At 71.8% G+C, this 51911-nt stretch carries 48 protein-coding genes, 1 pseudogene and 2 riboswitches; of the genes and pseudogenes, 25 read left to right on the top strand and 24 right to left on the bottom strand.

Going from position 1 to position 51911, the window contains the following annotated elements; all coding sequences use genetic code 11:
• Positions 1-183 precede the first annotated feature (183 nt).
• Entirely contained in the window at positions 184-1416 is a 1233-nt protein-coding gene (locus tag ACYVJ3_RS15775; RefSeq protein WP_460854030.1) for a lipopolysaccharide biosynthesis protein, read from the bottom strand.
• Between the two features lie 94 nt (positions 1417-1510).
• Positions 1511-2344: a class I SAM-dependent methyltransferase gene (locus ACYVJ3_RS15770; RefSeq protein WP_460854029.1), complete on the bottom strand. Its 834-nt coding sequence runs from the start codon at positions 2342-2344 to the stop codon at positions 1511-1513.
• Between the two features lie 148 nt (positions 2345-2492).
• Here ACYVJ3_RS15770 and rpsA point away from each other — a divergent pair, with 148 nt between their 5' ends.
• Complete coding sequence (gene rpsA, locus ACYVJ3_RS15765) at positions 2493-3959, top strand: 30S ribosomal protein S1 (protein WP_460854028.1); 1467 nt, start codon at positions 2493-2495, stop codon at positions 3957-3959.
• An 84-nt stretch (positions 3960-4043) separates the two neighbouring features.
• Here the strand turns inward: rpsA and ACYVJ3_RS15760 are convergent, their stop codons facing one another.
• Positions 4044-4187 carry a hypothetical protein gene (locus ACYVJ3_RS15760; protein ID WP_460854027.1) on the bottom strand — a complete coding sequence of 48 codons (144 nt, stop codon included), beginning with the start codon at positions 4185-4187 and terminating at the stop codon, positions 4044-4046.
• Positions 4188-4280: 93 nt separating this feature from the next.
• Here ACYVJ3_RS15760 and ACYVJ3_RS15755 point away from each other — a divergent pair, with 93 nt between their 5' ends.
• On the top strand, positions 4281-5225 hold the full coding sequence (locus ACYVJ3_RS15755; RefSeq protein ID WP_460854026.1) for a helix-turn-helix domain-containing protein: 945 nt from the start codon (positions 4281-4283) through the stop codon (positions 5223-5225).
• Positions 5226-5377: 152 nt separating this feature from the next.
• Entirely contained in the window at positions 5378-6403 is a 1026-nt protein-coding gene (locus ACYVJ3_RS15750; protein WP_460854025.1) for an alpha/beta hydrolase family protein, read from the top strand.
• 3 nt (positions 6404-6406) lie between these two features.
• Here ACYVJ3_RS15750 and ACYVJ3_RS15745 read toward each other — a convergent pair whose 3' ends face one another.
• Complete coding sequence (locus tag ACYVJ3_RS15745) at positions 6407-7309, bottom strand: oxidoreductase (protein ID WP_460854023.1); 903 nt, start codon at positions 7307-7309, stop codon at positions 6407-6409.
• Positions 7310-7319: 10 nt separating this feature from the next.
• The gene (locus ACYVJ3_RS15740) at positions 7320-8546 is read right to left on the bottom strand and encodes a class I adenylate-forming enzyme family protein (RefSeq protein WP_460854022.1); all 1227 of its coding nucleotides are present in this window, start codon (positions 8544-8546) and stop codon (positions 7320-7322) included.
• A gap of 30 nt (positions 8547-8576) precedes the next feature.
• Here ACYVJ3_RS15740 and coaE point away from each other — a divergent pair, with 30 nt between their 5' ends.
• Positions 8577-9182 carry a dephospho-CoA kinase gene (coaE, locus tag ACYVJ3_RS15735; protein ID WP_460854021.1) on the top strand — a complete coding sequence of 202 codons (606 nt, stop codon included), beginning with the start codon at positions 8577-8579 and terminating at the stop codon, positions 9180-9182.
• Positions 9183-9200: 18 nt separating this feature from the next.
• Here the strand turns inward: coaE and ACYVJ3_RS15730 are convergent, their stop codons facing one another.
• The 3 genes from ACYVJ3_RS15730 to ACYVJ3_RS15720 form a co-directional block, all read right to left on the bottom strand.
• A complete protein-coding gene (locus tag ACYVJ3_RS15730) occupies positions 9201-10145 on the bottom strand; it encodes a sigma-70 family RNA polymerase sigma factor (RefSeq protein ID WP_460854020.1) in 945 nt (314 codons plus the stop codon).
• 121 nt (positions 10146-10266) lie between these two features.
• The gene (locus ACYVJ3_RS15725; RefSeq protein WP_460854019.1) at positions 10267-12435 is read right to left on the bottom strand and encodes a S9 family peptidase; all 2169 of its coding nucleotides are present in this window, start codon (positions 12433-12435) and stop codon (positions 10267-10269) included.
• Positions 12436-12445: 10 nt separating this feature from the next.
• Positions 12446-13783, bottom strand: a complete 1338-nt coding sequence (locus tag ACYVJ3_RS15720; protein WP_460854018.1) for a DNA polymerase IV — start codon at positions 13781-13783, stop codon at positions 12446-12448.
• A 134-nt stretch (positions 13784-13917) separates the two neighbouring features.
• On the opposite strand from ACYVJ3_RS15720, the gene ACYVJ3_RS15715 reads away from it, so the two are divergent.
• On the top strand, positions 13918-14766 hold the full coding sequence (locus ACYVJ3_RS15715) for a DUF4192 domain-containing protein (protein WP_460854017.1): 849 nt from the start codon (positions 13918-13920) through the stop codon (positions 14764-14766).
• Positions 14767-14771: 5 nt separating this feature from the next.
• Here ACYVJ3_RS15715 and ACYVJ3_RS15710 read toward each other — a convergent pair whose 3' ends face one another.
• The 3 genes from ACYVJ3_RS15710 to yaaA form a co-directional block, all read right to left on the bottom strand.
• Positions 14772-15200, bottom strand: a complete 429-nt coding sequence (locus ACYVJ3_RS15710; protein ID WP_460854016.1) for a hypothetical protein — start codon at positions 15198-15200, stop codon at positions 14772-14774.
• Between the two features lie 65 nt (positions 15201-15265).
• Positions 15266-16186 (bottom strand): septation protein SepH, encoded by a 921-nt coding sequence (gene sepH, locus ACYVJ3_RS15705; RefSeq protein ID WP_460854015.1) that lies wholly within the window; start codon positions 16184-16186, stop codon positions 15266-15268.
• Between the two features lie 84 nt (positions 16187-16270).
• Positions 16271-17050 carry a peroxide stress protein YaaA gene (yaaA, locus tag ACYVJ3_RS15700; RefSeq protein ID WP_460854014.1) on the bottom strand — a complete coding sequence of 260 codons (780 nt, stop codon included), beginning with the start codon at positions 17048-17050 and terminating at the stop codon, positions 16271-16273.
• Positions 17051-17073: 23 nt separating this feature from the next.
• On the opposite strand from yaaA, the gene ACYVJ3_RS15695 reads away from it, so the two are divergent.
• Both ACYVJ3_RS15695 and cobU read left to right on the top strand, forming a co-directional pair.
• Complete coding sequence (locus tag ACYVJ3_RS15695; RefSeq protein WP_460854013.1) at positions 17074-18513, top strand: RNB domain-containing ribonuclease; 1440 nt, start codon at positions 17074-17076, stop codon at positions 18511-18513.
• Positions 18514-18517: 4 nt separating this feature from the next.
• Positions 18518-19045, top strand: coding sequence for a bifunctional adenosylcobinamide kinase/adenosylcobinamide-phosphate guanylyltransferase (gene cobU / locus ACYVJ3_RS15690; RefSeq protein ID WP_460854012.1), 528 nt, complete (start codon positions 18518-18520; stop codon positions 19043-19045).
• 7 nt (positions 19046-19052) lie between these two features.
• Here cobU and ACYVJ3_RS15685 read toward each other — a convergent pair whose 3' ends face one another.
• The 3 genes from ACYVJ3_RS15685 to ACYVJ3_RS15675 are packed head-to-tail and all read right to left on the bottom strand — an operon-like array spanning position 19053 to position 21004.
• Positions 19053-19814: an adenosylcobinamide-GDP ribazoletransferase gene (locus ACYVJ3_RS15685; RefSeq protein ID WP_460854011.1), complete on the bottom strand. Its 762-nt coding sequence runs from the start codon at positions 19812-19814 to the stop codon at positions 19053-19055.
• The gene (gene cobT / locus ACYVJ3_RS15680; RefSeq protein WP_460854010.1) at positions 19811-20857 is read right to left on the bottom strand and encodes a nicotinate-nucleotide--dimethylbenzimidazole phosphoribosyltransferase; all 1047 of its coding nucleotides are present in this window, start codon (positions 20855-20857) and stop codon (positions 19811-19813) included. Before cobT ends, ACYVJ3_RS15685 begins: the two co-directional genes overlap by 4 nt.
• Positions 20858-20878: 21 nt before the next feature.
• A complete protein-coding gene (locus ACYVJ3_RS15675; protein ID WP_460854009.1) occupies positions 20879-21004 on the bottom strand; it encodes a hypothetical protein in 126 nt (41 codons plus the stop codon).
• Positions 21005-21099: 95 nt separating this feature from the next.
• On the opposite strand from ACYVJ3_RS15675, the gene ACYVJ3_RS15670 reads away from it, so the two are divergent.
• The gene (locus tag ACYVJ3_RS15670; protein WP_460854007.1) at positions 21100-21615 is read left to right on the top strand and encodes a 2'-5' RNA ligase family protein; all 516 of its coding nucleotides are present in this window, start codon (positions 21100-21102) and stop codon (positions 21613-21615) included.
• Positions 21616-21618: 3 nt separating this feature from the next.
• Here the strand turns inward: ACYVJ3_RS15670 and ACYVJ3_RS15665 are convergent, their stop codons facing one another.
• Together ACYVJ3_RS15665 and ACYVJ3_RS15660 are read right to left on the bottom strand one after the other, a co-directional pair.
• On the bottom strand, positions 21619-22311 hold the full coding sequence (locus ACYVJ3_RS15665; protein WP_460854006.1) for a response regulator transcription factor: 693 nt from the start codon (positions 22309-22311) through the stop codon (positions 21619-21621).
• Positions 22308-23918 (bottom strand): ATP-binding protein, encoded by a 1611-nt coding sequence (locus tag ACYVJ3_RS15660; RefSeq protein ID WP_460854005.1) that lies wholly within the window; start codon positions 23916-23918, stop codon positions 22308-22310. Before ACYVJ3_RS15660 ends, ACYVJ3_RS15665 begins: the two co-directional genes overlap by 4 nt.
• Before the next feature lie 172 nt (positions 23919-24090).
• Here ACYVJ3_RS15660 and ACYVJ3_RS15655 point away from each other — a divergent pair, with 172 nt between their 5' ends.
• The 9 genes from ACYVJ3_RS15655 (at position 24091) to bluB (ending at position 33103) form a co-directional block, all read left to right on the top strand.
• On the top strand, positions 24091-24936 hold the full coding sequence (locus ACYVJ3_RS15655; RefSeq protein WP_460854004.1) for an ABC transporter ATP-binding protein: 846 nt from the start codon (positions 24091-24093) through the stop codon (positions 24934-24936).
• Positions 24933-25865 carry an ABC transporter permease gene (locus tag ACYVJ3_RS15650; RefSeq protein WP_460854003.1) on the top strand — a complete coding sequence of 311 codons (933 nt, stop codon included), beginning with the start codon at positions 24933-24935 and terminating at the stop codon, positions 25863-25865. Before ACYVJ3_RS15655 ends, ACYVJ3_RS15650 begins: the two co-directional genes overlap by 4 nt.
• 36 nt (positions 25866-25901) lie before the next feature.
• Positions 25902-26945, top strand: a complete 1044-nt coding sequence (locus ACYVJ3_RS15645; RefSeq protein WP_460854002.1) for an ABC transporter substrate-binding protein — start codon at positions 25902-25904, stop codon at positions 26943-26945.
• A gap of 64 nt (positions 26946-27009) precedes the next feature.
• Positions 27010-28539 carry an AMP-binding protein gene (locus ACYVJ3_RS15640; RefSeq protein WP_460854001.1) on the top strand — a complete coding sequence of 510 codons (1530 nt, stop codon included), beginning with the start codon at positions 27010-27012 and terminating at the stop codon, positions 28537-28539.
• Positions 28540-28541: 2 nt separating this feature from the next.
• Positions 28542-28655, top strand: a riboswitch (cobalamin riboswitch).
• A gap of 52 nt (positions 28656-28707) precedes the next feature.
• A complete protein-coding gene (locus tag ACYVJ3_RS15635) occupies positions 28708-29550 on the top strand; it encodes a nitrite reductase (protein ID WP_460854000.1) in 843 nt (280 codons plus the stop codon).
• On the top strand, positions 29547-30212 hold the full coding sequence (locus tag ACYVJ3_RS15630) for a precorrin-8X methylmutase (RefSeq protein ID WP_460853999.1): 666 nt from the start codon (positions 29547-29549) through the stop codon (positions 30210-30212). The genes ACYVJ3_RS15635 and ACYVJ3_RS15630 overlap by 4 nt, the downstream gene beginning before the upstream one ends.
• A 5-nt stretch (positions 30213-30217) precedes the next feature.
• On the top strand, positions 30218-31741 hold the full coding sequence (cobJ, locus tag ACYVJ3_RS15625) for a precorrin-3B C(17)-methyltransferase (RefSeq protein ID WP_460853998.1): 1524 nt from the start codon (positions 30218-30220) through the stop codon (positions 31739-31741).
• Complete coding sequence (gene cobM / locus ACYVJ3_RS15620; RefSeq protein WP_460853997.1) at positions 31738-32490, top strand: precorrin-4 C(11)-methyltransferase; 753 nt, start codon at positions 31738-31740, stop codon at positions 32488-32490. The genes cobJ and cobM overlap by 4 nt, the downstream gene beginning before the upstream one ends.
• Positions 32477-33103, top strand: a complete 627-nt coding sequence (bluB, locus tag ACYVJ3_RS15615; RefSeq protein WP_460853996.1) for a 5,6-dimethylbenzimidazole synthase — start codon at positions 32477-32479, stop codon at positions 33101-33103. The genes cobM and bluB overlap by 14 nt, the downstream gene beginning before the upstream one ends.
• Positions 33104-33117: 14 nt before the next feature.
• Here bluB and cbiE read toward each other — a convergent pair whose 3' ends face one another.
• Positions 33118-34329: a precorrin-6y C5,15-methyltransferase (decarboxylating) subunit CbiE gene (gene cbiE / locus ACYVJ3_RS15610; RefSeq protein WP_460853994.1), complete on the bottom strand. Its 1212-nt coding sequence runs from the start codon at positions 34327-34329 to the stop codon at positions 33118-33120.
• 18 nt (positions 34330-34347) lie between these two features.
• Positions 34348-34474, top strand: a riboswitch (cobalamin riboswitch).
• 6 nt (positions 34475-34480) lie between these two features.
• Here cbiE and ACYVJ3_RS15605 point away from each other — a divergent pair.
• The 7 genes and pseudogenes from ACYVJ3_RS15605 (at position 34481) to ACYVJ3_RS15575 (ending at position 42197) form a co-directional block, all read left to right on the top strand.
• Positions 34481-36430 (top strand): VWA domain-containing protein, encoded by a 1950-nt coding sequence (locus tag ACYVJ3_RS15605; protein ID WP_460853993.1) that lies wholly within the window; start codon positions 34481-34483, stop codon positions 36428-36430.
• Position 36431: 1 nt separating this feature from the next.
• A complete protein-coding gene (gene cobO / locus ACYVJ3_RS15600) occupies positions 36432-37046 on the top strand; it encodes a cob(I)yrinic acid a,c-diamide adenosyltransferase (RefSeq protein WP_460853992.1) in 615 nt (204 codons plus the stop codon).
• Positions 37040-39470, top strand: a pseudogene (locus tag ACYVJ3_RS15595) (cobyrinate a,c-diamide synthase). Before cobO ends, ACYVJ3_RS15595 begins: the two are co-directional and overlap by 7 nt.
• On the top strand, positions 39467-40402 hold the full coding sequence (locus ACYVJ3_RS15590; protein ID WP_460853991.1) for a cobalamin biosynthesis protein: 936 nt from the start codon (positions 39467-39469) through the stop codon (positions 40400-40402). The pseudogene ACYVJ3_RS15595 and the gene ACYVJ3_RS15590 overlap by 4 nt, the downstream one beginning before the upstream one ends.
• Complete coding sequence (locus ACYVJ3_RS15585; RefSeq protein ID WP_460853990.1) at positions 40399-41067, top strand: (2Fe-2S) ferredoxin domain-containing protein; 669 nt, start codon at positions 40399-40401, stop codon at positions 41065-41067. The genes ACYVJ3_RS15590 and ACYVJ3_RS15585 overlap by 4 nt, the downstream gene beginning before the upstream one ends.
• Before the next feature lie 154 nt (positions 41068-41221).
• Positions 41222-41440, top strand: coding sequence for a CbtB domain-containing protein (locus ACYVJ3_RS15580; RefSeq protein WP_460853989.1), 219 nt, complete (start codon positions 41222-41224; stop codon positions 41438-41440).
• Between the two features lie 25 nt (positions 41441-41465).
• The gene (locus ACYVJ3_RS15575) at positions 41466-42197 is read left to right on the top strand and encodes a CbtA family protein (protein ID WP_460853988.1); all 732 of its coding nucleotides are present in this window, start codon (positions 41466-41468) and stop codon (positions 42195-42197) included.
• A 50-nt stretch (positions 42198-42247) separates the two neighbouring features.
• Here ACYVJ3_RS15575 and ACYVJ3_RS15570 read toward each other — a convergent pair whose 3' ends face one another.
• The 5 genes from ACYVJ3_RS15570 to cobN form a co-directional block, all read right to left on the bottom strand.
• Positions 42248-43162 carry a hypothetical protein gene (locus ACYVJ3_RS15570; protein ID WP_460853986.1) on the bottom strand — a complete coding sequence of 305 codons (915 nt, stop codon included), beginning with the start codon at positions 43160-43162 and terminating at the stop codon, positions 42248-42250.
• Between the two features lie 87 nt (positions 43163-43249).
• A complete protein-coding gene (locus tag ACYVJ3_RS15565) occupies positions 43250-43972 on the bottom strand; it encodes a cobalt-precorrin-6A reductase (protein ID WP_460853985.1) in 723 nt (240 codons plus the stop codon).
• Positions 43969-45402, bottom strand: a complete 1434-nt coding sequence (locus tag ACYVJ3_RS15560) for a cobyric acid synthase (RefSeq protein ID WP_460853984.1) — start codon at positions 45400-45402, stop codon at positions 43969-43971. The genes ACYVJ3_RS15565 and ACYVJ3_RS15560 overlap by 4 nt, the downstream gene beginning before the upstream one ends.
• A complete protein-coding gene (gene cobF, locus ACYVJ3_RS15555; RefSeq protein ID WP_460853983.1) occupies positions 45402-46124 on the bottom strand; it encodes a precorrin-6A synthase (deacetylating) in 723 nt (240 codons plus the stop codon). The genes ACYVJ3_RS15560 and cobF overlap by 1 nt, the downstream gene beginning before the upstream one ends.
• Positions 46117-49716 (bottom strand): cobaltochelatase subunit CobN, encoded by a 3600-nt coding sequence (cobN, locus tag ACYVJ3_RS15550; RefSeq protein ID WP_460853981.1) that lies wholly within the window; start codon positions 49714-49716, stop codon positions 46117-46119. Before cobN ends, cobF begins: the two co-directional genes overlap by 8 nt.
• A gap of 146 nt (positions 49717-49862) precedes the next feature.
• Between cobN and ACYVJ3_RS15545 the strand changes: the two genes are divergently transcribed.
• Positions 49863-50378: a histidine phosphatase family protein gene (locus tag ACYVJ3_RS15545; protein WP_460853980.1), complete on the top strand. Its 516-nt coding sequence runs from the start codon at positions 49863-49865 to the stop codon at positions 50376-50378.
• Here ACYVJ3_RS15545 and ACYVJ3_RS15540 read toward each other — a convergent pair.
• Positions 50338-50781, bottom strand: a complete 444-nt coding sequence (locus tag ACYVJ3_RS15540) for a hypothetical protein (protein ID WP_460853979.1) — start codon at positions 50779-50781, stop codon at positions 50338-50340. The genes ACYVJ3_RS15545 and ACYVJ3_RS15540 overlap by 41 nt on opposite strands.
• Positions 50782-51068: 287 nt before the next feature.
• Positions 51069-51620: a DUF6318 family protein gene (locus tag ACYVJ3_RS15535; RefSeq protein ID WP_460853978.1), complete on the bottom strand. Its 552-nt coding sequence runs from the start codon at positions 51618-51620 to the stop codon at positions 51069-51071.
• Positions 51621-51911: the final 291 nt, after the last annotated feature.

Genomic DNA, 51911 nt, shown 5'->3' with positions numbered 1-51911 from the left:
CCGCAGCCGACACTTCGAAACCAAGACAGCCAGCGGCGTCAGATACGCGCGTGAGTCAGACCGCGACCAGGCCCACCAAGCCAATCACTGATACGCCGCTCGCTGGCGCTCGCGGCTACTCAACCAACGACGAGGCACTGCTCAACCAACGACGAGGCGCTGCTCGACCAACGAACGAGGCGGCTACTCGACCGACGAAGCGGTCGTCGGCTTGTGGAGCAGCTGGATCACCAGCAGCACACCGACCACGCACGCGTCGATGCTGATGACGGCGACGGCGAGCGAGGTCAGGCCCGAGGCGAGCAGGGCGGCGAAGCCGATGAGGACGGCGACGCCGGCCGCGACGACGTACTTGGTCGTCCAGCCGCGCTTGGCGAGGCCGCCGTACACGAGCAGCTGCAGGATCGAGAGCAGGCCGCCGATGAGGGCGAACATCCAGAGACGGTCGGTGACGCCCGAGTAGCGGTCGCCGCCCGCGAACTGGATCGCGATGTCCTTGAGCAGCCAGGCGGCGGCGACGCAGAACGCGCCGAGTCCGCCGAGGAACGCCAGGCCGCGCAGGATCGCCTGCCGGCTCTGGGAGTCGTCGGACATCGACGGGAACAGGATGACCACGGCGAACTGCGGCAGGAACAGCACGGCCTTGGTCACGATCGCGCCGGCGGCGTACAGGCCGGCGTCGTGGTGAGGGAGGACCACGCGGGCGACGATGACGTCGATGTTGGCCAGCCCGGTGAACGCCAGCAGCGCCAGCGAGCTGGAGATCGTCTCGCGGCGTACGTCGCGGCGCACCTCGCGGTCGTGCGCGGTGTGCGGCTCCTCGCTGTGCCGGCCACGCAGCGCGATGGTGCCGATCAGCACCGGGAGGCAGGCGCCCAGGAGCACGCCGAGCATGCCGCTGGCCTCGGTGTGACGGACCGCGAGGAACGCCACGCCCAGCACGACCCGGGGTACGCCGACCGCCAGGTAGATCAGCGACAGCGGCAGCCAGCGACGCTCGCCCTGCAGCACGCCCGCCTGGCCGCCCATCACGGTGGTCGGCACCACGACGAGCGCGAGGATGATCGCGGGGATGATGCTGGTCAGGTCCAGGACGTCGGCGATCAGCGGCGAGCAGGCCAGCGCGAAGACGCCGAGCAGGCCGGCCGCCCGCCAGGTCGTGGTCAGGATGCTCTGCTCGATGGCCGCGACGTCCTCGGGCTCGTGCACGATCCGGCGCGCGGCGGTGGCCTGGAGGCCGAGCTGCACGACGGAGAGAACCATCAGGAGTGCCATCAGGGACGCGATCGCGCCGTACTGCTCGGTGCCGAGCATGCGGGCGGAGATCATCTGGAAGGCGTACGTCCCGATGTTCATCACGGCCATGGCGATGGCGATGCCCGCGCTGCTGCGCAGGATGCTCAGGACCCTCGTCACGCCGGTGAGCCTAATAGGGTGGCGGGCGTTGACCCGCACGAGGGAGCCGGGATGCAGCAGATGTGTGCGCCCGAGGGCCGCCGGCCCGCTCTCGTCAGGTGCTCGGCGTGCGGTCGGCCGCGAAGATCGCCGTTCCCGGGGTCAGCCGTCCGCGGGTGCGCGACCAGCCGCCCCACAGCCGGTCGTTGTCCTCGGGCCACTGCGGCTCGAGCAGCGCGACGATCCGGAAGTCCGCACCGGCCAGCAGGGACACCCAGTCGCCCAGGGTCCGGTGGTGCTCGACGTACGACGTCGCGCCGGTGGCGTCGTCGACCTCGACGTACGGCGTGCGGTCCCAGTAGGACTGCGAGGCGACCAGCCCCTCCTCGGTCGGGTCGTCGGGGAACATCCAGCGCGTCGGGTGGGTGATGGAGAACGCGAACCGGCCGCCGGGCCGCAGCACGCGCGCGGCCTCGCCGATCGCGGCGCCGATGTCCTTGACGAACTGCAGCGCCCCGAAGGCGCAGAAGACGACGTCGAGGGAGCCGTCGGCGAAGGGGAGCGCGGTCGCGGTGCCGCGGACGCTCGGCACGACGATCCCGCTGTCCTCGTCGATGCGTCGCGAGTGCTGCAGCTGGCGGTGCGAGAGATCCAGGCCGTACGCCGTCGCGCCGATCGAGCGCAGCCAGCGCGAGCACTGCCCGGCCCCCGAGCCGACCTCGAGCACCCGCTTGCCGGCCAGGTCCGCGGGCGGGCCCAGGACGCCCAGCTCGGCCTCCGTCAGGCCCTCGGGACCCCACAGGAAGCCGACGTCGCCGAGGTACTCGCCATGGGTCGCCTGGTACTCGTCGGCGTACCTGTCCCAGTCGGCGCCGTTGGCGCGCCGGGACTCCTCCTCGTCGGCCTCACGACGATGGGCGGTCACCGGCGGATGCGGCCATTCCTGCACGCCTGGAGTTTAGGGCTGGAGCCGGGCCCGATGACGGGGGTGGCGCCGGTTGGACCGGCGTACCTCTGCGCGCGTAGTCTTGACCCTTGTGTCTGCGCCCGCAGGCACGCAGCAACCTACTTCTGTCCCCAAGGATCTATCCCTACTCATGACGAGCACCCTCTCGACTCCCCTCAGCTACCTCGACGACGCGCCCCAGGTCGCGCTCAACGACATCGGCTCCGAGGCAGACTTCCTCGCGGCGATCGACGCCACCATCAAGTACTTCAACGACGGCGACATCGTCGAGGGCACCATCGTCAAGGTGGACCGCGACGAGGTCCTCCTCGACATCGGCTACAAGACCGAGGGCGTCATCCCCTCGCGTGAGCTGTCCATCAAGCACGACGTCGACCCGACCGAGGTCGTTTCCGTGGGCGACAAGGTCGAGGCCCTCGTTCTCCAGAAGGAGGACAAGGAAGGCCGTCTGATCCTGTCCAAGAAGCGTGCGCAGTACGAGCGCGCCTGGGGCACGATCGAGAAGGTCAAGGAGGAGGACGGCGTCGTCGAGGGCACCGTCATCGAGGTCGTCAAGGGCGGCCTGATCATCGACATCGGCCTGCGCGGCTTCCTGCCCGCCTCGCTCGTCGAGATGCGTCGCGTCCGCGACCTGCAGCCCTACGTCGGTCAGACCCTCGAGGCCAAGATCATCGAGCTCGACAAGAACCGCAACAACGTGGTCCTGTCGCGCCGTGCCTGGCTCGAGCAGACCCAGTCCGAGGTTCGCCACGGCTTCCTGACCCAGCTCCAGAAGGGCCAGATCCGCAAGGGTGTCGTCTCCTCGATCGTCAACTTCGGTGCGTTCGTGGACCTCGGCGGCGTCGACGGTCTCGTCCACGTCTCCGAGCTGTCCTGGAAGCACATCGACCACCCGTCCGAGGTCGTCACCGTCGGTGACGAGGTCACCGTCGAGGTCCTCGACGTGGACATGGACCGCGAGCGTGTCTCCCTGTCGCTGAAGGCGACGCAGGAGGACCCGTGGCAGCACTTCGCCCGGACGCACCAGATCGGTCAGATCGTGCCCGGCAAGGTCACCAAGCTCGTCCCGTTCGGTGCGTTCGTGCGCGTCGAGGAGGGCATCGAGGGCCTGGTCCACATCTCCGAGCTGGCCGAGCGCCACGTCGAGATCCCCGAGCAGGTCGTCCAGGTCAACGACGACGTCATGGTCAAGATCATCGACATCGACCTCGAGCGTCGCCGGATCTCGCTGTCCCTCAAGCAGGCCAACGAGACCGCGACCGCGGCGGACGTCGAGGAGTTCGACCCGACGCTCTACGGCATGCCGGCCACGTACGACGAGGCGGGCAACTACATCTACCCCGAGGGCTTCGACCCGGAGACGGGCGAGTGGCTCGAGGGCTTCGACGACCAGCGCGGGGTCTGGGAGGACCAGTACGCCAAGGCGCACGCCCGCTGGGAGGCCCACGTCAAGCAGCAGGCCGAGGCCAAGGTTGCCGACGCGGAGGCCGGCGAGGCTTCGTCGTACTCCTCCGAGACCGAGACCGACGGCGGCTCGCTCGCCTCGGACGAGGCCCTGCAGGCGCTTCGCGAGAAGCTCACCGGCGGCCAGGCCTGATCGCCTGATCCACCACAGCAGCACGAAGGCCCGCTCCCCTCGGGGAGCGGGCCTTCCGCTTTTTTCGGGTCGAGGTCGACGGGCTCAGCGCCAGGCCGACGGGGGAGTGAACATGCTGTCGGCCGCGTGGCTGGCCGGCGGCCGGGTGCCGCGGTCGAGGCGGACCGCGAGGACGGTGCGAAGGATGCCGGCGAGGACCACGGCGAGGAGGAGCGCGAAGAAGATCATGGCAGCAAGTCTGCTCCTGTCGGGATCCTGCCACGAGTGGCAGAGATGCCGGTCTCCATTGATTTCCTGCCATCGTGGTGGCAGGGTGGCGGGATGCTGAGCAACGTGGCCGTGCTGGCCTTCGAGGGTGTCGCCCCGTTCGAGCTGGGCGTGCTCTGCGAGGCGTTCGGACTGGACCGCACGGAGCACGGCGTGCCCAAGCTCGACTTCGCGGTCTGCTCGCACAGCCGCGAGCCGATGCGGACCTCGATGGGCTTCTCCATCCAGGTCGACGCCGACCTCGGCCGGGTGGCCGAGGCCGATCTGGTCTGTGTCCCGGCGATGCCGCGCGGCGGCGTACCTCCCGAGCCGGTGATCAACGCCCTGCGTGAGGCGGCCGCGCGCGGGGCGCGGCTGCTGTCGGTCTGCAGCGGTGCGTTCACGCTCGGGGCGGCAGGCCTGCTGGATGGTCGTGAGTGCACCACGCACTGGATGTACACCGAGGAGCTGCAGCGACGCTTCCCGCTCGCGCGCGTCGTCCCGGAGGTCCTCTACGTCGACACCGGCCAGGTCGTCACCAGCGCCGGCACCGCCGCCGGCCTGGACGCCTGCCTGCACATCTGGCGCCAGGAGCACGGTTCGGCGGTGGCGAGCATGATCGCCCGGCGGGCCGTCGTACCTCCGCATCGTGACGGTGGTCAGGCGCAGTACATCGCACGGGCCGTGCCGGACTGCGAGGCCGACACGCTGGGACCGTTGCTGAGCTGGATCATGGAGAACCTGGGCGAGAACCACAGCGTCGAGGCGCTGGCCAAGCGGGCCCTGATGAGCCCGCGAACCTTCGCGCGGAGGTTCCGCGACGAGACCGGGACCACGCCGCACACCTGGGTGACCCGGCAGCGCGTGGCGGCGGCCGAGGAGCTGCTCGAGCGCTCGGACGCCAGCATCGACCGGATCGCCGACAGCGTCGGCTTCGGAACGGCGGCGGTGCTGCGCCACCACTTCACCCGGGTCCGGGGCGTCAGCCCGCAGGCCTACCGGCGCCAGTTCGCCTGTTGAGTTGCTGTCCCTCGCGCATCGTCGTTGACCCTGACAACCTGGTGAGACCTGGACCATTCCAGGACGTCGCGTGCGAAGTAGGACGTCTGGACTAGACGACTCCGAACGTTCGCCGGATGTGGCCCGGGGACGCCGGTTGCGAGCCTGGAACCATGAATCTGGGGAGAGGCCTGGCGGCGCCTTTGGTGTCCGTCGTGCTGGCAGGAACGATGTTCGCGGGGATCAGTGCGGTGGCCCATGCCGCCGACGGCACCCCGACGGCGACGGCGACCGACACCGCGACCGCCACGGACGCTCCGAGCGACACCCCGACCGACACCGCGACACCGAGCCCGACCGACACGGCCACCCCGACCGACACCGGAACGCCCAGCCCGACGGACACACCGACGCCGACGCCCACGGACACGCCGACGCCCACGGACACACCGACGCCGACGCCGACCGACGTCGCGATCACGACGTGGTGGGCGGTGCGCCTGCGTACCTTCTCCGGCGGCCGGACCTACTACCTCGCCCGACCGTTCTGCGCTCCGCTCGCGTCGAAGGAGTGCGCCGACTTCCTCAAGAAGCCGCGTTCGATGGTGATCTACGCGCACCCGGCCAACTGGCCCGAGGACGCCACCACCGCGACGAACCTCCTGGCCTGGCTGCGCGGCCAGGCCAAGGACACGATCTTCGCGTTCGCGGTGAGCGCCGGCAGCACCAAGTACTTCGACGGCGGCTTCTGCTGCACCGCTCAGCCGGTCGACGAGACCAAGTACCTGGCCAGCATCGTCGACGACACCGCCTCCATGGTGGGAGTCGACCGGGGGAGGGTCGGCCTGATCGGCATCTCGAACGGCGGCATGCTCGCCGAGCGCGGTGCCTGTGAGCGGCCGGACCTCTTCCCTGTCGCCGCCTCGCTGTCGGGCAGCTTCGCGGGCAGGTGCGACGTCGGGACGACGCAGGTGCGCCAGTGGAGCGGGTCCGACGACACCGTGATGCCGCTCAACGGCGGCTGGGTCTACGTCGTCGGTGCGTGGCGCCAGGTGCCACCGGCCGCCACCCTGGGGCAGCGGATGCTCGCGGGGTCCCAGTTCGAGCTCGACGTGCTGCCCAAGCAGACCCACTTCCTGCCGATCAGCGTGCTCGGCGACGCGACGCGATGGGTGGTCGCGACCTTGGCCGCCAGATGAGGTTCAGAGCGTGAGGCTGACGCCGGTCAGCCGCTCGCTGAGCTCCCACAGGTCGCGCCCGAGCTGCTCGTCGGCGGCGTACCGGCTCAGCCGTGCCTCGCCGATCCGGCCGCGCGTCTGGCGGAACTGCACCGGACCGGTGTAGCTGCCGGGTGCGCCGGCGGTGGCGGCGTACAGCGTCGGGTTGGCGCCCTTGGCGGCCGACTGGAAGAGCACCGGCATGAAGTACGGCGCCGCCGCGCGGACCACGCGGTTGGCGCCCATGCCGTTCGGGTCGGCGACGAGCCCGGTCGCCGAGATGCCCGGGTGGGCGGCGGTCGAGGTGATCGGCGACCCGGCGTCGGTGGCGCGGCGGTGCAGCTCGCGGGCGAAGAGCAGGTTGGCCAGCTTGCTGTTGCCGTAGTAGGGCTCGGGCTTGTAACGCTCGGCCGGATTCGCCTCCAGCACCTTGTCGGTGCCGCCGAAGTGGGCGATCGAGGCGACCGTGACGACCCGCGGTGCGGATGCGGCGAGGAGCGCCGGCAGCAGGCGCGCGGTGAGCGCGAAGTGGCCGAGGTGGTTGGTCCCGAACATCAGCTCGTGGCCGTCCTCGGTGGTGCGGTAGGCCGGCGGGTTCATCACGCCGGCGTTGTTGACCAGCAGGTCCAGCGGGCCGGCCCAGCGCTCGGCGAAGTCGATGACCGAGGCCTGCGAGGCCAGGTCGAGCCGCTCGACCCGCACGTGGCCGTCCATCCGTCCTGCGGCCTCGCGACCCGCGTCGAGGTTGCGGCAGGCGATGACGACCTCGGCGCCATGCGCGGCGAGCTCGCGGGCGGTGTGGAATCCGATGCCGGAGTTGCCACCCGTCACGACGGCGACCTTCCCGGTCAGGTCGGGGAGCTGGGCAGGGGTCCAGGAACGGGTCACGCGCAGGAGGCTACAGCTCGGTGCGGCGCACCTTGCCGGTGAGCGTCCGCGGGAGCTCGTCGCGGAACGTCCAGGTCTTCGGCCGCTTGGGCGGCGCGAGGTGCGCGCGGGCGTACGCCGACAGCTCGGCCTCGGTCGCCGTACCGACGACGGTGGCGCACACACGCTGGCCCCACTGCTCGTCGTCGCCCGCGTGCACGGCGACGTCGCTCACGCCGGGACAGCCACCGAGGACCTGCTCGACCTCGGTCGGGTAGACGTTCACGCCGCCGGTGATGATGAGGTCGTCGCGGCGGCCGTCGAGGTAGAGGTAGCCGTCCTCGTCCAGCCGGCCCGCGTCACCGACGGTGAACGCGTCGCCGCGCCAGGCCGCAGCGGTCTTCTCCGGCTCGCCCCAGTAGGTGAACCGGGCGTACGACGGCACGGTGCACCAGATCTGCCCGTCGGCGTCGACCGACAGGGACCGTCCGGGCCGGGCGCGGCCGACGGTCCCGGGACGCTCCAGCCACTCCTCGCTGCGGCAGGCCGTGAACTGGCCCTCGGTCGAGCCGTAGAACTCCCAGGTGCTGCCCGCGGGGAAGCGCTCGATCAGCCGGCGCTTCACGTCGGTGGGGCACGGGGCTCCGGCATGGGCGACCAGCCGGAAGCTGCTCAGGTCCGGCCAGCCCTGCTCGTCCCAGTGGACGAAGAGGCGCTGCAGGTGGGTCGGCACGCAGAACATCGTGGTCGGCCGGTGCTGCGCGATGGCCGCCGTGATCAGGGCCGGCTCGAACGGGCCCGGGATGACGACCCGCCCGCCCGCGAGCGCCGTACCGAGGGCGAAGCGCAGCGGTGCCGAGTGGTAGAGCGGGGACAGGACCAGGTTGACGTCGTCGTCACGGAAGCCCCACAGGTCGCGCTCCTCGTCGACCAGCGCCTGCGCCTCGGAGGCGGGGAGCAGACCGGACCACACGCCCTTGGGGGTGCCCGTGGTGCCCGACGTGCAGTGCATCGGGCGGAGGAGCGGGAGGCCAGGGTCGGGGAGCGCGTCGGCGAGCGCACCGACCTCGTGGTCCTCGGTGAGGACCAGCTGCGGGTCCAGCGGCGTGAGGATCCGTTCGCGCTCGAAGGGCGTGAGCCGTGGGTCCAGCGGGATCGGCGCGATGCCGGCGGTGAGCAGACGGTGGACCACGTCGAGGTACGCCGGCGAGCCGGCCACCAGCAGCGCGACACGGTCGCCGGGCTGCAGGGAGGTCACGGCTCCATCATCCTCGGTAGGGTCGCGGCCGTGACGCAACGGGTAGGACTCACGGGTGGCATCGCCTCAGGCAAGAGCACGGTCTCGGCGATGTTCGCCGACCTGGGGGCGGTCGTCGTCGACGCCGACCTCATCGCGCGCGAGGTCGTCGCCAAGGGGACGCCGGGACTGGCCGAGATCGTCGAGGCGTTCGGCGCCGGGGTGCTGACCGCCGAGGGCGAGCTCGACCGGCCCAAGCTCGGTGCGATCGTGTTCGCCGACGAGGCCGCGCGTGAGCGGCTCAACGCGATCACCCACCCGCGGGTCGGGGCTCGCACCGCCGAGCTCGAGCAGGCCGGCCACGCCGCCGGCCGGCTGGTGGTCAACGACATCCCGCTGCTGGTCGAGGTGGGCTACGCGCCCTTCTTCGACGAGGTCGTCGTCGTCGACGTGCCCACCGAGGTCCAGGTCGAGCGGGCCATCGCGCGGGGGATGGACGAGGCCGACGTACGCGCTCGGATGGCGGCCCAGGCCACGCGTGAGCAGCGGCTGGCGGTGGCGACGTACGTCATCGAGAACACCGGGACGCGCGAAGACCTCCGCCAGCGGGTGGCGGAGGTCTTCGGAGAGCTCACGGCGAAGGGGACGGACGCCTGAGCTCGTGCTCGCCGTTGCTCAGGCGGCGAGGTCGGGGTCGCCGAGGCGGCGGAGCTTCTGCAGCGCCTCGCGCTCGAGCTGGCGGACGCGCTCGGCGGAGATGCCGTGCTTGCGGCCGATGTCGGCGAGCTTGTGCTGGCGGCCGTCGGTGAGGCCGTAGCGCTCGCGGATGATGTCGGCGGCCCGCGGGTCGAGCTTGTCGACGAGCAGGTTGAGCCGGTCGCGGGCGTCGGCGTCGATGACGGTGAGGTCGGGGCCCGGGGAGGTCTCCTGCGCGAGGAGGTCGCCGAGCGAGGTGTCGCCGCTCTCGTCGAGCGGGGAGTCCAGGCTGACGTGCTCGCGGCCCCAGGTCATCAGGTCGATGACCCGGTCGACCTCCATGCCGAGCTCGAGGGCGATCTCCTCCGGCTCGGGGGCGCGGCCGAGCTGGCGCTCGAGGGTGCGGCGCGCGGAGCCGACCTGGTTGAGCTCCTCGACGACGTGGACGGGGAGGCGTACGACGCGGGCCTGCTGGGCGATGCCGCGGGTGATGGCCTGGCGGACCCACCAGGTGGCGTACGTCGAGAACTTGTAGCCCTTGGCGTAGTCGAACTTCTCCACGGCGCGGATGAGGCCGGTGTTGCCCTCCTGGATCAGGTCGAGCATCGGCATCTGCGCGCGGCCGTACTTGCGAGCGATGGAGACGACCAGCCGCAGGTTGGCGTTGATGAACTCGGTGGTGGCGCGCTCGCCCTCCTCGACGATCCACTCCAGCTCGTCCTTGGACGGCGCCCCCTTCGGCGCGCCCTTGCGGCGGCCGTAGCGACCCTCCGCGAGCAGGCTGGCGGCGTACAGCCCGGCCTCGACGGTCTTGGCGAGCTCGACCTCTCGGGCGGCGTCGAGCAGAGGGGTGCGGGCGATCTCGTCGAGGTAGAGCCCGACGCTGTCGCGTCCTTCGATCTCGCGAGTCCTGATGCTGGTCATGACGCCCTCCGTTCGCTGTCCCGGGATCACCGGGGCCGCCTTGGTCTGTCGTGGATCTACACAGATGACGACGACCGGGCGCCGGGTTTTGTTTCCCGGATCGGCGAATCTCAGGGTGTTCTTATGAAAGCCCAGGCTCGGAGGTACCCACGCCGGCCAGGCCCATGCGATCGAGCACCCAGGCGAGGGTGAACGCGAGGTCCTCCCAGGCGCGATAGCGACCCGAGACCCCGCCGTGCCCGGCCGCCATCTCGGTGCGCAGCAGGACGTCGGCCCGCGGGGCGATCGCACGGAGGCGGGCGACCCACTTCGCGGGCTCGACGTACAGGACGCGGGTGTCGTTGAGACTGGTCTCGGCCAGGATCGGCGGGTAGGGCAGGTCGGCGACGTTGTCGTACGGCGCGTAGGCGGCCATGCGTGCGTAGGCGTCGGCGTCGGCCTCGGGGTTGCCCCACTCGTCGTACTCGCCGATGGTCAGCGGCAGCGTCGAGTCGAGCATCGAGGTGAGCGCGTCGACGAACGGCACCTCGGCCACGATGCCGCCGAACGCGTCGGGCGCCTGGTTGGCGACCGCGCCCATCAGCAGGCCTCCGGCGCTACCGCCCTGGGCCACGATCCGCTCGGGGGTGGTCCAGCCGGTCGCGGCGAGGTGGCGCGCGCAGGCGATGAAGTCGTCGAAGGTGTGCTGCTTGTGCTCGAGCTTGCCGTCGTCGTACCAGTGCCGGCCCATCTCGCCACCACCGCGCACGTGCGCGATCGCGAAGGCCACGCCCCGGTCGAGCAGGGAGAGCCGGCCGACGGAGAAGTAGGGGTCGATCGAGGCCTCGTAGGAGCCGTAGCCGTAGAGGAGGAGCGGGAGCGGGGTGCCCGCCGCGCGGGCGTCCTTGCGGACCACCAGGCTGATCGGGACCTGCACGCCGCCGGTGCTGGGCGCCCAGATGCGGTGCTCCTCGTAGTCCTCGGGGTCGTAGTCGCCGAGCACGGTCGCCTGCTTGCGCAGGTGCAGCTCGCCGGAGGCGAGGTCGCGGTCGTAGACGCTGGCCGGGTGGGAGAGCGAGGTCATCGCGACGCGGAGGGTCGGCTGGTGGAAGTCGGGGTTGCCGGAGAGGCCGACCGTGGCCAGCTCGGAGCCGAAGTCGAGCAGCTCGTCCGTGGCGATGGGTGCCGCCGCGTCGTCGGAGAGGGTCACCAGCCGCAGCCGGGTGCGGCCCTCGGAGCGCTGGGAGATGACGAGGTGACCGGCGAACGCGTCGACGTCCTCGAGGCGTACGGCGGTGTCGTGCGCGATGAGCGGGGTCCAGCCCGTCGGCGCCGTGGGCTCGCCCGGCGTGATGGCCAGCTCGAACTCGGGCCCGGCGGCGTTGTGCAGGACCAGGAAGCGGTCCTCTCCGCCGATGACGGCGTGCTCGAGGGAGTACTCGACGCCGTCGGTCCGCGCGGCGAAGCACTGCGGCTGCGCGGTCGCGTCGTCGGCGTCGAGGAGGTGGTACTCGCTGGTGGTCTTGGAGCCGGCGGCGATGACGACGTACTTCTTGCTGCGGGTGCGACCGACGCCGACGTAGAAACGGCCGTCGGGCTCGTGGAAGACCAGCTCGTCCTCGGACTGCGCGGTGCCGAGGCGGTGGCGCCAGACCTTGTCGGGGCGCCAGGTCTCGTCGACGGTGGAGTAGTAGAAGTGGTCCGGGGTGCCGCCCCAGGTGACGCCTCCGAGCACGCCGGTGAGCTCGTCGTCGAGCAGGTCGCGGCTGGTCAGGTCGAGGACACGGACGGTGTAGCGCTCGTCGCCGACGACGTCGGTGGCGTAGGCGAGCAGCTTGTCGTCGGGGCTGACGGCCGAGCCGCCGACGGAGAAGAACTCGTGGCCCTCGGCGAGCGCGTCGAGGTCGAGCAGGAGCTCCTCGCCGGGCAGCGCCGGCTCGTCCGGCCTGGCCTCCTCGGCAGGCCGGGGCGGGGTCCAGTCGCTCGAGTCGGTGACCGGCACGCGACAGGTCGCGCCGTACTGGCGGCCCTCGAAGGTGCGGCCGTAGTACCAGTAGCCGCGCACCCGCGTCGGCAGGCTGAGGTCCGTCTCGCGGGTGCGACCCTTGATCTCCTCGAAGATGGTCGTGCGCAGCTCGGCCAGGTGGTCCGTGCGGGCCTGGGTGTAGGCGTTCTCGGCCTCGAGGTAGGCGAGGACCTCCGGGTCGTCCTTGTCGCGCAGCCAGTCGTACTCGTCGGTGCGGTCGATGCCGTGGTGGGTGGTGGTGACGGGACGTCGGGCGGCGATCGGCGGCTGCACTGGATCCTGCATGGGGTGAAGGCTAGTCGGCGTCCGGTTCCGTGCTCGGCGGGTGCCAGCGGCGGAGCGCGGGGTCGTCGACGGCGTACGAGCGGACCGGCCCGGGGCCCGTCTCGGCGGTCTCGAAGCGGACCGTGACCACGCCCTTGCCGGCACCCCAGACCCAACCGCGGCCCATGTCGTCGTGCTCGACGTCGACGCCGGGTCGGTAGTCGTCGTCGCGACGGTCGGGCGGGAGCTCGGGTGCCGTCGCTTCGGCGTCCGGGACCTCGTCGGTCTCGGCGCCGTCCTCCCCGAAGAGCTCCTCCTGCACCCAGTCGGCCAGCCCGGAGACCCCGACCCCGAGCAGTCGTACGCCGCCGGCCGGCTCGAGCTCGGTGAGCAGCCGGTTCGCCGTACGGGCGAGCACGCCGGCGTCGTCGGTCGGGGCGTCCAACGTGCTCGAGCGGGTGAGCGTGGTGAAGTCGTAGAGGCGGACCTTGAGCGTGACCGTGCGGCCGGAGAGGCCGTGCTTGCGCAGGCGCTCGCCGACCTGGCCCGCCTGCCGGGTGACGATCGCAGCCATCACCGCGCGGTCGGTCACGTCGGTCTCGTAGGTGCCCTCGACGCTGACCGACTTGGCCTCGCGCTCCGGCTCGACGCGGCGGTCGTCCTGCGCGCGGGCGAGGCGGTAGAGACCGCGTCCGTGCGACTGGCCCAGGACCCGGACCAGCTCGGCCTCGCTGAGCTGCTCGAGGTCGGCGACGGTCCGCACGGCGATCCTCCTGAGCCGCTCCAGGGTGGCCGGGCCGACGCCGGGGATGACGCTGACCTGCATCGGGCGGAGGAGGTCGAGCTCGGTGCCGGGCGGGACCACGGTGAGGCCGTCGGGCTTGTTCAGGTCGCTGCCGACCTTGGCGATGAACTTGCTCGAGCCGAGCCCGACGCTCGCGGTGAGGCCACCGGTGGCGTCGCGGACCTCGGTCCGGAGCTGCTCGGCGAAGGCGGTGACGGTGTCGATCTCGAGGTCGGGGAGGCCGGCCTGCTCGAGGTCGACGAACGCCTCGTCGAGGCTCAGCGGCTCCACGAGCGGGGAGTGGCTCCGCAGGATGCCCATGATGATCTCGCTGGCGGCGCGGTAGGCGTGGAAGCGCCCGGTGAGGTACGCCGCGTGGGGGCACAGGGCGCGTGCCTCGCGGGTCGACATCGCCGAGCGGACGCCGTACGTGCGGGCCTCGTAGGAGGCCGTCGCGACCACGCCACGGCCGCCGGTGCCGCCGACGACGACCGGCTTGCCGCGCAGGGAGGGCTTGTCGCGCTGCTCGACGGCGGCGAAGAAGGCGTCGAGGTCCAGGTGGAGAACCGAGGCCTGGCTGCGCACCCGCTCAACCTACTGGCCACACCCGTCACACGACGGGCCAGTTCTCGTCCACAGCGCGGGTCCGGCGCACGGTCCTCCACAGGCGGTCGGGCGCCGGCCCCTGGTTGTCGGTGGCGCTGAGGAGGTTGGCTGTCATGACTCAGCTCTCCGTGACCGCCCGCAGTCCCGAGGACCTCCTGGCCCTCGCCCCCGTCGTGCTCAGCTTCTGGCCGGCCGACGACCTCGTGATGCTCACCTTCGGTGGGCCACGGCCCTTCCATGCCCGACTCGACCTCCCCGAGCGTGCCTCGACGCAGGACCTCGCACTCCTCGAGGCGACGCTGCTCGACCCGGCGGTGACCCATCAGGTGCAGTCCGTCGTGTTCCTGGTCTACGGCGAGCGTGAACGGATCGCCCGCGCCGTCTGCCGGGCGCTGCGCGCCGGTGCGCGGCGACGGGGCATCGTGGTGATGGTGTGCCTGTGGGCACGCGGCGGCGAGTTCCGGTTCGTCGGCGGCGAGGGGCGAGGGGTGAGCGAGCCGTTCCCCTACGACGTCAGCGCCCATCCGTTCGTGGTCCAAGCGATCGTCGAGGGCCGCCTGTCGTTCCGCAGCCGCGACGAGATGGTCGCCTCGCTCGAGCCGGATCACGCCGCGTGTGAACGGGTGCTCGCCGAGATCGGCTCGGAGGAGCCGGGGGAGGAGGCGCGCCAGATCATGGCCGTGCAGACGCTCGACGGGCGCGACGGCGCGATGGAGATGATCCGGCGCAGCAACGCCGCGGCGCATCGCGACCGATGGGCCCGGCTGCTGCCGTGCACCCCCGAGCCACTCGTGCCCGCCGTCGCCGACCTGCTCGCCTTCGCGGCCTGGCAGGCGGGCGACGGAGCGTTGGCGTGGGCCGCGATCGACCGTGCTCGCCGGGCCGACCCGGGCGACCGGATGGCGGGGCTGCTCGCCGGGCTGCTGGAGAACGCCGTGCCTCCGGACGCGTGGCCGGCATGAGCCGGTCAGCGGCGCCGCATGCGTGTCCAGGCGCGGCCGGCCCCGGTATGCGGGTCGTGCCAGGCGCTCTTCGTGACGATGACCAGGTCGAGCCGTACGCCGAGCTCCGCGCCGGCCGCGTGCGCGGCGGCGGACCACTCGTGGTCGTGACCGGTGCGCTCCTCGGGCCGGGTCAGCCAGAGCAGCGGCACCTGGCCTCCGGCCAGGTGCGCTCGGGTGATCGCCTGCACCATGTCCACGCGCAGCGCGTGGTCCAAGCGCCACTCGCGCGCGATGACCAGGGTCCGGTGCGGACCTCCCGGAAAGCCGGAGTGCAACGTGCTGGGGAAGACCACGCGCCGCTCCGCCGACTGGTGGTCGGCCACAGCACGGCGCAGCACCCGCTCGAGGGCGGGCAGGATCGGCTCCTCGATGCCGGGGTGCGGTGCGCTCACCCGGTCAGCCTGCACGAACCCCGCGGTTCGTGCAGAGGTCCTCCACAGGCCTGCGCTGCGACCGATCAGTCGCCGGTGGGGCCGAACATGATCTCGTCCCAGCTCGGGACCGAGGCGCGGCCGCGCTTCTTGGGGGCCGGCCGGCGCGGGGCCTCCTCGGCCTGCTGCGCCGCAGGCTCCTCGGCGGCCGGCTCGGGCTCGGGAGCGGTCGCGCGCAGGGGCTCGTCGAACGTGAGGGTGGGCTCCGGCGCGACCGGCTCCTCGACCAGCGCGACGGCGTCCTCGCCGAGGTGGTCGGCCGGTCCGCCGCCGAGCGGCAGCTCGGGTGCCGACGCGGCCTGGAGCCGCCGCTCGCGCACCTGGGTCAGGTCGTCCATCGGGGCGGCGGCGGGCTCCGGCGTGGCGAGGTCGCCGATCAGCCAGCGTGCGTCGTCGTTGTCGGTGAGGGCGTAGTTGCCCGGTGCGTCGAAGATGAACTTCGCGTTGCCGGCGCGGCCGGGCGCGGAGTAGTCGGCGGTGAGCACCCAGCGGCCGGTCTCGCGGCGGTAGGCGTCCCAGGTGACGTCGGCCGGGTCGGCTCCCAGCGAGCGCAGGTGTCCCTCGACGGCGTCGGCGAGGCGACGGTTGAGCGGCGGAGTCGTCGGCGGCTCACCCGGCCCGCGGCGCAGGGAGGCGCGCTGGGCCGTCGCGGCGACGTGCTCGCGCTCGGCGACCACGGGGGCGACGTACGACATGATCGCGTCGACCGTCGTGCCGGCCAGCTCCGCGACCGACTCCGGTGACTCGCCGGACCGGATCCGGTTCTGGATGTCGCGGGGGCGCAGGCTGCTGGTCATCTTGGTCTCCGATCGGCGGGGGAGCAGCGAGGCACGGAGGCCTGCGTCGATCGCGAGGGTGAACTCGGTCCCCTCACCATCACGCAGCAGCAACGCCCTACCGGAGTCGATCACCTCGACCAGGTTCAAGGGTGTGCGCTCGTTGTCCACGGTGACGCCGAGCCTACGCCGAACCTGGCGACAGCGAACGAGGCGCGCCCAATGTCGACAATCTCCCGTCCCCGACCGGTCGCGCTACAGGTCCCTGACGATGACGTCGAGCTGGGTGCCCTTCGGTCCAGGCTCGCCGACCTCGACGGTGAAGCCGAGTCGGGTGAGCACCTCGGCCAGGGCCTTCGGGGTGCGCGGGTCGGCGCCGTCCTCGAGCAGGGCACGGACGATGCGGCCCTTGGTGGCCTTGTTGAAGTGGCTGACCACCTTGCGCTTGCCGCCCTGCTCGTGCAGGACGCGCACGGTCGCCACGCGGGCGGCCATCGCGGCAGGCGGGCGCCAGAAGGCGGCGTACATCCCGGACCGGAGGTCGACCAGCAGACCGCGCCCGACGGCGGCCTCGGCCGCCGGGCCGAGGGTCTCGCGCCACAGGCCGGCGATGGAGCCGAGGCCGGGGAGGCTGGCGTCGCCGGAGAGGCGGTACGCCGGGATCCGGTCGCCGATGCGGACCAGACCGAACAGCGAGGAGGTGACGGCCAGCCGGGTCGCCGCGCGGCGCTTGGCGCTGGTGGACAGGGTGGCGAAGTCGAGGGCGTCGTAGAGCACGCCGGTGTAGATCTTGTCGGCGCGTGCGGTGGGTGCCGCGGACAGGCCGGCGTTGCGGCTGACCAGCTCGGCCTGGCCCGCCGAGAGGCCGAGCACGTCGGCCGCCTTGTCGGGATCCTCCAGGCACAGGTCGATCAGTGCGTCGAGCACGGTCTCGCGAGCCTTGGTCAGCTCGGGCAGCGAGAGGGCCTCGACATCGAGGCTCGCGCCCCGGCTCGGGGCGGTCTTGCCTTCGCTGGGCGGCAGGAGGATCAGCACGGAAGAGAGAATAGAGTCGTCGCATGCCGAGCAACGTCGTGTTCCGGGTCAAGGCCAGCTCACCGCTCCTCCAGAAGGGTCTCGAGCGCATCGCGCAGGAGCAGGACCTGCCGGGGGAGTTCCCGCCCGAGGTCCTCAGCGCCGCCGATGCGGCGGCCGCCCGTGCCATCGACCCGTCGGGCCGACGCGACGCGACCAAGCTGGGGTTCCTGACCATCGACCCCGCGGGCTCGATGGACCTCGACCAGGCCATGCACCTCGAGCGTGACGGCGAGGGCTTCGTGGTGCACTACGCGATCGCCGACCTCGCCGCCTTCATCACCGCCGGCGACCCGATCGACCTCGAGGCCAACCGCCGAGGCGAGACGCTCTACGGCCCCGACACGAGGATCCCGCTGCACCCCCAGGCGCTCTCCGAGAATGCCGCCAGCCTGCTGCCCGACCAGGTCCGCCCCGCGATGCTGTGGACCATCAACCTCGACAAGGACGGCGCGCAGACCTCTGCCACCGTGGAGCGGGCGCTGGTCCGCTCCACCGCACGCTGGTCCTACGTCGACGCCCAGGCCGCCCTCGACAAGGGCGATGCGCCCGAGGTCATCGCGCTGCTCAAGGAGATCGGTGAGCTGCGCGAGAAGCAGGAGATCGCCCGTGGGGGCGTTTCCCTGCCGCTGCCCGAGCAGGAGATCGAGGCCACCGACGGCTCGTTGTCGCTGGCGTTCCGCGAGCAGCTCCCGGTGGAGATGTGGAACGCGCAGATCTCGCTGCTGACCGGCATGGCCGCGGCCGGGATTATGGTCGCCGGAAAGGTCGGCATGCTGCGCACGCTGCCCAAGCCCGACCCGCGCGACGTCGACCGGCTCCGCCGCGTGGCCAAGGGCCTGCGGATCGACTGGCCCGCCGACCAGGACTACCCGGCGTTCATCCGGGCGCTCGACCCGAAGGTGCCCGCCCACCAGGCCATGACGGTCGCCTGCACTCGGTTGCTCCGCGGCAGCGGCTACGCCTCGTTCAACGGCGAGCTGCCCGAGCAGCGTGAGCAGGCCGCGATCGCGGCGGAGTACGCCCACGTGACCGCGCCGTTGCGTCGCCTCGGTGACCGCTACACCAATGAGGTCTGTGCTGCGCTCTGCGCGCAGCAGCCGGTCCCCGAGTGGGTCACGGCGGCGCTGCCCGAGCTGCCCAAGACTCTCGAGGCCTCGGCGCGCCGCTCCCACGCCTACGAGCGCGCGCTGATGGACCTCGTCGAGGCCGGCGTGCTCGCCGGACGGGTCGGCCAGGACTTCGCCGGCTCGATCACCAGCGTCGACGAGAAGGACCCGACCCGCGGCGTGCTGATGGTCTCCGAGGTCGGCGTCGAGGCCGCGATCACCGGTGCGTCCGCACTGCCGCTCGGCCAGGACGTCAAGGCCACCTTGGCGGTGGCCGACATCGAGCAGCGCAAGGTCGAGTTCAGGCTCGCCTGACCCGATGAGCAAGATCCTGGTCACCGGCGGCGTCCGTTCGGGCAAGTCGGCCCACGCGGAGCGGCTGATCGCCGCCTGCGACGGTGAGATCACCTATGTGGCCGCCGGACCGGCGTACGACGACGCCGACTGGGCCGTCCGCATCGAACGTCATCGCGCGGCTCGGCCGCAGGACTGGACGACGCTGGAGACCGGCGACCTCGCGTCGGTCCTGGCCGACGCGCAGGGGCCGGTGATCGTCGACTGCCTCGGCACCTGGCTCCAGCGCCTGCTCGACGAGGGCGACCTGTGGGAGGCGCCGATGGAGACGGTCACCGAGGCCGTCGTACGCGCCACCGAGGCGACCGTCGCAGCGCTCACCGCGACCGGCGTCGAGGTGGTGCTGGTGACGAACGAGGTCGGCCTCGGGCTCGTGCCCGAGCACCGCTCCGGTCGCGTCTTCCGCGACCTGCTGGGCGAGGTCAACCAGCGGATCGCCGCGGCCTGCGACCAGGTCCACCTGGTCGTCGCTGGCCGGGTGCTGACGATCTAGCGAGCGCTCAGACGTCGATGCCCACGGCGCCGATGAGCAGCACCGCCAGGGCGACCTCGATCGCGGCCCCGAACACGTCGCCGGTGACCCCGCCGAACTGCCGGGTGCATCGCCAGCAGAGGACGGCGACCGCCAGCGCCGCGAGGCCGACGGTCATCGGGGCCCGCTCGGGGGAGAGGAACGAGGACGCCACGGAGAGCAGCCCCCAGCCGAGCGCGGCGACGACCACGGGGATGCTGCGGGTGAACGTCTGGCCCAGCCCGTCGTCGCGTGCCGGCGGGAACGCCGAGCAGGCGGAGATCCACAGCGCCAGCCGTGAGGCCATCACGCAGGCCGCGCCGAGCAGCGGGTGCCGCCAGTCGCTGTGATCGGTGGCGACCAGGCGGGCCAGGCACACCGCCTGCAGGCTCATGACGATCAGCAGGGCCGCCGTACCGGCAGGGCCGGAGGCCCCGGTCTTCATGATCGCCAACGAGCGCTCGGGACCGTACGGCGCGGTGAGCCCGTCGGCCACGTCGGACAGGCCGTCGAGGTGCAGGAAGCGCGTGAGCACGGCCACCGAGGTGATCGCCAGGATCGCGATCGCGAGCGGCGGAACGCTGACGAAGGCGCCGAGCCAGAGCACGGCACCGAGCGCCAGTCCGAGCGGGGCGACGGCGATGGGTGCGAGCAGCAGCGCACCGCGGGCGGTCGCCCGCGACGGGTCCATCACGATGCCGGCGGGCAGGATCGTCAGCATCCCGGCCGAGAGCCGGAGCGAGCGGATCACTCCGGAGGCATGAGGTCGGCGAGCAGCGCGACGTCGCGCAGCAGCGCGGCGGCGGACCGCACGACCGGTACGGCGGCGACGGCGCCGGAGCCCTCGCCGAGACGCATGCCCATGTCGAGGAGCGGCGCGAGGCCGAGCTTCTCCAGCGCGATCGCCTGCGCGGGCTCGGTCGAGCGGTGGCCGGCGGCGAACCACGCGGCCGCACCCGGCGCCAGGCGGTCGGCGGTGAGCGCGCAGGCCACCGACATCAGGCCGTCGAGAAGAACGGGTACGCCGCGCTCGGCGGCGCGGACCAGGTAGCCGACCGTCGCGGCGAGGTCGGCGCTGGACACGGCCTGCAAGGTCTCGAACGGGTCGTCGAGCCGGTCACCGGCCCGGTCGAGCGCCGCCTGGACGACCTCGGTCTTGTGGGCCAGGGCAGCGTCGTCGACGCCGGTGCCGCGGCCGGTGACCTCGGAGGCCGGCAGGCCGAGCGCGGCCGCGATCATCGCCGATGCGGGCGTGGTGTTGCCGATGCCCATGTCGCCGCTGAGCAGCAGCTTGGCACCGCGGTCGATCTCCTCGTCGGCGATCGCGCGACCTGCGGCGAACGCCTGCTCGGTCTCCTCGCGCGACAGCGCGTCCTCCAGGTGGATCGCGCCGGAGCCGCGACGTACCTTGTGGGCCGTGACGTCGGCGGGGACACCCTCGAGGTCGTCGTCGACGCCGATGTCGAGCACCCGCACGTTCACGTCGTGGGCGCCCGCGAGGGCGTTGACGCCGGCGCAGCCCGCGACGAAGGTGCGCACCATGGCGGGCGTGATGGCCGGCGGGTACGCCGAGACGCCGTGCAGCGCGACGCCGTGGTCGCCGGCGAAGATCACCAGGCGTACGTCGTCGGCGCCGTCGAGCGCGGGCGGCGGGCAGCTGCCCTGGGTCGCGGAGATCCAGACACCCAGCTCGCCGAGGCGTCCGAGCGCACCGGCAGGCGTCGCCAGCCCGGCCAGCCGTTCAGCGGCGGCGGCGAGGACGTCAGGGTTCGGCGGGGTGATCTCGACGGTCATGGCGCCAAGATATCGCCGGCATCAGGTGACGAGGATCGCCAGCACGAGGACGAGACAGAGGATCCCGATGATCATCAGGAGCCCGGAGAGCTCCGGGACGGTGCTTCGCTCGTCGAGCTCATGGAGCTCGTGCTGCTGCGTGGTCATAGGTGCTTCCCCCCGAGTGGTGTCATTCCGAGCAACGACAAGAGGTTCAACGATCGGGTCGCGCAGGAGCAACGGTCCACGGTAGAAGTTCACCTGTGGGTCACTCGGTTCTCGTCGTCGCCGTACCGCCCCTCGAGGACTTCGTCCGGGCCCGTTGGGAGCACCACGACCCCCGCTGGGTCTCGCACGATCCAGCCTTCACGCACGCCCACGTGACGGTGCTGGCGCCCCTGCCCGAGGTGCCGACCGAGGCAGACCTGGCGCTGCTGGCGGCCGTGGCCAGCAGCGCCCGCGCGTTCGACTTCGAGCTCACCACCATCGAGTCCACCCCCGGCGGTCTGATCCACGCGCAGCCCAAGCCGCGGGAGCCGTTCGACGAGCTGACGTCGCGCGTCCGCGAGGCGTTCCCCCACCTCCAGCCGTACGCCGGCGCGTTCGATCCTGTGCCCCACGTGACCCTGGACCACTGCTCGACCGGGGTCACGGTGGCCGACGTCGAGCGGGCACTCGGTGAGGTGCTGCCGGCGTACGTCGTGGCCTCGCGCCTCGAGCTGCACCGCTACGCCGAGGGCGACTGCCGGGTGCTGCACACGTGGCCGCTCGGTGGTTGAGGCTCAGGTACGCCGACCGGTGAGCGTGTAGCCGTTCTCGGGCCGTCCGGTGTTGCCGTAGCGCGGCTCCAGCCGGACGATCCCGTGCTGCTGCAGGTAGGTGAGGTAGCGGTGTGCCGTGCTGCGGCTGATCCCGACCGCCTCGGCGACCTCGGCGGCCGAGACGTTGCCGCCGTCGGCGACGGCGCGGCGCACCAGCTCGAGGGTGGGGGCGCTGTGGCCCTTGGCCGGCCGCTCGATCCCGACGTCGGTCGGGCGCAGCATGCTGAACAGCTCATCGACCTCGGACTGGTCGGGGTCGTGCAGGCCTGCGATCCGGTTGCGCATCCGCCGGTAGGACTGCAGGCGGCCGTCGAGCGCGACGAACCCGAACGGCTTCATCAGGTAGTGCACCGCGCCGAGCTGCATCGCGGTGCGCACGGTGGTGACCTCGCGGGCCGCGGTCACCACGATGACGTCGGGGGCGGCCGGCCGCTCCAGGAGCCGGCGTACGACCTCGAGGCCGTCGCCGTCGGGCAGGAACACGTCCATCAGCACCAGGTCCGGTGCAGTGGTCTCGACCATCACCATCGCCTCGGCGGCGGTGTGCGCGGTACCGACGACGGTGAACCCGTCGCTGCGGTTGACGAAGGCTGTGTGGATGTCGGCGACGCGGAAGTCGTCGTCGACCACGAGCACACGGATCGGTCCGGTCATGCCTCACTCCTGGTCGCGGGGGCCGGGATCGGAAGGCGTACGACGAACCGCGCACCGGCGCCGGGAGCGAGCTCGATGGTCCCGCCCAGGCGCTGCACGAGGCGGTGCACGAGCGCCAGCCCGATCCCGCGGTGGATGTCCTCGTGGGCGGGCTTGGTGGTGAACCCGTCGCGCCAGATGGCGTCGCGGACGTCGTCGGGCACACCGGGCCCGTTGTCGCTGATATCGATGAGCAGCTCGCGCTCGTCCTCGACGATCGCGACCTCGATCCGCCCGCGGTCGTCGGCCGCGTCGGCCGCGCCGGTGATCGCGTCGAGCGCGTTGTCGATCAGGTTGCCGATGATCGTGGTCAGCGCATGGACCTTCTCCGGGGTCTCGCCGAGCCAGCTGTCGTCGGTGAGCGTGAGGTCGACGCCGCGCTCGTTCGCGGCGGCCGCCTTCCCGAGCAGCAGGCCGACGATCGGGATGGCGGAGATCCGCTCGCGCACGCTGTCGGCGAAGCCGGCCTGCGACTGCTGGACGTCAGTGAGGAAGGACAGCGCCTCGTCGTGCTCGCCGAGCTCGATGAGGCCGGCGACGGTGTGCATGTGGTTGGTGAACTCGTGGTGCTGCGCGCGCAGTGTCTCGGTGAGCCGGCGTACGCCGTCGAGCTCACGGATCAGGCCGGCGATCTCGGTCCGGTCGCGCAGGGTCACCACGCTGCCGTGCGGCTGGCCGGCGAGCGAGACCGGCATCTTGTTGACGAGCAGGGCGCGCTCGTCGGTGAGGACGACCTCGTCGTGCGCGGCGTCCGCAGCGGTGAGCACGTCGCGCAGCCTCCCCTCGGGCAGCAGCTCGCTGAGCCGCCCGCCGCTCTGGGTCACGCCCAGCCCGAGCAGCCGGCGGGCCTCGTCGTTGATCATGGTGATCCGCTCGCCGGGATCGCACGCGATCACGCCCTCGCGGATGCCGTGCAGCGTCGCCTCGCGCTCGCGCAGCAGGAGCGCGATCTCGTCGAGCTCGAGCCCGAAGGTCCGCTTCTTCAGGCGCCGGGCGAGCAGCCACGACGCGAGCGCGCCGCCACCGAGCGCCAGGCCCATCCACACGACGTACGCCGGCAGCTGGTGCTTCAACGCCTGGGCGACCGTCGTCTCCTTGATGCCGACCGACGCCTCGCCGATGAGCGCGCCGTGCTTGCCCCAGATCGGAGCCCTGCCGTTGGCCGACGGACCGAGAGAGCCGTAGTCGGTGCCGGTGTGGGTGCGACCGTCCAGCACCGCGAGCGGCTCGTCGTTCGGCTTGCCGACCAGCTTCGGGTTGGGGTGGGTGTGCCGGATGTTGTGGACGTCGAAGATGACGACGTACGTCGCACCCGTCTCGGACTGGATGCGGTTCGCGATCCGCTGGAGCCCGTCGTCGCAGCCGTGGCCCCGCTCCAGGCACGACCGGACCTCCGGCAGCCCCGCGACCGTCGCGGCGATCGCCACTGAGCGCTGCTGGTACTGGCGGTCGAGACCGAGGCGTGCCTGGCGGAGGAAGAGCCCGGCGCCGATCGCCACCGTCGCCGTCAGGATGACCAGCTGCGCCGCGAAGATCTGCGTCGAGAGTCGGCGCGCCATGACGGGCATCCGCCCATTGTGACGGCCCTCACGGTCCCGCTGCCAGCACCTGGGCGGTGAGAAGAACGCACAAAACGCGGGGGAACCGGAAGAACGGCGACTTGCGCACACAAGGTTCCGGTGTGACGGCGGTCATACCTAGCGTCCGGAGGCATCACCACCGACGCGAGGAGATCACCCCATGTCCACCCCGTCCCCACGAACCGGGAGCGCTGAGCGAGACAGCGCCCGGATCCAGGTCACGGGCCTCACCAAGAGGTTCCTGACGCCCGCCGGTACCGCGTTCACGGCGCTCAAGGACACCACGTTCACCGTCGAGCCGGGTCAGTTCTGCGCGATCGTCGGCCCGACCGGTTGTGGCAAGTCCACCACCCTCGGCATGGTCGCCGGCCTGGACCGCCCGAGTGTCGGCAGCGTGACCGTCGGCGGCCGCGAGGTCTCCGGGGTCACCCCCGGAGTCAGCTTCATGTTCCAGGGCGACGCGCTGCTGCCGTGGAAGTCCGTGCTCCACAACGTCATGCTCGGCCCGGTCCTGAACGGGATGGCGAAGAAGCAGGCCGCCGACAAGGCGCGCGACTGGCTGCGCCGGGTCGGCCTGGCCGGCTTCGAGGACCACTACACCCACCAGCTCTCCGGCGGCATGCGCAAGCGCGTCGCGATGGCGGCGGCGCTGATCAACGAGCCCGACATCCTGCTGATGGACGAGCCGTTCGGCGCCCTCGACGTACAGACCAAGGCGATCATGCAGACCGAGCTGATCGGCCTGTGGGAGGAGCTGCGCCCCGCGGTCCTGTTCATCACCCACGACCTCGACGAGGCCGTCGCGCTGGCGGACAAGGTGGTCGTGATGACCGCCGGACCGGGCTCGGTGAAGGCGACGTACGACATCAACCTGCCGCGCCCGCGGGGTGCCGTGCAGGAGCTGCGCTACGACCAGAACTTCCTCGAGATCCAGCACAAGATCTGGAACACCCTCAAGGCAGAGGTCGACACGGCGTATGCCCGCAGCGCGGCGGTGGCGTCATGAGCGACCTGAGCCTGGAGACGATGGCCGTCGAGGCCGACACCCGCTCCGCCGCGCCTGACACCCGTTTCGCCGAGGCCGACAAGGCAGCCTCCGCCAAGGCGCGCAACCTCAAGTACCGCCGCAAGAGCCTGGTGTGGGCGGGCCGCATCGCGTTCGCCGTCATCTTCCTGGGCGGCTGGGAGCTGCTGTCCGGCATCACGCCGAAGGGCTGGTCGGCGCCGATCATCGACCCCTTCTTCTACTCACGGCCCAGCGACATCGCGCATCGCACGATCGAGCTGTTCCGCGACGGCACGTCGTACGGCTCCTTCTGGTTCGACATCCTCACCACGATGAAGGAGGCCGTCTACGGCTTCGGCATCGGCACCGTCCTGGGCGTCGTCCTGGGTGTTCTGCTCGGCCAGAGTGCCTACCTGGCCGACGTCCTCGGCCCGTACATCAAGATGATCAACGCGATCCCGCGCATCGTGCTCGGCGCCATCTTCGTCGTGGCGATGGGCGTAGGCACGGCGCCCAAGGTCGCCCTGGCCGCGGTGCTCGTCTTCTTCATCGTCTTCTTCAACGCCTTCCAGGGCGTCCGCGAGGTCGACCCGAACATCCTGGCCAACGCCAAGGTGCTGGGTGCGTCGCGGCTCCAGGTCGTGCGGCACGTGACCCTGCCGTCGGCCTTCACCTGGATCGCCGCCAGCCTGCACAGCGCCTTCGGCTTCGCGATCGTCGGAGCCATCGTCGGCGAGGTCCTCGGTGCCCAGCGCGGCCTGGGACTGATCATCAAGACCTCCCAGAACCGGTTCGATCCGGGCGGCGTCTTCGCCTGCATGCTCGTGATCATGGTCTGCGTCCTCGGCGCGGAGTTCCTGATCGGCCTGGTCGAGAAGCGGTTGCTGTCCTGGCGCCCGCCGAACCGGTTCGAGTCGGCCGGTCTCTGAATCCCCACCTCTCCGCACCCTTCGAAAGGAACACCAATGTTGAGGAAGACCCTGGCCGCCACGGTGGCCGTTGCAAGTCTCGGAATGGGCCTGACGGCCTGTGGTGGAGGCAGCTCCACCAACGCGAACGGAGAGCCGATCGTGAAGATCATGGTGGGCGGTCTCGACAAGCAGATCTACCTGCCGTTCACCCTGGCCAAGCAGCTCGGCTACTACGACAAGTACGGCGTCGACGTACAGCTCTCCGACGAGGTCGACGGTGGCGTGGGTGCCGAGGACGCGATGGCGTCCGGGCAGGTCGACATGGCCGGCGCCTGGTACATCCACTCCTACGACTTCCAGGCCCAGGGCAAGGACGTCGAGGGCGTCGTGCAGATGGGTGGCGCCCCCGGTGAGCGCGAGATGTGCTCGACCAAGAGCGGCGTCCACTCGGGTGCCGACTACAAGGGCAAGACCATGGGCGTGACCGACATCGGATCGGGCACCGACGAGCTCACCCAGTTCATCGCCGCGAAGGCCGGGGTCAAGCACTCGGACTACCACACCCAGGCGGTCGGCGCCGGCAGCACTGCGATCGCCGGCATCCAGCAGGGCTCCGTCGACTGCGTGATGACGACGCAGCCCACGGTCGCCGCGCTGGAGAAGAAGAAGCTGGCCTACTCGGCCGTCGACCTCGCCACGACCAAGGGCGCGACCGCGGCCCTCGGTGGTGCCTGGCCGGCCGCGACCGCCCTGGCCCGGACCGACTGGGTGAACTCCCACAAGGACGCCGTCCAGAAGTTCGTCACGGCGATCGTGGCCACCCTGCAGTGGATGCACACCCACACGCCCGCGCAGATCGCGGACAAGATGCCGGCCGACTACGTGCAGAACGACCTCGTCACGAAGGCGGACTACATCAAGGCGCTGACCGAGGACTTCGGGCAGTACACCGCCGACGGGATCATGCCGCCCACTGGCCCCGCGCTGGTCGCGGAGACCGAGAAGTCGATCGGTGTCGATGTGTCGAACGTCGACCCGAACGGCACCTACACCGACTCGTTCGCCCAGGCCGCTGATCAGCAGCTCGGCATCAAGTGAGTCACGGGGACTGATCCCCATCGGGGGACTCCCGGAGCATGCCGCCAGCCCTTAGGTTGGCGGCATGCTCGTTCCTTTCAGCACCCTTGACTTCCTGGCGCGCGGCAGCACGGTGTACGGCGCGAGGGTCGGCATCGTCGATGAGCCCGACCAGCCCGCAGCGTCCCTCGGCGACATCACGTACGCCGACCTCGCCGTACGCGCCAAGGCGATCGCGGCCAAGCTGGAGTCGCTCGGGATCGGCGTCGGCGACCGCGTCGCGATGGTCAGCCACAACAGTGCGCGGCTGATGACGGCGTTCTTCGGCGTCACCGGCTACGGCCGCGTGCTGGTGCCGGTCAACTTCCGGCTCTCGCCGGAGGAGGTCGGCTACATCGTCGAGCAGTCCGGCGCCCGCGTGCTGTACGTCGACCCGGAGCTGGCCGAGTCGCTGGCCGGGGTCGAGTGCGAGCACAAGTTCCTGCTCGGCGACGACGACGACCTCTACCTCGAGGGCGTCGAGCCGACGCCGTGGGAGCCGGACGAGAACGCGACCGCGACGATCAACTACACCTCCGGCACGACCGCTCGCCCCAAGGGCGTGCAGCTCACGCACCGCAACATCTGGACCAACGCGGTCACCTTCGCGATGCACGCCTCGGTGACCGACCGCGACGTCTACCTGCACACGTTGCCGCAGTTCCACTGCAACGGCTGGGGGATGCCCTTCGCGACCACCGGTCTCGGCGTGCCCCAGATCATGCTCCGCAAGGTCGACGGCGCCGAGATCCTGCGCCGGGTCGAGCAGCACGGCGTGACGTTCATGTGCGCCGCTCCGGCCGTCGTCGCCAGCGTCCTCGACGCGGCACAGACCTGGGAGGGCGAGATCCCCGGCCGCGACAAGGTGCGGGTGATCTGCGCCGGTGCGCCGCCGCCGACCAGGACGATCCTGCGGATGGAACGTGAGCTGGGCTGGGAGTTCATCCAGATCTACGGCCTGACCGAGACCTCGCCGCTGCTCACCTTCAACCGTGCCCGCTCCGAGTGGGACGACCTGCCCGACGAGGAGCGTGCGGCCAAGCTGGTCCGCGCCGGGGCGCCGGCGCTCGGCTGCCGGCTGCGGATCGACGACGAGGGCGAGGTGCTGGCCCGGTCCAACGTGGTGCTCGCGGGCTACTGGGACAAGCCGGAGGAGACGGCCGCCGCACTGGACGGGGGCTGGTTCCACACTGGCGACGGGGGAGTGCTCGGCGACGACGGCTACCTGACGATCTCGGACCGCAAGAAGGACGTCATCATCACCGGCGGTGAGAACGTCAGCTCGATCGAGGTCGAGGACGTCATCTTCAACCACCCCGAGGTCAACGAGGTCGCCGTCATCGGCGTGCCGGACGAGAAGTGGGGCGAGACGATCAAGGCGCTCGTCGTACGCGCTCCGGGTTCGTCGCTGACCGAGGCCGAGCTGATCGACTACTGCAAGGAGCGGGTGGCTCGCTACAAGGCGCCGACGTCCGTGGAGTTCCGTGAGGAGCTCGCCCGGACGGCCACCGGCAAGCTGCAGAAGTTCAAGCTGCGGGCGCCGTACTGGGACGGGCGCGACCGCCAGGTGAACTAGTGCCTTACCCTGGACTCGCCAGTCGGGGAACCCGGTGAGAGTCCGGGACTGACGCGCAACGGTGTGGGTCCTCCGCGGATCCGAGTCCGAGTACCTGCTGGCGCGTCGCGGCCACCGCCGCGATGTCACCTGCGGCCCCGCGCACGGGCCCTGAGCAGATGGGCTCACATGCGGACTCGCACCGACCTCTGCCCCGGCGCGCTGCGCCCGTGGCCGGCGGCCGATGGTCTGCTGGTCCGGCTCAGGCTGATCGGCGGCGTCGTGTCGTCGGCGTCGCTGCGGGCGCTCGCCGCCGTGGCGGAGGAGCACGCCGACGGGCGGGTGCACGTGACCGGTCGGGCCAACCTGCAGGTCCGGGGGTTCTCCGGGCTCGACGGAGCCCTGACCCCCGCGGCCCTCGCCGCGCTCGAGGACACCGGGCTGCTGCCGACGCGGACCCACGAGCTGGTGCGGAACGTGATGGTCTCGCCGGGTCTCCCGACGGTTGCGGCGCAACCTCCTCGACCGACGCTGCACGACGTCGCGGCCGAGCTCGACACCCTGCTCTGCGCCGAGCCCGACCTGGCGGCTCTTCCGGGCCGGTTCCTGTTCGTGCTCGACGGCCGCGGCGACCTGCTCGATCGCAGCTGCGACCTCGGGCTGGTCGCCCTGGACGACACCGAGGCCCAGCTCCGGGTGGGGGAGTCGTGGGGTCCGGTCGTCCCGATGGCCTCCGCGGCCGCCGAGCTCGCCGGTCTCGCGACGACGTTCGTCGCCGAGCGCGGCACCGGCCCGAGCGCCCCGTGGCACGTCCGCGAGCTGGCGTCGCCGTTGATCGAGGCGGTCGAGCCCGACGTACGCCTTCCCGACCCCCACCCCGCGCTGCCCTACGGGGCCACGCACGCCGGCATGCACTTCGAGGTCCCGGAGACCGGACTCGCCGCTACCGCCGTACGCCGCCTGACGGCGGCCACCGACCACGTCGTCGTCACGCCCTGGCGTGGCGTGCTCGTCCCCGAGGAGACCCGATGACCGAACTGCGCCGACCGAACCGGCACTACGAGTACGTCGACGCGGGCCCCGCGATCTACGTCGACTCGTTCGCGACGATCCGGCGCGAGGCGGACCTCAGCGCGGTCCCCGCGGACGCGGAGAAGCTCGCGGTGCGGATGATCCACGGCAGCGGTCAGGTCGACCTGGCCCGTGACCTGGTCATCCATCCCCGGCTGGTCTCCGCGGCGAGGGAGGCCCTCGAGGCGGGCGCGCCCATGCTGTGCGACGCGACCATGGTCGCGACCGGCGTGACCCGGGCGCGGCTGCCGAAGGACAACGACGTGGTCTGCCTGCTCAACGACCCGCGGGTGCCCGAGCTGGCGCGCGAGTGGGCCACGACCCGCACTGCTGCGGCCGTCTCGCTGTGGGAGCCGATGCTCGAGGGTGCCGTCGTCGCCATCGGCAACGCCCCGACCGCGCTGTTCCACCTGCTGGAGATGATCCTGGACGGCGGCCCGCGGCCGGCTGCGATCGTCGGCTGCCCGGTGGGCTTCATCGGCGCCGCGGAGTCCAAGCAGGCGCTCGCGTCGTTCGCCGACGACCACGGCATCGACATCCCGTTCGTCACCGTCCTCGGCCGTCGCGGCGGCTCGGCGATGACGTCCTCGGCGCTCAACGCGCTCGCCCAGGAGAAGGAGTGACCGCGATGACCGGCACGTTCACCGTGGTCGGGATCGGTCCCGGCGACCCCGAGTTGCTGACGCTCAAGGCGGCGCGGCTGATCGGCTCGGCCGAGGTGGTCGCGTTCCACGCCGGCGTCAGCAAGCAGTCGCACGCGCGCCGGATCGCTGCCGCGGTCATCCCGGAGGGCGCGATCGAGGAGGAGCTGCGCTACCCGGTCACCACCGGGACGACCGACCACCCGGGCGGGTACGTCGGCGCGATGGCCGACTTCTACGAGTCCTGCGCCGTGCGGCTCGGCGCGCACCTCGACGCCGGCCGGGACGTGGTCCTGCTGGCCGAGGGAGACCCGCTCTTCTACGGCTCCTCGATGTACCTCCACGACCGGTTCAAGGGCGTCTACGAGACCTCGGTCGTGCCGGGCGTGCCCGCGTTCAGCGCCGCGACCGCGGCCGTCTCCGCGCCCCTCGTCCGGCAGACCGACGTACTCACGGTGCTGCCGGGGACCCTGCCCGAACCCGAGCTCGCGCGCCGTCTGGCCGACACCGACGGCGCGATCATCATGAAGCTCGGCCGTACCTTCCCCGCCGTCGTCTCCGCCCTGCGGCAGGCGGGCCGGTTGGAGGGCGCCTGGTACGTCGAGCGTGCCTCCCAGGCCGACGAGCGCTGGCTCCCGGTCAAGGACGTCGACCCCGAGTCCGTGCCCTACTTCAGCCTGGTCGTCGTGCCCGGCGACAGTGCCAAGGAGTCGACCGCCGCGCGTCTCCGCGTTGGTTTCGATACGGCCTCGGCTGGCGCCTCGGCCTGCTCGACCAACGGCGGTGCCGAGCTGCTCGTCGTCGGGCTGGGCCCCGGCCCGGACGCCTGGCTGACGCCCGAGGTGAAGGCTGTCCTGGACGAGGTGGACCACGTCATCGGCTACGGCCCGTACGTCGAGCGGGTGCCCCAGCGCGAGGGCCTCACCCGGCACGCCACCGGCAACACCGTCGAGGTCGACCGGGCGCGCCACGCGCTCGATCTGGCGCTCGCCGGCGAGAAGGTCGCCGTGGTGTCGGGCGGCGACGCGGGTGTCTTCGGCATGGCTGCTGCCGTGTTCGAGGCGGCCGAGGACCCGGCGTACGACGGCGTGCGCGTGCGTGTGCTGCCCGGACTGAGCGCTGTGCAGGCCGTGGCGGCCAAGGCGGGCGCGCCGATCGGCGCCGACTTCGCCGTGGTCTCGCTGAGCGACCGGCTCAAGCCGTGGGAGGTCGTAGAGCGGCGCCTGCGGGCGATCGCCGAGGCCGACCTCGTGCTGGCGATCTACAACCCCGCCTCGCGCAGCCGGACCGAGCAGATCGCGACGGCCCGCGAGGTGCTGCTCGAGCACAGGAAGCCCGACACGGTGGTGGTCGTCGGCCGCGACGTCGGCCGCGCGGAGGAGACGATCACCGTCACCACGCTCGCCGAGCTCGACCCGGCCAGCATCGACATGAAGTGCCTGCTGATCATCGGTGCCGAGAGCACCCGGATGGGCCGGGCGGGCGTGTGGACACCGAGGTACGTGCGATGACGATCCACTTCGTGGGCGCCGGCCCCGGCGCTGCCGACCTGCTGACCGTCCGCGCGACGCGGCTGCTGAGCCAGGCCGACGTGGTGCTCTTCCCCGGCACCTACCTCGACCCGGAGGTGCTCACCCACGTCAGCCCCGATGCCGAGCTGGTCGACACCCAGGCCCTCGACCTCGACGCGATCACCCGCCGGCTCGTCGATGCCCACGGGGCCGGCAAGCAGGTCGTGCGGCTGGCCTCGGGCGACCTGAGCGTCTACTCGGCGCTCGCCGAGCAGACCCGTCGCCTCGACACGGCCGGCGTGCCGTGGGACGTCACCCCCGGTGTCCCGGCGTACGCCGCTGCTGCCGCGCTGGTGGGCCGCGAGCTGACCGTGCCGCTGATCGCCCAGTCCGTCGTGCTCACCCGGACCCAGCGGCAGTCGACGGCGATGCCGTCGACCGAGTCCCTGAGCGCCTTCGCGGCGACCGGGGCGACCCTGGTGCTGCACCTGGCGATCACGCGCACCCGCGAGCTGATGGCCGAGGTGGAGGAGCACTACGGCGCGGACTGCCCGGTCGTGGTGGCCTACCGCGCCAGCCAGCCCGAGGAGCTCGTCCTGCGCGGCACCGTCGCGACCATCGCCGACCAGGTCGAGGACGCCGGCCTGCGCCAGGCCGCGATCATCCTGGTCGGCCGCGCGCTCGACCCGCGGCCCGGCGGCGAGTCGCACCTCTACGACTGCAACAGGAGACGCGATGCAGCTCTATGACGTGATCAACCGCCGGCGCGACACACGCCGGGAGTTCACGGGCGCGCCGGTGCCCGACGACGCGCTCGAGCGCGTCCTGTCGGCCGCGCACTGCGCGCCGAGCGTGGGGATGAGCCAGCCCTGGGACTTCGTGGTCGTGCGCTCGGAGGCCACGCTGAAGGCGTTCTCCGACCACGTGGCGACCGAGCGGGACACGTTCGCGGCCACCTTGGAGGGCGAGCGGCTGGAGACCTTCAACCGGATCAAGGTCGAGGGCATCAAGGAGTCGGGCCTGGCGATCGTGGTCGGCTACGACCCGACCCGCGGCGGCCCCAACGTCCTCGGCCGGCACGCCATCGCCGACGCCGGCCTCTACTCGGTCGTCTGCGCGATCCAGAACCTCTGGCTGGCCGCGACCGCCGAGGGCCTGGGAGTGGGCTGGGTCAGCTTCTACCGCGAGGAGTTCCTCCGCGACCTGGTCGGCATGCCGTCCCACGTGCGCCCCGTCGCCTGGCTGTGCGTCGGCCCGGTCGAGGGGCTGCCCGACGTACCCGATCTCGAGCGGTACGGCTGGCGCCACCGCTCACCCCTGGAGACCGTGCTCCACCAGGAGACCTACGGCTCGTCTCACTGAGAGTGACCTCTAGGTCACTCTGGGTGAGACACGAGCGCCCACTGCGTGACGGTGCGCAGCGGCGCCCAGCCGTGGAAGGTGCCGATCGTGTCGAGCTGCTCGACGGCGATGCGGGTGAGCTCGCCGCCGTGCTCGGCGTGCAGGCGGGCCAGGAGCTGCTCGGTCTCCAGCGTCACGCCGTGGACGACCAGGCGGCCGCCGGGTCGCAACGCCGCCAGGCAGGCCTCGAGGACGCCGTCGCGAGTGGCGCCGCCACCGACGAAGATCGCGTCGGGCGCGGGCAGGTCGGCGAGCGCGTCGGGGGCGCGGCCGGTCACCACCGCGAGGCAGGGTACGCCGAGGCTGCCGGCGTTGACCGCGATCCGCCCCGCGCGGGCCGGGTCGGCCTCGATCGCGGTCGCGGTGAGCGTGGGGTGCGCGCGCATCCACTCGATGCCGACCGAGCCGGCGCCGGCGCCGACGTCCCACAGGTGCTCCCCGGGGACCGGTGCCAGGCGGGCGAGCGCCGAGGCGCGCAGGTCGCGCTTGGTGAGCTGACCGTCGTGCCGGAACGCGTCGTCGGGGAGGCCGGTGGTCCAGCCGCCGACGTGCGGACCGATGCAGGCGACGGCGACGACGTTGAGCGGCGGCGCGGTGTCGATGCCGTCGGCGGCGCGCACCGTCGTACGGCTCTCGTCGGGGCCGCCCAGGTCGCCCAGGACGGTCAGCGTCGAGTCGCCGTACCCGTGGTCGACCAGCAGCGAGGCGACCTCCGCGGGCGTCGTGGAGTCGGAGGAGAGCACCAGGATGCGGCGGCCGGGCGCCAGCTGGCGGCGTACGAGCGCGACGTGGCGACCGACCACGCTGACCACGACCGAGGTCTCGGCGGACCAGCCCATCGCGGCGCGGGCGAGCGCGACCGAGGAGACGCTGGGCTCGATGGTGACGTGGTCGGGGCCGAGCAGCTCGACCAGGGTCGTGCCGATGCCGGACACGAGCGGGTCGCCGGAGGCGAGGGCGACGACCGGACCATCGCCGAGGCTGTCGAGCAGTGACGGCAGGCCGCTGCGCAGCGGTGAGGGCCACGGCACCCGCCGGGCCGCGATCTCGTCGGGGACGAGCTGGAGGTGGCGCTGCCCGCCGAGGATCGTGGCCGCGGCGGCCACGCGGTGGCGGGTCTCGGGCAGCAGCCCGTCCCAGCCGCCGGCGCCGATGCCGATCACATGGAGAGAACGGGCGGTGCTCATGTGCACGGACGCTATCGTGAGGGCGACAGAGCACGAGGTGCCCCAACGGTGAGAGCCCGCGGGGAGAATCTGGGAAGCCGGTGGGATTCCGGCACAGGCCCGCTGCGGTAACAGTCCGAAGACCGGCCTCGCGCTCACGTACACCTGACCAATGGCGAAGCGAGCGGGAGCCTCCATGCCGGTGCACTACCCCTTCACTGCTGTTCTCGGCTGCGAGCCGGACGCACTCGACGACATGGGCCTGGCCCTCGTCCTCACCACCATCAGCCCGTCCATCGGCGGTGTGCTGGTCCGCGGTGAGAAGGGCACGGCCAAGTCGACGACCGTGCGCGCGCTGGGCAGCCTGTTCCCGCCGCTGGTCGAGCTGCCGATCGGGGCCACCGAGGACCGGGTGATCGGCTCGATCAAGCTCGAGTCCGCGCTGACCGAGGGCCGGATCGAGGTCGAGGAGGGCCTGCTCGCCCGCGCCGACGGCGGCCTCCTGTACGTCGACGAGGTCAACCTGCTGCACGACCACCTGGTCGACCTGCTGCTCGACGCGGCCGCGATGGGCCGGGTGACCGTCGAGCGCGACGGCGTCTCGGTCGAGCACGCCGCCCGGTTCGTGCTGATCGGCACCATGAACCCCGAGGAGGGCGAGCTGCGCCCGCAGCTCCTGGACCGCTTCGGCCTGACGGTCGAGGTCGCCGCCCCGCGCGATCCGTCGCTGCGGGCCGAGGTGGTGCGGCGTCGGATGGCCTACGACGCCGACCCGTCCGCGTTCTCCGACCGCCACGCCGCCGCCGAGGCAGCCCTGGCCGAGCGGATCGGCTTCGCCCGCGAGCAGGTCGAGAAGGTCCGCCTGAGCGAGGCCGCGCTGCTCAAGATCGCCGAGGTGTGCGCGGCGTTCGAGGTCGACGGCCTGCGTGCCGACATCGTCACCGCGCGTACCGCGCTCGCCCACGCCGCGTGGGTGGGCCGCTCCGAGGTCACCCGCGAGGACATCCGCCGCGCCGCGCTGCTGGCGCTGCCGCACCGCCGGCGCCGCAACCCGTTCGACGCGCCCGGTCTCGACGAGGACCTGCTCGACCAGGTGCTCGGGGACGAGGAGCTCCCACCCGAGCCGCCCGAGGGTGGTCCGGAGGGCGAGGGTGAGCGTCAGGGTGAGGGGGACGGCGCGGCCGAGCCCGGGCCTGCCGAGCCGGGCGCGACCGACGACGGTCTCGAGCCGGGCGACAGTGCGCCCTCCTCGACCACGGAGGCGCCGACGCAGTCGACGGAGCCGACGGAGCCGACCGCAGGCGCGCCCGCGCCGAGCAGCACGGTGGGCGCGGGGACGCCGTACCGCCCCAAGAACCTCAAGGTCGCCGGCCTCGGCGACGGTACGGCGGGCCGGCGCAGCCGGGCGATGTCGAGCACCGGTCGCCGGGTCGGCGCGCGTCCGGGCAGCACCGGGAGCCTGCACCTGGTCGAGACGATCAAGGCGACGGCGGCGAACGGCCTGGGGAAGCCCGGCCAGCGGCCGCGGATCAGGCCGCAGGACCTGCGGATCGCCGTACGCGAGGGGCGGGAGGCCAACCTGGTGCTGTTCTGCGTCGACGCGTCGGGATCGATGGCGGCGCGCAAGCGGATGTCGCAGGTCAAGACGGCGATCCTGAGCCTGCTGCTCGACGCCTATCGCAAGCGCGACAAGGTCGGCCTGGTCACCTTCCGTGGCGACGCCGCCGAGCTGGCGCTGCCGCCGACCCACTCGGTCGACGCCGCGGCCGCACGGCTCGAGGGGCTCCCGGCCGGAGGCCGTACGCCGCTCGCGGCCGGCCTCCTCGAGGCGGCGAACGTGCTGCGCCGTGAACATCTCCGGGACCCGCGGCTGCGACCGCTGCTGGTGGTGGTGACCGACGGTCGCGCCACCGACGGCAAGGACGCGGTGGCGCGGGCGCGGCAGGCGGCGACGTACGTCGCCAGTCTCGGCGTGAGCACCGTGGTCATCGACAGCGAGAGCGGGCCGCTGCGGCTCGGGCTGGCGCGCGAGCTCGCGCACCTGCTGGGTGCCGAGCACCTGCCGGTGGCCGAGGTGAGCGCCGAGACGCTCACCAGCACCGTGACCGGGAAGGTGGCCTGAGATGCCGCAGGGAGTGCCCGAGAACGTCCCGAACGACGGCCTGACCACGCGCCAGCGCCGCAACCGGCCGCTGCTGATCGTCCACACGGGCGAGAACAAGGGCAAGAGCACGGCCGCGTTCGGGCTGGGCCTGCGGGGCTGGAACCAGGGCTGGAACGTCGCGGTGTTCCAGTTCGTGAAGTCGGCGAAGTGGAAGGTCGGCGAGGAGTCGGCGTACCTCGCGCTCGGCCAGCTGCACGAGGAGACCGGCGTCGGTGGGCCCGTGCAGTGGAACAAGATGGGCGACGGCTGGTCCTGGTCGCGCAAGAAGGGCGAGGACGAGGACCACGCCCAGGTCGCGCGCGACGGCTGGGAGGAGATCAAGCGGCGGATGCTGGCCGAGGAGCACGACCTCTACATCCTCGACGAGTTCGCCTACCCGGTGAAGTGGGGCTGGATCTCCGCCACGGAGGTCGCTGAGTTCCTGCGCGATCGGCCGGGTCATCAGCACGTGGTCATCACCGGCCGCAACGTCGCGCCGGAGATCATCGAGGTGGCCGACCTGGTCACCGAGATGACCAAGATCAAGCACCCGATGGACGCCGGCCAGAAGGGCCAGAAGGGCATCGAGTGGTAGCCAGGCTGGTCGTCGCCGCGCCCTCCACGGGCCAGGGCAAGACCACGATCGCGACCGGCCTGATGGCCGCGCTGCGGGCGAGCGGGCTCGAGGTGAGCGGCCACAAGGTCGGGCCCGACTACATCGATCCCGGCTACCACGCGCTGGCGACCGGACGTCCCGGTCGCAACCTCGACCCGCACCTGGTGGGGGAGTCGCGCATCGCGCCGCTGCTCCTGCACGGTGCGCGCGGCGCCGACGTCGCGATCATCGAGGGCGTGATGGGCCTCCACGACGGCCGCCTCGGCACGGGTGGGTTCGCCTCGACCGCGCACGTCGCGCGACTGACCTCCTCGCCCGTCGTCCTGGTGCTCGACGTCGCCCGCCAGTCGCGGACGGTCGCGGCCATCGCGGCCGGGCTCGCGGCGTACGACCCGTCGATCCACGTCGCCGGAGTGATCCTGAACCAGGTCGGCTCGTCGCGGAACACCGCCGAGATCACCGGCGCGCTGGAGGAGATCGGCCTCCCGGTCCTCGGCGCCGTCCCCCGCGACGCGTCCTTCGCCAAGCCCTCGCGCCACCTCGGCCTCGTGCCCGCCGCCGAGCGTGGCGAGTCGGCGGAGACGATCGCGGCCCTGGGGGCGTACGTCGGCGCGCACGTCGACCTGGCTGCCGTGCGTGCGCTCGCCGAGAGTGCGCCGGACCTCGACGCGGTTCCCTGGGACCCCTCCGCCGAGCTGGCCGCCGTCGGCTTCACCGCTGCGGCCGGCGCCGAGCGGCCCGTCGTCGCAATGGCCGGCGGCCGCGCCTTCACGTTCCGCTACGCCGAGACCGAGGAGCTCCTCCGCGCAGCGGGGTGCGACGTCGTCACCTTCGACCCCCTCACCGCTCCTTGCTTGCATGCATGCAAGGAGGCTATGGACACCCCCAGCCAGCTTGCATGCATGCAAGCAAGTCCGGACGGCCTGTACCTCGGCGGGGGCTTCCCCGAGGTGTACGCCGAGCAGCTCGCCGCGAACCGCCCGCTGCTCGACGAGATCCGCGCGGCAGTGGAGCAGGGCCTGCCCACGGTCGCCGAGTGCGCCGGCCTGCTCCTCCTGGCACAGTCCCTGGACGGCGTACCGATGGCGGGCGCGATCAAGGCCGATGCGGCGATGGCCGAGCGACTGACGCTGCGCTACCCGGTCGCCGAGGCGGCCGGCGACAACCTGCTGACCCGTGCGGGCGAGCAGGTGACCGGCCACGAGTTCCATCGCACGGCGACGACCCCGGCGGCAGGGTCGCGACAGGCTCGCCCCCCGGAGGCCGCGTGGCTGATCGACGGAGAGGCGACCGGCTGGGCCAACGCCACCCTCCACGCGTCGTACCTCCACGTCCACTGGGCCGGCCATCCGCACCTCGTGGCCCGTTTCGTCGAGGCGGTGCGTGCCCGTGCCTGACCCGCTGACGAACCCGCTCGGCCACCACGGCGACGTCGAGGTCGGCGACGGCCTGCTCGACTTCGCGGTCAATGTCTTCGTGGGTCCGCGCCCGGACTGGCTGGACGCCGCCCTCCGGCGGGCGATCGACGACGTCGCCGCCTACCCGGATCCCAGCGAGGCGGCCGCCGCGATCGCCATCGCCCACGGCCGAGCGATCGATGCGGTGCTCCCCACCGCCGGCGCCGCCGAGGCGTTCACGCTGATCGCGCGGATGCGTGCGTGGCGGCGGCCGGCCGTCGTGCACCCCCAGTTCACCGAGCCGCACGCCGCGCTGCTCGCCGCCGGGCACGAGGTCACGGTGGTCGAGACCCGCGCCGACTTCACCCTCGACCCGGACGCCGTCCCGGACGACGCCGACCTGGTCGTCGTCGGCAACCCGACCAACCCGACCGGCATCGTGCACCCGGCGGCTCAGATCCGCCGGCTCACCCGCCCCGGCCGGGTCGTCGTGGTCGACGAGGCGTTCATGGACACGATCCCCGACGAGGGCGAGTCGCTCAGCGTCGACGGCGAGCCCGGCCTCGTCGTGCTGCGCAGCCTCACCAAGCACTGGTCGATCCCGGGCATCCGTGCGGGCTACGTCGTCGGAGATGCCGAGGTCGTCGCCGAGCTCGGGCGCCAGCAGACGCCGTGGTCGGTCTCCACGCAGGCCATCGCCGCGATCACCGCGTGCCTCTCGCGGCAGGCGCTGGCCGAGAGCCGCGACCGCGCCATGCTCATCGACGAGTGGCGCCTGCACCTCGAGGCCGGCCTCACCCGCCTCGGTGTCGAGCACGTCCCCTCACGCACCTCCTTCGTGCTGGCCCGGGTGGGCCGCGGCGTCCACGAGGCGCTGCGCGAGCGCGGCATCGCCGTACGCCGGGCCGACACGTTCCCCGGCCTGGACGCGAGCTGGGTGCGAATCGCCGTACGGCCCGAGGACCTGACCGACAAGCTCCTCCTCGCCCTGGACGAGTGCCGGTGAGCCGCGCCCTCGGCCTGCTGGTGGGGTACGCCGCCGACCGCCTCCTCGGCGACCCGCGCCGGTTCCACCCCGTGGCCGGCTTCGGCGCCGCGGCCCACATGCTCGAGCGCAGGATGTACGCCGACAGCCGACTGCGCGGGGCGGCGTACACCGCGACGCTGGTCGGCGGGGCCGTCACCCTCGGCGCCCTCGCCCCGAGCAACACGATGACGACGGCACTCGCGACCTGGGCCGTCCTGGGAGGGCGGAGCCTGGAGCGCGAGGCGGAGGCGGTCCACGCCCACCTGGCCGCCGGCGACCTGCCCGCCGCGAGGCAGCGCCTGACCCATCTCGTCGGCCGCGACACCAGTGAGCTGACCGAGCAGGAGGTCGCTCGGGCCGTGATCGAGTCAGTGGCCGAGAACACCTCCGACGCCGTCGTCGCGCCGTTGGTGTGGGGTGCTGTCGGGGGAGTGCCGGGCCTGCTGGGCTACCGGGCCGCGAACACGCTCGACGCCATGGTCGGGCACCACAACGTGCGCTACGAGCGGTTTGGCTGGGCGAGCGCGCGGTTCGACGACCTGGTGAACCTGCCCGGCTCCCGGCTGGGCGGCGTCCTCGCGACAGCCCTCGGCGGAGACCCGCGGCAGGCGGCAGCCGCCTGGCGGAGGGACGCGGCCCAGCACCCGAGCCCCAACGCCGGCGTGGTCGAGTCGACGTTCGCCGGGTCGTTGGGGATCCGCCTCGGCGGCACGAACACCTACGACGGCGACCGCGTCGAGCACCGCGCGGTGATGGGCGACGGCCGTACGCCGGAGCCGGCCGACATCCCGCGCGCGAACCGCCTCGCGACCCGGGTCGGCATCGGCGCCGCCGTCGTCACGGCCGTCGTCGCGACCGCTGGTCGAGGAGGTCGCGCAGCGACCGTCTCGAGACCCCGAGACCGCCGATGACCGCCACGATCCTGGTCGGCATGTCGATCGCGGAGGCCGACGCGCGCGACGAGCTCCTCGCCGCAGCAGCACGAGAAGGAGCGAGCATCGCGTTCCTCCAGATGGCCGACCCCAGCCTGTCCGCCGAGCTGACCCGCCTCGCCGACGAGGGCCACCCGACGATCACCCTGATCGGTGTCAGTCGCGGCCCGCTGGCTCCGGGCCAGTCCTGGCTGAGCCGGATCGCGGCGTACTGGCTGAAGGAGCGGACCGGCACCAAGCCGGAGGTTCGCGTCGCCAAGCGCCTGGCCACGGAGCTCGACGACCTCCCGCGGGAGACCCGCCCGGTCACGACGTACGAGCCCGGCCTGACGTCGGACGCCTGGGAGACCGTCAGCAGCCACCGCCACCAGGTCAACATCTGCCGCGGGCCGCGATGTACGGCGAAGGGCGCGGTCGACAACCTGCGCGCGATGGTGCTCGCGATGATGGAGCACGACGTGACCGACGACGACGTGCTGCTGGTGCACACGGGCTGCCAGTTCCCGTGCAACCAGGCGCCGGTGGTCAGCGTGCAGCCGGACGACGTCTGGTACGGCCAGGTCGACCCGGCCGCGGCGAGCGAGATCGTGACGAGTCATCTCATCGGTGGCGCGCCCCTCGCCGAGAAGCGCCTGAGCAGATAGGGTCGAAGGGCACGACGGACGTGAGGAAGCCGGTGAGAATCCGGCACGGTCACGCCACTGTGAGAATCCTGAGCGATCAGGGCTCGAAGTCAGATCTTCCGCCGACGTGCTGCCCGCCCAACAAGGGAACGTTGTATTCCTGAAGGAGCATCACGTGAGCAACACGTCTGCTATCTCCACGCCCGTCGCCGCGCCGATCGTCTCGGTGAACGCGAAGACCGTCGCGCTGCTCGTCGGCGTCGCCTTCCTCGCGCTGCTGGCCTACTACTTCATCGGCATCGACGAGGGCGCCATGTCGCTCTCCGGCAAGAGCATGCTGCTGCACGAGTTCTTCCACGACGGCCGCCACTTCATGGGCTTCCCCTGCCACTGATCCTCTCGGCAGGGAAGAACTGAACATGGTCAAGCAGCTGCTGGGCCGCGGCGCGCTCTCCGGAGCCGTCGCGGGCCTCGTCGCCTTCGTCTTCGCGCGCGTCTTCGCGGAGCCGCAGATCCAGGCGGCCATCGACTTCGAGTCGGCCCACTCCCACGAGCACGGCGCGGAGATGTTCAGCCGTGCGGTCCAGGCCGACCTCGGCCTCGGCGTCGGGATGATCCTCTTCGGCGTCGCGATGGGTGCGCTGGTCGCGGTCGGCTACTCGGTCGCGATCGGCCGCACCGGCCGCGTCCGCCCGTTCCAGCTCGCGCTGCTGCTGCCGGCGTTCTACGGCGTCGGCGTCTTCGTGGTGCCGTTCCTGAAGTACCCCTCCAACCCGCCGGCCATCGGCCACGCGGACACGATCCGCGAGCGCGGGGCGGCGTACCTCGTCGCGGTCGCGGCCTCCTGCATCGCGCTCTTCCTGGCGGTCCATCTCGGCCAGAAGCTGCGCGCGCGGACGACCCTCTACCGCTCCGTGCTGGCCGCCGGCCTGGGCTACGCGGTCGTGATGGCGGTGGTGCTCGCGCTGCTGCCGTCGTACGCCGAGACGCCGGCGGGATTCCCCGCGGACGTCCTGGCCAGGTTCCGGGTGGACGCGATCATCAGCCAGGTCCTGCTGTGGGGGACCATCGCACTCGTCTTCGCGCCCCTGGCCGAGCGCGTCCTCGCGCCCGCGACGGCCGAGTCCGAGCAGGTCGCCGCGCTCGTCTGATCGTCTCGTCTCACTGAGAGTGGTCCATAGATCACTCTCAGTGAGACGACTCAGGCAGCCGGCACTCCCAGTGCCCGCAGATCACGCGCGACCACGTCCGGATCGTCGCGCAGCTCGCGTGCCGAGCACCGCACGATCGTGCGACCCGGTCCCGAGAGGCGACGCTGGCGGGCCAGGTCGTCCTCCCAGTGCTCGGTCTCCATGTGGAACGCGCCGTCGACCTCGAGCACGATCACGTGACCGTTCGGCAGGTGCCACTCGCAATCTGTGAAACGCAGCCTGCCCGAGGAGTCGCGGCGCTTCGTCTGCCTGTCCGGTAGCCGGAGTCGGAAGGCGTTACACATCCGCCTCACGTCGATCTCCGCGACCGACTGCGCACCGCCCGCGATCTCGCCGAGGGCGACGCGGAATCGTGGCGCGCCGCGCAGGGGGCGCAGCCGGTCCACCCAACCGAGCAGCAGCTCGGGCGATGTGAGCTGCTGCTGGACGGCCGCGGCGAGCACACCCTCCGCGGTGCGATGGGAACGCTGCCGCGACGCGAACCGCAGCACCGCCGGTTCGATGGCCGCACAGGGGATCTCGCTTCGACGGTCGCGAAGCAGCGCCAAGGAGTGACGGGTCTGGACGAACGTGATGCCGTCGATGCCGGAGTTGGGAGCATTCTCCTTGTCGACCAGCACAGTGATCTCGTCGCGAGTCCAGTTGCGCAGCCCGAGATGCTCCGCCGCGGTGAGGTCGCCCAGCACCGCACCCGCGCCCGCATGCAGCACTCCCCACCACTTGCGCTGCTCGCGCGACAGGGCGCCCGTCGTCGTGCTGACGACGGTCGGTCCGAGCGCGAGCCACCTCTCGGTCGCGATCCGATGCCGGACCGCCCAGCGATCGACTCCGAGTGCGGCGAGCTGAGCGCGGGTCAGCAGCCCGTGCTGAGCCTGTGCCAGGTCCCGCCAACCACCCCGAGTCATGCAGGAACCGAAGCACGGATCGGCCGTCGTCGCTCGCGTCCTCCACAGGCCCCTCTCGTCTCACTGAGAGTGACCTATGGACCACTCTCAGTGAGACGAGACCCAGTCGAAGGCGGCGTGCACGTCGTTGACCACGTCAGCGTCGGGGGGAGCCGCGGGACGGCGTACGACGACGACCGGGACGTCGAGCTCGGCGGCGGCCTGCATCTTCGGCCAGGTGTAGCTGCCGCCGGAGTCCTTGGTGATGAGGACGTCGGCGCCGTGCTCGCGCATCAGGGCGAGCTCGCCGTCGTGGGTGTACGGGCCGCGGCTGGTCAGCAGCGTCCAGGCGCGGGGGAGCGTGATCTCCGGCTTGTCGACGACGCGCGCCAGGACGGCGTGGTCGCCCAGCAGCGGGACGAAGCGGCCCAGCTCCTGGCGCCCGACCGTGAGGAACGGACGGTAGCCGAGGAGCGCCGCGCACTCGGCGGCCTCGTCGTGGGAGTCGACATAGCGCCAGGCCGGGTCGGGCGCCCAACCGGGACGCTCGAGGCGCAGCAGCGGCACGCCTGCCTGCCGGCAGGCGGCCAGTGCGTTGGCCGACATCCCCCTGGCGAACGGATGGGTCGCGTCGACCACCAGGTCGTGGTCCCGGAGTGCGGCGACCAGGCCGGAGACGCCGCCGAAGCCGCCGATGCGGACCGGCCCGACGGGCAGCCGTGGCTCCGCGACGCGACCGGCGAGCGAGGACATCACGTCGACACCGGCGTCCACCAGGAGCGCCGCCAGCTCGCGCGCCTCGCTGGTGCCGCCGAGCAGCAGGACTCTCATGCCACACCCCCGGGCGGGATGACCGGCAGACCGGCAGGTGCGCCGGAGCGGGCGAGGTCGAGCAGAGCGGGGACGTCGAGGTGCTCCTCGACGAGGTCCGCGATCAGGTCGATCCGTCGCGAGCGTGCCTCGGGGAACGACGCGGAGGAGCTGACGTCGAGGTGGTCGGCGAGGAACCGCGCGCGGACCGCGTCGTCCTCGAGCGATCCGTGGACCATCGTCCCGACGACCGTGCCGGAGACGGTCGAGCCGGAGACCCGGCCGTGGTGGATCTCGTACCCGGCCAGCTCGTGCAGCCGCAGCGTCTTCTCCGCCATGAACGTCGTGACGGCGTCGGTGAGACCGAGCCCGTCCACGACCACGCCGGAGCCACCCTCGATGCCGTCCGGGTCGGCGATGGTGCGACCGAGCATCTGGCAGCCGCCGCAGATGCCGAGCACCGGCTTGCCGCGACGTGCGTGCTCGATGACGGCGACGTCCAGGCCCCGTGACCGCATCCACGCCAGGTCGCTGATCGTCGCGCGGGTGCCGGGCAGCACGACGAGGTCGGCATCGGAGAGGTCGCGCGGGTCGGCGACGAAGGTGACGTCGAGGTCGGGCTCGAGACCGAGCGCATCGAGATCGGTGAAGTTGCTGATCCGCGGGAGCCGCACGACCGCGACCTTCTTGGCGCCGACCGCAGCGCGCCGCCCCTCGAGGTCGAGCGCGTCCTCGGAGTCCAGCCAGAGCTCGGGGCTCCAGGGGAGGACGCCGTACGTCGTCCGCCCGGTCGCGCGCGTCAGCATCTCGATCCCGGGGCGGAGCAGCCCGACGTCCCCGCGGAACTTGTTGACCACGAAGCCGGCGATGAGCGCCTGGTCCTCGGGCTCCAGCAGGGCGACGGTCCCGAACATCGCGGCGAACAAGCCGCCGCGGTCGATGTCGCCGACGACGACGGTGGGCAGCGACGCGTGGCGGGCGAGCCCCATGTTCACGTAGTCACCCGCCCGCAGGTTGATCTCGGTCGGGCTCCCAGCACCCTCGGCGACGATCACCTCGAAGCGCGAGGCGAGGTCGTCGTACGCCGCGTGCGCGGCCTCTGCGAGGTGCCTGCGGCCGGACTCCCAGCTGCTCGAGGAGACCTCGCCGGCCGGCTTGCCCATCAAGACGACGTGGGAGCGCCGGTCGCTGCCGGGCTTGAGCAGGACGGGGTTCATGGCGGGCTCGGGCGTCACGTTCGCCGCGAGGGCCTGCACCCACTGGGCCCGCCCGATCTCGGCATGCTCACCGGTGGCCGGGCCTGCCGAGACCACCATCGAGTTGTTCGACATGTTCTGCGCCTTGTACGGCGCCACCTTCACACCGCGCCGCGCGAAGGCACGGCACAGCCCGGTGGTGAGGATGCTCTTGCCGGCGTCGGAGGTCGTGCCGGCGACGAGGAGGCCACCCATCAGGGCGCCCGCAGCAGGTAGATGTCCATCACCCAGCCGGCCTCGTCCTTGGCGGCGTCACGGGCCTCGGCGAGCGCGTCGCGCACGTCACCGACCCGGCCGGCGACCAGCCGCTCGGAGGGGGCGCCGAGGTTCGCGCCCCACCAGATCGACCAGTCCTCGAGCCCGTCCAGGTCCAGCGACGAGCCGAGGTAGACGACCAGGTTGGTCTGCCCGGCGGCGATGTCCTCACGCAGCCGACGGGCCGTGGTGATGTGGACGGGAGCGCCGACGGTGTGCAGCACGATCTTGTGCCGGGCCGCGAGGATCGAGGGGGCGGAGATACCGGGCAGGACGTCGTGCTCGCCGAGCTCGGAGACGATCCGGATCGTCGAGTCGTAGAGCGACGGGTCGCCCCACACCAGGAACCCGACCGTGCCGCCACGCTCCTCGATGACCGCGCGGTATGCCGCGACGCGGGCCGCGTGCCAGTCCGCGACCGCGGCGACGTAGCCACCGTCGCCGACCGGCTCGCGGTCACGGTCCGGGTCGGGCACCGCGACCAGCTCGACGCCGTACGCGTCGCAGATCTCGCGCCGCACCGCGAGCAGCGCGTCGTCCTCGCGCTTCGACGCGGCGAGGACGTAGTCGCAGCCGCGCAGGGCCGCCGCCACCTCGGGGGTGAGGTGCTGCGGCCCCATGCCGAAGCCCAGGACCTTGATGGTCCCGACGGGCTCAACCACCGGTGGGCCCGTCCTCCAGGTCGCCCTCGACCTCGAGGTAGACGGCGTTCATGGCGTCGATGACCTCAGGATCGGGCTCCTCCCACAGGCCGCGGTCGGCGGCCTCGTGGAGCCGCTCGACGATGCCGCGCAGGGCCCACGGGTTCGACGTGCGCAGGAAGGCCTGGTTGGTCTCGTCCAGGACGTACTCCTTGGCGAGCTTGTCGTACATCCAGTCCTGCACGACGCCGGCGGTGGCGTCGAAGCCGAAGAGGTAGTCGACGGTCGCGGCCAGCTCGAACGCACCCTTGTAGCCGTGGCGCTGCATCGCCGCGATCCAGCGCGGGTTGACGACGCGGGCGCGGAAGACCCGTGCGGTCTCCTCGGCCAGCGTGCGGGTCCGGATCGCGTCGGGGGTCGTCGAGTCGCCGACGTACGCCTTGGGGTTGGTGCCGGTCAGCGCGCGCACGGTGGCGACCATGCCGCCGTGGTACTGGAAGTAGTCGTCGCTGTCGGCGATGTCGTGCTCGAGGGAGTCGACGTTCTTGGCGGCGACCTTGATCCGCTTGTACGCCGCCCGCATGTCGTCGGCCGCCGGGGCGCCGTCGAGACCGCGGCCGTAGGCGAAGCCGCCCCAGGCGGTGTAGACCTCGGCGAGGTCCTGGTCTGAGCGCCAGTTGCCCGACTCGACGACCTGGAGGATGCCGGCGCCGTACGAGCCCGGCTTGGAGCCGAAGATGCGCGTGGTGGCCCGTCGCTCGTCCCCGTGGGCGGCGAGGTCGGCCTGCGCGTGGGCGCGCACGAAGTTGAGCTCAGCGGGCTCGTCGAGCTCGGCGACCATCCGGACCGCGTCGTCGAGCATCGCCACGACGTGCGGGAACGCGTCGCGGAAGAAGCCGGAGATCCGGACCGTGACGTCGATGCGCGGGCGGCCGAGCTCCTCGAGCGGGACGACCTCGAGCTTGTTGACGCGACGCGACTGCTCGTCCCACTCGGGACGTACGCCGAGCAGCGCGAGCACCTCGGCCACGTCGTCACCGGAGGTGCGCATGGCGGACGTGCCCCAGACGCTCAGACCGACCGAGGTCGGGTGGTCGCCGGTCTCGGCGACGTACCGCTCGATCAGCGAGTCGGCCATCGCCTGGCCGGTCTGCCAGGCCAGGCGGGACGGGATCGCGCGTGGGTCGACGGTGTAGAAGTTGCGTCCCGTCGGCAGCACGTTGACCAGGCCGCGCAGCGGCGAGCCGGACGGTCCAGCCGGGATGTAGCCGCCGTTCAGCGCGTGCAGGACCGCGGACATCTCGTCGGTGGTGCGGTCGAGCCGCGGGACGACCTGGGTCGCTGCGAAGTAGAGGACCCGCTGGACCTCGGGGTCGGCGTGCAGCTCCTCGGCCGCGGCCGGGTGCCAGCCGTGCTTCTCCATGCCCTCCACGAGCGCTCGGGCCTCGGCCTCGAACGCGTCGACCTCGGCGCCGGTGGTCGAGCCTGTCGAGGCCATGCCGAGAGCGGTCCGCAGACCCGGGACCGCGTTGCCGACCCCGCCCCAGACCTGACCGGCCCGCAGGATCGCGAGCACCAGGTTGACCCGCGCCTCGCCCATGGGTGCAGCACCCAGGACGTGCAGGCCGTCGCGGATCTGGGAGTCCTTGATCTCGCAGAGCCAGCCGTCGACGTGCAGCAGGAAGTCGTCGAACTCGGCGTCGTCGGGGCGCTCCTCGAGCCCGAGGTCGCGGTGCAGCTCGGCGGCGTGCATCAGCTGCCAGATCTCGCCACGGATCGCCGGCAGCTTGGCCGGGTCCATCGTGGAGATCTTGTCGTACTCCTCGAGCAGCGCCTCGAGCCGCGCGATGTCGCCGTACGACTCCGCCCGCGCCATCGGCGGCACGAGGTGGTCGATGATCGTGGCGTGCGCGCGGCGCTTGGCCTGCGCGCCCTCGCCCGGGTCGTTGACCAGGAACGGGTAGACCAGCGGCAGGTTGCCGAGAGCGGCGTCGGTGCCGCAGCTGGGGGAGAGGGCCGCGTTCTTGCCGGGCATCCACTCCAGCGAGCCGTGCTTGCCGAGGTGGACGACGGCGTCGGCCTGGAAGCCGTTGGCCAGCCAGCGGTACGCCGCGAGGTAGTGGTGCGTGATCGGGAGGTCGGGGTCGTGGTAGATCGCGACGGGGTTCTCGCCGAAGCCGCGGGGCGGCTGGATCATGACGACCACGTTGCCGGCCTGGAGGGTGGCGAGGACGATCTCGTCCTGGTCGTTGACGAAGAGCCTGCCGGGCGCCTCGCCCCACTTCTCGGCCATCGCGTCGCGCAGGTCCTCGGGCAGGTGAGCCGTCCACTCGGCGTACTGCTGCTTGGTGATGCGGACGTGCGCGTCGGTCAGCTGCGCGTCGGTGAGCCACTCCTCGTCCTGGCCGCCGGCCGCGATGAGCGCGTGGATCAGCGCGTCGCCGGCCTCGGTCTCGTCCTCCAGGTCGAGGAGCCCGGCGATGGTCGAGCCTGTCGAGACGCCGAGGTCGTAGCCCTCGTCGCGCATGCGGCGCAACATCCGGATCGCCGAGACGGGGGTGTCGAGACCGACGGCGTTGCCGATGCGGGCGTGCTTGGTGGGGTACGCCGACAGCACGACGGCGACCCTCTTCTCGCTGTTCGGGATCCGGCGCAGGCGTGCGTGGTTGACGGCGATGCCGGCGACGCGGGCGCAGCGCTCGGGGTCGGCGACGTACTGGGGAAGGCCCTCCTCGTCGAGCTCCTTGAAGGAGAACGGGGCGGTGCTGATCCGGCCGTCGAACTCGGGGATCGCGATCTGGCTGGCGTAGTCGAAGGGCGTGACGCCGTCGTCGCTCTCCTCCCACTCCTGCCTGCTGCTGGTCAGGCAGAGGCCCTGGAGGATCGGGATGTCGAGCGCGGCCATCCGCTCGACGTCCCACGCCTCGTCGTCGCCGCCGGCGCTCGCGGTCGCGGGGGTGCTGCCGCCGGCCGCGAGGACGGTGACGACGAGCGCGTCGAGGGTGCCGAGGGCGTCGTACAGGTCATCGGGCGCGGAGCGCAGCGACCCCGCGAAGATAGGTACGCCGACGGCCTGGCCGGTGGCGTCGATGGCGTCGGCGAGCGCGTGGGCGAAGGCGGTGTTCCCGCTCGCCTCGTGGGCGCGGTAGTAGAGGACGCCGACTCGCGGCTTCTCGGTGGTCGAGCTGGTCGAGACCCGCTCGGCGTACCCCCACGCGGGGATCGGCGCGGGCGCCTCGAACCCCTCACCGGTGAGCAGCACCGTGTCGGAGAGGAAGGCGTGCAGCTGACCGAGGTTGGCGGGGCCGCCCTCGGCGAGGTAGAGGTGGGCCTCGGCAGCGACGCCCATCGGGACGGTGGAGCGCTCCATCAGCTCGGCGCTGGGCGCCTGCTCGCCGCCGAGGACGACGACCGGCACGCTCAGCGCGGCGTAGCCCGGCCACAGGTCGTCGGGGGAGCCGAGGAGGCGGATCACGACGAGGTCCGCGCCGTCGACGACGGCGTCGATCTCGGCGTCACCGAGCCGGGCGGGGTTGCCCCAGGCCCAGTCGGCGCCGGAAGCCCTCGCGGAGAGCAGGTCGGTGTCGGACGTGGAGAGCAGAGCAAGGCGCATCAGCGCGGTCCTCCTCGGGGTTCTCGCCCCTGTAGCGGTCGGATGCGCTCGTGGCAGTGTCTGGCTGTGACAGTGGCGGAACCGCCCCGGACTCGCACCGGGTTCCTGACCGACGAGCGTGTCGAGCCTACGGGAGAATCGTGCGCGTGAGTGAGCCGGTCTACCTCGTGCGCCACGGGCAGTCGGAGTGGAACGTCCTGGGCCGGATGCAGGGCCAGACGCACCACCCGCGGCTGACCGCGCTCGGCCGGCTCCAGGCCGCCGGTGCTGCGGAGCTGCTGGCCGGCCTGCTGCCTGCCGGCAGCCAGCCCGCGCTGTTGACCAGCGACCTCGCGCGCGCCGTCGAGACAGCGTCGATCATCGGCTTCCGGCTCGGGGTGCGGCCGTGCGGCGACGTACGTCTGCGCGAGCAGCGGTACGCCGACGTCGACGCCGCTGGTGCCGAGACCACTGACGAGCTGGAGGCGCGGATGGCCGGGGTGCTGTCGTCGCTGTCCCGGTCGGTGCCGGTGGTGCTGGTCTCGCACGGCGACGCGATCCGGGCGGCGCTGTCGGTCCTGGGTGTGGCGGTGCCTGCGGAGATCGGGAACGGCGCCGTGGGCTGCTGGGACGGCGTACGGCTCAGCTGGGCGGAGCCGTCAGCACCGGCGTCGCCGTCGTGACCTCGAGCCGCTGCGTCGGCGTGGTCCTGGAGACCGTGCCCCGGACCTGCTGCCAGCCGCCGCCGTCGACCCGGTAGTCCGCCGACCAGGTGGTCGTGAGGCTCGGCCGTACGACGCCCTTGCGCCGGTACCGGTGGAAGTCGGTCAGCTGCGGGTACTTGCCGCCTGCGGCGGTGGTGCTCAGGTGCTGCCCGTCGCCGAAGGTGAAGTCATAGGTCTGGACGTGGATCCTGAGGGTGACCCGGTGGCCCAGGAGCGTGACGGTCCTGGTGAACGGGTCGCCGCCGGTTGCGTAGAAGTTCGTCTTGAAGTTCACCAGGGTGCGGCCCTTGATGGGTTGGATGTGGAGGGCTGGCGTCGGGACGGGGATGCGGCGGAAGGCGCGGGCGACCGCATCCGCCACGGTGGCTGGGCTCGAGCTCGTGTGGACGCAGCTCGCAGGGCTGACGTCGACTGCGCCGTTGACTCCCAGCTGGAAGCCGATCGCCGTGACGCTCCCACCTATGCAATGGGTGTTGCAGACCAGTTGACCGCAGGCGACGTAGGTCGGAACGGTGGGGACTTCGCTGCTGCTTCCGCCCGTTGTGTGATGGTGATTGGCGCCCTCGCCGGCTAGGCCGAAGCCGCCGCCAACCGGAGTCACATCGACGTTGTCGCTGACGAAGCGGCTGGCTGCGAAGGCGATGACGATCAGCGGATGGACCATGACGAGATCTGCCAGGTGGCCATGAACTGCTGTACCCCCATCGTGATCTGCGCATCGGATGGCGGAAAGCGACGGTCCAGCTTGCCGGCGCCTGTCACTCGCTCACCTGTCGTCCTCGCTCGAATGATGACGGCGAACGCAGGTGTCGCAGTCGAGGGCAGCGGCAGCTTCTGGGCACTGGCCGACAGCAGTCTGTACCGTCCGCCACTGATCTTTCCGCCGGCGCGGTAGACGCTGTCGATCCACTTGCGACCGGCAGTGCACGCTCGACATGATCCGTGCTGAAGGACGCTCAGGTACTTCGTGTCGCCAGTGGCCTGGGCGTAGTTCACGACCTGCCAGTAGTACTTGGCGAACGCGATGGCACCGGCCTTGCTGTCGACGGTAGCTGCGCCGGGCATCTGCGGCTCGACCGGAGCGGTGTTGGTCGGTGACGGAGAAGTCGATGAGCTGCTGGGCGACGCCGGCGGGGGAGCAGGGTCCGACCCGCAGGCGGTCAGCGTGAGCAGCGCGGCGGCGACAAGGATGCGTTTCAAGGCGGTCCTCCCGAGATGAGGTACTGGGAACCTACGCCGCGGCCCGCGCAGTTCGCCAGCACCAGGAGCCGGGCTGTGGACAAGCATCAGCCCGGCGAGAGCCGGTGTCCGCGTCCTTGCTTGCATGCATGCAAGGAGGCTCAACCCGCGTCCTTGCTTGCATGCATGCAAGGAGGCTCGACCCCCGTCCCTGCCCTGAAGCTCCTATAGATCGTCAAGCGGCAATGTGGATGTCGGGCGCTGGTGCCGTGTCGCCTAGTGCTTCTCGGATGAGGGGCAATAGTTCGCGGG

The sequence above is a fragment of the Nocardioides montaniterrae genome, assembly GCF_054782655.1.
The sequence above is the reverse complement of the archived record's forward strand: the minus strand, read 5'-3'. Positions and strand labels throughout refer to the sequence as shown.

Bases quoted from the DNA above. Each gene is read 5' to 3' on its own strand.
- ACYVJ3_RS15695 (WP_460854013.1), top strand. From the start codon at position 17,074: ATGCCGAGCAACGTCGTGTTCCGGGTCAAGGCCAGCTCACCGCTCCTC.
- ACYVJ3_RS15635 (WP_460854000.1), top strand. From the start codon at position 28,708: ATGCGGACTCGCACCGACCTCTGCCCCGGCGCGCTGCGCCCGTGGCCG.
- ACYVJ3_RS15565 (WP_460853985.1), bottom strand. From the start codon at position 43,972: ATGAGAGTCCTGCTGCTCGGCGGCACCAGCGAGGCGCGCGAGCTGGCG.
- ACYVJ3_RS15660 (WP_460854005.1), bottom strand. From the start codon at position 23,918: ATGCCCGTCATGGCGCGCCGACTCTCGACGCAGATCTTCGCGGCGCAG.
- cobU (WP_460854012.1), top strand. From the start codon at position 18,518: ATGAGCAAGATCCTGGTCACCGGCGGCGTCCGTTCGGGCAAGTCGGCC.
- ACYVJ3_RS15715 (WP_460854017.1), top strand. From the start codon at position 13,918: ATGACTCAGCTCTCCGTGACCGCCCGCAGTCCCGAGGACCTCCTGGCC.
- ACYVJ3_RS15665 (WP_460854006.1), bottom strand. From the start codon at position 22,311: ATGACCGGACCGATCCGTGTGCTCGTGGTCGACGACGACTTCCGCGTC.
- cobO (WP_460853992.1), top strand. From the start codon at position 36,432: ATGCCGCAGGGAGTGCCCGAGAACGTCCCGAACGACGGCCTGACCACG.
- cobM (WP_460853997.1), top strand. From the start codon at position 31,738: ATGACGATCCACTTCGTGGGCGCCGGCCCCGGCGCTGCCGACCTGCTG.
- cobN (WP_460853981.1), bottom strand. From the start codon at position 49,716: ATGCGCCTTGCTCTGCTCTCCACGTCCGACACCGACCTGCTCTCCGCG.
- ACYVJ3_RS15750 (WP_460854025.1), top strand. From the start codon at position 5,378: ATGAATCTGGGGAGAGGCCTGGCGGCGCCTTTGGTGTCCGTCGTGCTG.
- ACYVJ3_RS15560 (WP_460853984.1), bottom strand. From the start codon at position 45,402: ATGGGTGGCCTCCTCGTCGCCGGCACGACCTCCGACGCCGGCAAGAGC.
- ACYVJ3_RS15730 (WP_460854020.1), bottom strand. From the start codon at position 10,145: ATGACCAGCATCAGGACTCGCGAGATCGAAGGACGCGACAGCGTCGGG.
- ACYVJ3_RS15725 (WP_460854019.1), bottom strand. From the start codon at position 12,435: ATGCAGGATCCAGTGCAGCCGCCGATCGCCGCCCGACGTCCCGTCACC.
- ACYVJ3_RS15575 (WP_460853988.1), top strand. From the start codon at position 41,466: ATGGTCAAGCAGCTGCTGGGCCGCGGCGCGCTCTCCGGAGCCGTCGCG.
- ACYVJ3_RS15630 (WP_460853999.1), top strand. From the start codon at position 29,547: ATGACCGAACTGCGCCGACCGAACCGGCACTACGAGTACGTCGACGCG.
- ACYVJ3_RS15645 (WP_460854002.1), top strand. From the start codon at position 25,902: ATGTTGAGGAAGACCCTGGCCGCCACGGTGGCCGTTGCAAGTCTCGGA.
- ACYVJ3_RS15675 (WP_460854009.1), bottom strand. From the start codon at position 21,004: ATGACCACGCAGCAGCACGAGCTCCATGAGCTCGACGAGCGAAGCACC.
- ACYVJ3_RS15640 (WP_460854001.1), top strand. From the start codon at position 27,010: ATGCTCGTTCCTTTCAGCACCCTTGACTTCCTGGCGCGCGGCAGCACG.
- cbiE (WP_460853994.1), bottom strand. From the start codon at position 34,329: ATGAGCACCGCCCGTTCTCTCCATGTGATCGGCATCGGCGCCGGCGGC.
- ACYVJ3_RS15585 (WP_460853990.1), top strand. From the start codon at position 40,399: ATGACCGCCACGATCCTGGTCGGCATGTCGATCGCGGAGGCCGACGCG.
- ACYVJ3_RS15755 (WP_460854026.1), top strand. From the start codon at position 4,281: ATGCTGAGCAACGTGGCCGTGCTGGCCTTCGAGGGTGTCGCCCCGTTC.
- ACYVJ3_RS15605 (WP_460853993.1), top strand. From the start codon at position 34,481: ATGGCGAAGCGAGCGGGAGCCTCCATGCCGGTGCACTACCCCTTCACT.
- bluB (WP_460853996.1), top strand. From the start codon at position 32,477: ATGCAGCTCTATGACGTGATCAACCGCCGGCGCGACACACGCCGGGAG.
- ACYVJ3_RS15760 (WP_460854027.1), bottom strand. From the start codon at position 4,187: ATGATCTTCTTCGCGCTCCTCCTCGCCGTGGTCCTCGCCGGCATCCTT.
- cobT (WP_460854010.1), bottom strand. From the start codon at position 20,857: ATGACCGTCGAGATCACCCCGCCGAACCCTGACGTCCTCGCCGCCGCC.
- ACYVJ3_RS15570 (WP_460853986.1), bottom strand. From the start codon at position 43,162: ATGACTCGGGGTGGTTGGCGGGACCTGGCACAGGCTCAGCACGGGCTG.
- ACYVJ3_RS15655 (WP_460854004.1), top strand. From the start codon at position 24,091: ATGTCCACCCCGTCCCCACGAACCGGGAGCGCTGAGCGAGACAGCGCC.
- cobJ (WP_460853998.1), top strand. From the start codon at position 30,218: ATGACCGGCACGTTCACCGTGGTCGGGATCGGTCCCGGCGACCCCGAG.
- ACYVJ3_RS15650 (WP_460854003.1), top strand. From the start codon at position 24,933: ATGAGCGACCTGAGCCTGGAGACGATGGCCGTCGAGGCCGACACCCGC.
- rpsA (WP_460854028.1), top strand. From the start codon at position 2,493: ATGACGAGCACCCTCTCGACTCCCCTCAGCTACCTCGACGACGCGCCC.